Genomic DNA, 55,594 nt, shown 5'->3' with positions numbered 1-55,594 from the left:
GGTCGCCCTTCTCGCTGACTCCGGGCACGCCCGTGGTGTTCTGCGTGATGGTCTTCGTCCGGGTGGTGCTCGGGCCGGACGCCGAGCCGTAGTAGATCTTGACGCTCCCGGCGTCGTAGGGGAGATCCTCCGTGATGCCGTTCGGGATCACCCTGGCGGCGAGGTCGGCCTTGCCGTCCCTGTCGAAATCGCCGACCGCGGTGGTGGCGGCGGAGGGCAGCGGGGTGGAGGTCGCCGACAGGCCGTGAGCCGTGCCCCGCCACAGCTTGCCGCCTTCGGCGTGCTCCTCGTAGGCGTAGAAGGTGCACAGGTCGTCGATGCCGTCGCCGTCGAAGTCGCCCGCCGCGGTGGTGATGATGGAGTTGTCCGTGCTGAACATGGTCACCTGCTGCTCGCGGGCGGGGGCCCCGGCGCGGGTGAACGGCCCGTACATCACGCTGCGCAGGTCGTAGTCGTCGCTGTGAGACATCATCAGGTCCGTCTTGCCGTCGCCGTCGAAGTCGCCGGCGGTGAGGTTCGCGCCGACAGTGGCGTTGACGGGCGCCGGGATGCGCACCGAGCCCTGGCCGGTGACGCCGCCGCTGCGGCCCCAGAGGATGATGACGGAGCCGGAGTTGTTCGTGGCCGCGAGCGCCTCGTTGGTCACCAGGGCGAGGTCGGTGAGGCCGTCACCGTCGAGGTCGCGGGCGAACATCCGGTAGCCGAAGCCGTGGTCGTCACCAGGAGTGCCGGGCACGCCCGGGGTGCCCTGGGTGATGATCGTGGTGTGCGCCGTGCCGAGGCCCTGCGCGGAGCCGTAGCTGATGGCGATGTAGCCCGCCCAGGAGTGGCCGTTGATGGTGGCGGCGGGGGCGGAGACCGCTAGGTCCTGGTAGCCGTCGCCGTTGAAGTCCTCCCGTTCGGTGGTGGCGGCCGGGCCCGCCGTGGTACTTGCGGGCGCCGCGGAGGCCATGCTGCCGGAAAGCGCCGTGGCCGTGCAGACGGCGGCTGCCACCAAGGTGCGAATACCCACAATTCCTCCATGAACCGCGTGCGGAGAGCCAATGGTGCGCGAGGCGTGAGGGCTCGACTGTGAGACACGCGCGGCGGGTGGATGGTTGCCCGGTGAACAGGAAGTGAATACGGCTGTCGGGGTGGGGGTGCGGGGCCGAGTGATGCTTCCGCAGGTTGCCGCCCGGTCGCTGTGGCCGCTGCTCAGGCTTCGGTGACGCGGACCTACTGGCCACCACATTTTCCGTGGCCATGCTCAACCTTCTCTGACACAGGACAGCAAGGCCCCTACAAGGCGATTGCCGTACGACCGGTTCCGATATATCGTTGACGCATCGCGACAGGTCAACGATGGGAGGAGCGTAGCGATGCGTTCACATGGACACGAGCACGAGCATGGGCACGGACATGGGCACTGCGGGCCCGGTCATCAAGGTCGGGGTGACTTCGAGGGGCGCCGCGCCGCTTTCGGGCAGTTCGGTCCGCCGTTCGGTGGAGGTCCGTTCGGCGGGGGCCCCTTCGGCGGGGGACGCGGTCGCGGAGGCGGCCGGGGGCGGGCGCGTCGTGGTGACGTCCGCGCTTCGATCCTGGCGCTGCTGAAGGACCGGCCGATGCACGGATACGAGATGATCCAGGAGATCGGCGAGCGCAGCGGCGGGGCCTGGCGGCCCAGCCCCGGCTCGGTCTACCCGACCCTTCAGCTGCTGGAGGACGAGGGGCTGATCATCAGCGCGAGCGAGGGCGGCAAGAAGCTGTTCACGCTCACCGACAGCGGCCGCACCGAGGCGGAGTCCGGGTCCGAGGCGCCCTGGGAGGAGGCCGGGCGCGGGGTCGACTGGGAGAGCGTGAACGAGATCCGACAGGCCGGCTTCGGTCTGATGGAGGCGTTCGGTCAGGTCTGGAAGACCGGCTCGGCCGATCAGCGCCAGAAGGCGCTCTCGGTGATCAATGACGCCCGTAAGAAGCTCTATCTGATCCTTGCCGACGAGCACTGACCCGATGGGTGCGCTGCGAGGGGCCCCGTGGCCGAGGTGTGGGGCCCCTCGTCCGTCCGGAGGCGGTCAGGCGGCGACCAGTCCGTTCAGCTTGCGGAGCGACTCGGCGAGCGCGGCGGTCGCCGAGTCCTTGAGCTTGCCCGCCATGAGGGAGACCGCGGCGCCGGTGAACTCTCCGTCGATGCGGACCGTGGTGGCATCGCCGTCGGGCGTCAGTGAGTAGCGCATGGCCAGATTGACGCCCATGGGGCCCTTGCCCTTGGTGGTCAGCAGCCGGGCGGTCTCCAGCTCCTCCACCGTCCAGGTCACCTCGGCGGGGAAGCCCATGAGCTTCATGTTCTCCTCGTAGGTGGCTGCGAGTTCGAGTGTGGCCGGGCCGCCTTTGGGGAAGCTGGTGTGGGTGGCGTTCCACTGGCCGTACGCGGTGAAGTCCGTCAGCTGGGCCCAGACCTTCTCGGCCGGTGCTTCGATACGCGCTTCGGCACTGACTTCGGCCATGCGACCACCCCTTCTCGTCGGGTTACGGTGTCGCGGAACGTAGCCGCAGTAGCGAGAACATTCAATACTGATGAACCGTCAGATCTGTTGGGTCCGGGCCGCCCGCCAGATCAACGCCGCGTCGAAGCGGTCGAAGGCGCGGGGATGCGGGCCGTCGTCACGGCAGTGGAACGCCGCCCAGAACAGGTCGGCGAGCAGGGCGTCGCAGGGTGCGTGGACCCGGTAGACGTACTCCCGTCCGTCGATCGCCGGCAGGGCGACCATCCATGACACTCCGGCACTCCCATCGGGCAGTCGCAAAAGTGGTGTCGCGTGAGTGACGTGTACGGGGCGGCCAGCGGTTGCTCCGGGATCGCAGGGCAAGGCGGCGCGCGCTGGTTCCCGGGATCGGTTCCGTCAATGGCGAGATCTCATCCGTAAGGAGGAGGAACCGCTCTGATGTGCCCAACTTCGGTGGGATGTGTAAATGGGCCCCTCCGGGGATGCCCGCGCGCCACAGGACTGATGGGGTGAGAGGGTGCAAAACCGGACGCCGCGGATCCCTCAGCAGCCCGCATCGAACCGTGCTGAGCTCGACGCCATTCTCACTGTGGAGCTGGCCTCGGTGGTGACAGGTGCCCGCAGGCGCGCACTGCGTGACGGCGACCGGCAGATCGACACGGCTCATCTGCTGCATTCCCTCATCGAGTCGGACCCGGAGGTCCGCGCGGCCTTCGACGGCCGGCCGCAACTCGCCAAGGTGCTGGGCTACCTCGTGCAGCGCTCCATCGGTTACGGACTCCGCTGGCAGGGCGCCGTGGAGGACTCCGGTGCGGTGCCCGTGGTGCCGGAGGCGGGGGTGGACGGTTGGTCGCCCTCGGCCGTCTCGGCGATGGAGGGCGCGCGCGGGCGGGCGGAACTGCGCGGTGACGCGCGGGCCGGGGGCCTTGATCTGCTCGCCGCGCTGGCGGCGGACCAGGAGTGCCGGGCCGTCGAGGTGCTGGAACGGGCCGGTGTCGACGCGGCGCTGCTCGCGGACCGGATCGCGAAGGCTTCCCGGCAGAGCTGACGTTGCGGGGGCGTGATCCGTACGACGCGCATGACAGTGGTGACCATGGTGACGGTCCTGACGGCAGCTGTCATGATGTCCCGATGCACGCGTCTCAGGGGAGAAGCGCCGGCCTGGGACTAGCCCTGGCCTCGGCGTTCGCATTCGGTGGTTCCGGGGTGGCGGCCAAGCCGCTGATCGAGGCGGGGCTCGACCCGCTTCATGTGGTGTGGCTACGGGTGGCCGGCGCCGCCCTTGTCATGCTGCCTGTGGCCTGGCGCCACCGCGATCTCGTACGCAGTCGGCCGGTCCTGCTGGTGGGCTTCGGGCTGCTCGCCGTCGCGGGCCTCCAGGCCTGCTACTTCGCCGCTATCTCCCGTATCCCCGTCGGTGTGGCGCTGCTCGTCGAGTATCTGGCGCCTGCGCTCGTTCTCGGCTGGGTCCGGTTCGTCCAGCGCCGTCCGGTCACCCGGGCCGCCGCGGTCGGCGTCGTCCTTGCGGTCGGGGGCCTCGCCTGTGTGGTCGAGGTGTGGTCCGGGCTGAGCTTCGACGCCGTCGGGCTGCTGCTCGCCCTCGGCGCCGCGTGCTGCCAGGTCGGCTACTTCGTCCTCTCCGACCAGGGGAGCCAGGACAGCGCGGCGGGCGCGGAACCTCCGCATCCGGTCGGCGTCATCGCGTACGGACTGCTGATAGGCGCGGTCGTTCTCACGGTGATTGCACGGCCCTGGGGCATGGACTGGTCCCTGCTCGGCGGCAGCGCGGCCATGAACGGGACGGATGCGCCCGCGTGGCTGCTGCTCGTCTGGATCGTGCTGCTCGCCACCGTGATCGCCTACGTCACCGGTGTGATCTCGGTGCGGCTGCTCTCCCCGGCGGTCGCGGGTGTCGTCGCTTGTCTGGAGGCGGTCATCGCGACCGTGCTCGCCTGGGTCCTGCTCGGCGAACACCTCTCCGCGCCCCAGCTCATCGGCGGTTCCGTGGTGCTGATCGGTGCGTTCATCGCCCAGTCGTCGACGCCGAAGGCGCCTTCCGGGCCCGTCGCATCGGGGCCGGGCGAGGCTCACGCCGAGGAGCGGAGCCAAGGGGCGCATGCAGACCGCGGCGAGGCGCGGGGCGGGGGCCGTGCGGCGGCCGCCGAGGAGGAGTTGCCCGCCGAGCGTGCCGCCACGTAATGTGCCGATCATGCACTCGACCGTACTTCCGCCGCCTGCCGCCTAGCTCGGGCGGCCACTCCTGACGAAGACCGGGCTCGGGCAGTCCCCGAGCGGATCGTCGCTGCCCGTGTGCGGAGCCGAGCGACCATCGTCCTGTCTTTCCCGTGGAGAAGTCACGTGTCGAATCCTGCTGCCGGCCTGCCCGTCGGGCGGAGCCTGTTCTATCTGATCGTTGCCGGAGTGGCCTGGGGTACCGCGGGGGCTGCCGCCTCGCTGATCTTCCGGGTCAGCGATCTCGGCCCTCTCGCCCTGTCGTTCTGGCGCTGCGTAGGCGGCCTGGTGCTGCTGCTTGCCGCGCTCGTCCTGCGGCCCGGGCGCACCGCCGCCCCCGCCGAGTCACGGCGGCGCCGGCTGCTGCGCATCATCGGGACCGGCGTCGGCCTCACCCTGTTCCAGAGCGCGTACTTCGCGGCCGTGGAGGCGACCGGCCTCGCGGTCGGGACCGTGGTGACGCTGGGGGCGGGGCCCGTGCTCATCGCGGTCGGCGCGCGGCTGACCATGGGGGAGCGGCTGGGCGGCGGCGGACTCGCCGCGGTGGTGGGCGCGCTCGCCGGGCTCGCCGTGCTGGTGCTCGGCGGTGAGGGCGGTACGGTGCGGCCCGCCGGGGTCGCGCTGGCGCTGCTCTCCGCTGCCGGTTACGCCGCCATCACCCTGCTCACCCGGTGGCTCGGCCGCGACGGCGGTGGCTCCGACGCGCTCGCCACCAGTGCCTGGGCGTTCGGGATCGGGGCACTCGGGCTGCTGCCGATGGCGGCCGCCGAAGGGCTCGTGCCACACACCGCGGACGCCGCCCAGGTGGTGTGGCTGCTGGTGTACGTCGCAGCCGTCCCGACCGCGCTCGCCTACGCGCTCTACTTCGCGGGCGCGGCGGTGGTGCGGGCCGCGACCGTGTCCGTGATCATGCTGCTCGAACCGGTGAGCGCGGCGGTCATCGCTGTTGCCGTGCTCCGTGAGCCGCTCACCGCGGCCACAGTCGTCGGCACCTTGCTGCTGCTCACAGCGGTCGCGGGGCTCGCCGTCGCCGAGACGCGCAGTGCGTCGAACGCCCGTCGCCGGGCGGCCGTTCCGGCCTGACGCTGAACGGTCGTCCGGGAGCGCGGGCCCACCCCCTCGTAGCGGACCCGCGCTCCCGGAACCCTGTCAGAGAACGGTCAGATAGTCGGGCACGGCGATGGCCGGATCGAGATCGTCCGACGGCTGCGGCGCACGGTAGCCATGGGCCAGCGGCACGACGCCCGCCCAGTGCGGCAGCGCGAGATCGTCCGGCTCGTCGTTCGGGCCTCCGGTTCGCACCTTCGCGGAGACCTCGTCGAGATCGAGCCTGATCACGGCCGTCGCGGCGAGCTCCTTCCCGTTGGCCGGACGGGAGTCGGCGGCCCGGCCGGGAACGACATGATTGACGATCGCGTCGAGCGCGATGCGCCGCTCCTGCGGGTCGGTGACGGTACGGGCGACGCCATGGACCACCACGGAGCGGTAGTTGATCGAGTGGTGGAAGGCGGAGCGGGCCAGCACAAGAGCGTCGACATGCGTCACCGTGAGACAGACAGGCAGGCCGGGGTCCTCCTGGTCTGCCGCCCGCAGCGGCCGGGAGCCGGTCGAACCATGCACGTACAGCCGCTCACCGATCCGGCCGAACAGCGTCGGCAGGACGACCGGCGCGCCGTCGCGGACGAAGCCGAGATGGCAGAGGTACGCCTCGTCGAGTATCGAATGGACCAGCTCCCGGTCGTACGAGGCGCGCTCCCGGGAACGGGTCGGGACGGTCCGCTCGGTCGGTTCGTACGAGGCTGCTGTCTCCGGGCCCGTGGTCTGCGGCGGTGCGGCGTCCGGCATTGCCAACTCCATTGCACTAGTGCATATTTGTATTTGTGCTAGAAGAGTATCGGATCGTCGGGCGGCGTGCATCGGAAATTGCCGCGAGTGTGGAGCGTGCGGTCGGGTCGGGTGAGCTCGCGCCGGGCCAAGTGTTGCCGCCCATGCGGGAGTTGGCGGCCCGGCTGGAGGTCAATCCGAATACGGTGGCGGCCGCCTACCGCACCCTGCGCGAGCGCGGAGTGATCGAGACGGCCGGGCGCAGGGGGAGCCGGGTGCGCCCGCGCCCGGCGAGTACGGCGCGCGGCTCGCTCAGTGTGGAGGCGCCGCCCGGCGTGCGGGATCTGGGGAAGGGGAACCCGGACCCGGCACTGCTGCCGCCGCTGGACGGGGCGTTCGCGGCGGCTGCGCGCGCGTATGCGCAACGGCCCGGAATGTACGGGGAGGCGCCCGTGGATCCCGAATTCGCGGCTCTGGTGCGTGCCGCTCTCGACGCCGACGGTGTGCCGGCCGGGCCCGTGGCCGTCACGTCCGGATCCCTGGACGCGATCGAGCGGGTGCTGGTCGCCCACCTGAAGCCCGGTGACGCGGTCGCTGTCGAGGATCCCGGCTGGGGCGCCCTGCTCGACCTCGTACCGGCGTTGGGGCTGCGTCCCGTGCCGATCGCCGTCGATGACGAGGGGCCGCTGCCCGACGAGGTGGAGCGCGCGCTGAGCGCCGGTGCCCGCGCACTTGTGGTCACCGACCGCGCGCAGAACCCGACGGGCGCCGCGATCGGGGCCGCGCGGGCGGAGGAGCTGCGGTGTGTCCTCGCCGGCCACCGAGGAGTGCTGCTGATCGAGGACGACCACGGGCACGCCATCGTCGATCTGCCGCTGCACCCGCTGGCCGGTGCCACGGACCGGTGGGTGTTCGTCCGGTCGGTCGCCAAGGCGTACGGACCCGATCTGCGGGTTGCCGCGCTGACCGGGGACGCGGTCACGGTCGACCGGGTCCTGGGGCGGCAGCGGCTGGGGCCCGGCTGGGTCAGCAGGCTGCTGCAGCGGGCCGTGGTGCACCTGCTCAGCTCGGGCGCGGTGGACTCCGACGCGGTCGCCCGGGCGTACGGGGAGCGGCGCGACGCGCTCGTACAGGCGCTGAGGGTGCGTGGCGTCGAGGCGCACGGCCGCAGCGGCATGAATGTGTGGGTGCCGGTGAGCGACGAGACCGGGGCCGTGGCCCGGCTGTTGAACGCGGGCTGGGCGGTGGCGCCCGGGGCACGGTTCCGGGTCGCCGCGCCGCAGGGGATCCGGCTCACCGTGTCACCGCTCACTGCGGCCGACATCACGCCACTGGCCGACGCGGTGGCGGCAGCGGCGGGACCGCCCCGGCCGATGAGCTATGGCTGACGCGGGCCCTGACGAGTGGCCGGCCAGGAGCGCGGTGCAGGCTTGCGTGTACGGGCCCTGCTCTGGGTGAGGGCGGCTCCTGCCAGGACGATCAGTGCGCCGACCGGCGTGTTCCAGCTCAGCTGCTCGCCGAGCACGGCGACCCCGGCCGCGGTGGCGATGACCGGAATGAAGTACGTGACCATCTGCGCGGTCGTCGGGCCGACCTCCTCGACCAGCCCGTACTGAAGCAGCACCGCAAGTCCAGTACCGAGCGCCCCCAGAGCGACGACGGCGAGCGTCGGCAGCAGCGGGAATCCGTCGGGTGCCGCGGTGAACAGCGGGGTGACCAGCGCGATCTGCACCGTGCCGAGGAAGAGCTGGCTGCCGGTCAGGGCAAGGGTGGACGTGCCGCTGCCCGCCAGTGTCCTGCGGACGTAGATCCAGCCGATCGGATAGCTGAGCGAGGCGAGGAGTGCCATCGCCGTACCGCTGAAGTCCAGTCCGGAGAAGCCCTGCCAGGCGCCCAGCACGGTCAGCACGCCGAGGAAGCCGAGACCGAGTCCGGCCACGCGGCGACGGGTCGGCCGGTCCTCGGAGAGTGCGACGAGCGACAGCGCCATGCCCCACAGCGGTGAGGTGGCGTTGCAGATGCCGGCCAGCGTCGACGGGATGGTCAGTTCGGAGTAGGCGAAGAGCGAGAACGGCAGCGCGTTGAGGAAGAACGCGGCGACGGCAAGATGGCCCCAGGTGCGGGCGGTGCGTGGCAGCCGCTCGCGACGCACCACCATGGCGACGGCGAGCACCGCCGTACCCGCGAGCAGGCGGCCGAGGGTGACCTGGAACGGGGCGTACCCCTCGGTGCCGACCTTGATCAGGAGAAAGCTGAAGCCCCAGATGAGCGAGAGCGCCCCGAAGCGGATCCGCCAGTCCAGCACGGGACGGCGGGCGGAGGCGGCGGCAGGAGCGGGGGCCGCAGTGATGGCTGTCCGAGTCGGGGCCGGTGGCACGTTGGCGGTGCTCGATGCGGGCTCGGTGGGCACGGCAGGGGCGGTCATGAGATCAACCATGACGAATTCAACCGCGTAGGACAAGTGAGACTTTGTGTGAGCGTTCGCGTAGCATTGCTTATATGTTGAACTTGGAGCGCCTGCGGACCCTGGACGCCCTCGCCCGGTTCGGTTCGGTCAGTGGCGCGGCCGACGGTCTGCATGTCACCACATCAGCGGTCTCGCAGCAGCTGGCGAAGCTGGAGCGCGAGGTGGGACAGCAGCTCCTCGCCAAGAACGGCCGCGGGGTCCGGCTCACCGACGCGGGAATACTGCTCGCCGACCATGCCGCCAAGATCCTGTCCCAGGTGGAACTGGCCCAGTCCGACATCGAGGCCCAGCGCGGCGAGGTGGTGGGTGAGGTGCGGCTGGCGGCCTTTCCGACCGCGGCGCGCGGACTGTTCCCCGCGACGCTTGCCGCACTGCGCGCGGACCACCCCGAGCTGAGGGTACGCACAGCGGAACTGGAACCCGAGGTCGGAATCCGTGCTGTGCTGCGGGGCGACATCGACCTGGCGGTGGTGCTCGACTGGAGCAACAAGAGGCTGCCGGTTCCCGGCGGTCTCACCATGGCCGAACTGCTCGACGACGCGCCGGACATAGCGATGCCGGCCGACCACCCGCTCGCGGACCGGGTGGAGGTCGATCTGGAGGACTTCGCCGACGACGACTGGATCTCCTGGCCGGAGGGCGAGTTCTGCCACGACTGGCTGATGTTCACTCTGCGTTCGAAGGGCATCGAACCGCGCATCGCCCATCTCGCGGGCGAGCACCACACCCAGCTCGCGCTCATCGCCGCCGGGGTGGGCGTCTGTGTGGCGCCCCGGCTGGGGCGGGGGGTGGTACCGGACGGGGTACGTCTTGTGCCCGTACGGCAGAAGATGCGGCGGCATGTGCACGCCGTATGGCGGACGGACGCGGATCGCCGCCCGTCGATCAGGGCAGCAGTCACGGCGCTGCGGGCGGCGGGCCGGGAATTGGACGCACCGGTGGACGGCGACGGCGAGGAGTGAGCCGGGCGGGAGACACCGCACCCCCGTCAGGGAGACGGGGGCGCGGTGGCGCCGACACCTCAGCTCAGGTCCGCCAGCTTCCGGAAGTCCCACGACGTGACCGCCTGCGGAGTGAGCCGTAGCCACGCGTGTCGTCCGTCGTGCGGCATGACGTCCATCCCGAAGTACTTCGCTGCGAACAGCCGCTCCGGCCCCACCAATTCAGGGCAGTCCTCGCCCGTGCGCGGGGCCTCGCCGACGAAGACCGCCTCGCCGGACAGCTCGACGCCGCGCAGCTCTCCGTACTCGGCGCCGTCGTCGACGACCACGGCCATCCTCGGGTCGTGGCGCAGCTGGGACGAGCGCAGGCTCCGGGTGATCGAGTACAGCCACAGCGAGGCGCCGTCCCAGACGAACCAGAGTGCGCCGATGTGCGGGCGGCCGTCGGCGGAGACGGTGGCGACCCGGCAGGTGCGCTGCTCTGCGAGGTACGTGTCGCGTTCCGCCTCCGTCATCATGATCCGACGGCCCCGTCGCTGGATGACGGTCATGGACGCCTCCTTCGGCTGACTGACCATGTGTCAGAAATCATGGAGCCTCTTCCCTCCTGGCGCAATGGCCGTTAGCCTCGCGCGCCCGGTCCGTCAGGAGAGGTCCGTCACCTCGCATTACCGAGAGGGGCAGCCGTGCCGTCCAGGGAACAGCTTGCCGAGCACCTCGATCCTGCCACCACCTGCCTGCTGACGGTCGAGTGCCAGCAGGGTGTCGTGGGCCCGGACAGCGCACTGCCTGAACTCGCCAAGGAAGCCCGGGCCTCCGGCGCCCTGCAGAACGTTGCCCGACTGGTCGCCGCCGCCCACGAGGCCGGAGTCCAGGTGCTGCACGCGGTCGCCGAACGGCGCCCCGACGGGCGCGGTGCCAACCGCAACGCCCGCCTCTTCCGGGCCGCCGGACGACTGCCCGTACAACAGCACTCCGGCACCACGGCGGTCAGGATCGCCGCACCCATCGAGGTGGCGGACGAGGACATCGTCGTACGCCGACTCCACGGCCTGTCACCCATCGCCGGCACGGACGTGGACGCCCTGCTGCGCAATCTCGGCTGCCGCACCCTCGTCGTCACCGGGGTCTCCGCCAACGTCGCCATCCCCAATGCCGTCTTCGACGCGGTGAATCTCGGCTACACGGCGGTCGTGCCGTCCGATGCCATCGCGGGGGTGCCATCCGACTACACCCCCGCGATGATCCGCAACACGCTCGCGCTCGTTGCCACCGTCACCACCACGCGGGAGGTGCTGGACTGCTGGCAGAGCCCCCGAAGGGCTACGACGCGAGCATGATCGAGTCGCCCTCGACCGTGATCGTCGCGGCGGGCAGCGGCTCGGTGGCGGGGCCGCCCGCCACATCGCCCGTCGCCGCGTCGAACTTGCTGCCGTGGCAGGGACAGTTGATGGTGCCGTCCGAGATGCTCGACACCGCGCATCCCCTATGGGTGCACTTCGACGAGAACGCCTTGAACTCCCCGGCCTTCGGCTGCGTCACCACAACACCCTTGTCGGCGAAGATCTTCCCGCCGCCCTCCGGGATGTCGGCGGTCTTCGCGAGAACGTTCCCGCCATCGCCGGTCGCACCCTTGGCCGGCTCGACGGTATCCGAGCCGCCCGAGTCCTTCGGGCTTCCGCACGCGGTGAGTACGGCAGCCACCCCGGCCGCACCGACGCCTGCGACAACGGTGCGACGCCCGAGATGGACCTCGTGCTCCTGCGATGCGCTCATGCTGGCTTTCCCTTCCGCGGTGTTCATGACTTCGACCAGGGGTACGCGCCGCCGGGACCTCGTGTTCAATGGCTCAGGGACTTCTTGAGAAAGTCCCGCTCCAGCAGCAACAGGTTGCTCGCCGTCTCCTCCTGCGTGACCAGGTGGCTCGTTCCGGAGAGCGGCAGCACGGTGTGCGGCCGCCCCGCGGCCAGCAGTGCTGCGGAGAACCGCAGCATGTGGGCGACGGCGACATTGTCATCGGCACATCCATGCACCAGCATGAGCGGCCGCGTCAGCCGGTGCGCCTCGGAGAGCAGCGAATTGCGCTCGTACGTCTCCGGCTCCACATCCGGATGGCCGAGAAACCGTTCCTCCCAATGGGTGTCGTACAGTCGCCGGTCGGTCGGCGCCGCACCTGCGACCGCCGCGTGGAAGACCTCCGGGTGACGCAGCACGGCCGCGGCGGCGAGATAGCCGCTGAACGACCATCCGCGCATCGCCACCCGCCCCAGGTCCAGCTGCGGGTACCGCGCCGCTGCCGTGTGCAGCGCGTCGATCTGATCCTCCAGGACAGCCGTCAGCCGGTCACCCCGCACCGACTTCTCCCAGGCCTCGCCCCGCCCCGGAGTGCCGCGGCCGTCCGTGACCAGCACCGCGAACCCCTGCTCGGCGAACCACTGGGCGACCGCGGCCCACCAGCTTCGCACCGGCAGGACCAGCTGCAGGCCGTGGCCCGCGTACGGGCTGAGCAGCACGGGCAGCGGGTTGTCACCCGGTTGGTGCCACGACGGCAGATACAGGCTGCTGCGGAGCTTCCGCACCCCGAGGCTCAACGCGAGGGGCCGCGGGGCGACCACGGGAGCCTCGGCGAGGACCGCGATCCGTCCCACGGGTGAGCCGTTGCGCAGCACGGTCACCGTCTGTCCCTCCGGGGTCCGGCTGTCCAGCACGACCGTGGGGCCGCCCACCGCGGCCGTGTGCACGCCGGGCACCTCGGTCCGGCGCAGAGGAGCGTCCCCGGGTGCCCCGGCCGCGTACGACCAGACATGGATCTCCGTCGGCTCCTCGCTCGCGGTGAGGAACACCCGGTTGCCAACGGCGCCGACGACCTCACGGACCTCCAGCCCCGGGGGTGTCGTACGGCCGCCGATTTCGAGCCCCTGGGTGTCGCCGCCCGGCTGCGCGGGAACGACGAGCGCCCCGGACGGAAGGCGCAGCGGCGTTCCCGTCCGGAGTGCGACCCATGCGCGGTCGTGGGCGCGGTGCAGAGTCCAGGTCTCTCCCGTGGCCGGATCCACCGCCAGGACGTACACCGAACGCTGGTCGCGCGTCTGCACCGAGACCACGGGCCCGCGCATGTCCCAGTCGGCCGTCGCGACGTACTCGAACGCCGGGTCCGTCCACGTCCCTCCGGGGTGGTGGGGTCCGGCCGACGCGGGCAGCAGGACCGCGACCCGTTCACCTGACACCCGCACCAGGTGCAGCGACACCTCCGCGTTCGCCGTACCCGCCGCCGGGTACGCGATCACGCGCGGCGGCCGCTCCGGATGGGCCGGATCGCTGAGGTACCTGCGCTGCACCATGGACGTGTCGACGCGCGCCACCAGCAGCGCATCGCCGGACGGCGACCACCAGTAGCCGCGCGGGCGTCCGAGCGACTCGGCCGACACGTGGTCGGAGAGCCCGTACGTGACATGCTCGGGCTGCTCCGGGGCGGCCGCCGGCCGATCGTCCGTCCCGTCGCTCCGTACGAGCCGCAGTGCGCCCCCGCAGACGTACGCGATCCAGGTGCCGTCGGGCGAAGGCCGCGGATCGACCACCGGACCGGCGGTGGCGATCCGGCGCGGGGCGCCGTCCGTCCGTACCACCCACAACTCACACCGGAGCGCGAAAGCAGCGATCCGGACGTCCGCGTCCGTCGCGTACGACACCACTCCCGACGACATCTCGCGTGCCCGCTCCCGGCGCGCCGGCTCCTCCTGCGGCACCTCGCCGCCGTGCCCGTCGCCGCGCCGCACGGCCGCCGGGTCCGCGAGCATCCGCTCCGCGCCGTCCTCGTAGAGCCACAACCGGCTCACCGGGTCCGTGCCGCCCGTCGTCCTTATGAACAGCACCCGTTCGCCGTCGGGCGAGACAGTGAACTGCCGGGGCTCTCCGAGCGAGAAGCGCATGGTGCGGGCGGACTGCAGCGGCAGAGCGTCGGAGTCGGTCCCGGCGGCTTCGGCCATCGTCATTTCGGTATTCCTCCCGGTGGTGATCGGCTGCGAAATCCGTTCAGGCATGTCCGGTGCACCCCAGTAACCTGGGGCGATGCTCACCGAAGTCACAGCGACCCGCTATGTCACGCCCTTGCGTGAGGGCGGCTCGCTCCCGGGCATCGTCGAGGCCGACGATCTCGGTACGTACGTCATGAAGTTCACCGGCGCGGGGCAGGGCCGCAAGACCCTCGTCGCGGAGGTCATCTGCGGGGAGCTCGGCCGACGGCTGGGACTGCGGGTCCCGGAACTCGTCACGATCCAGCTCGACCCGGTCATCGGGCTCGCGGAGCCGGATCAGGAGGTGCAGGAGTTGCTCAAGGCGAGCGGCGGGCTGAATCTCGGAATGGACTATCTGCCCGGTTCGATCGGGTTCGATCCGCTCGCCTACCAGGTGGACCCGGCAGAGGCCGGGAAGATCGTCTGGTTCGATGCGTTGATCAACAATGTCGACCGATCGTGGCGGAACCCTAACATGCTGGTCTGGCACGGCGATGTCTGGCTCATCGACCACGGTGCCACCATGATCTGGCACCACAACTGGCCGGGTGTACGGGCATCGGCCGCCAAGCCGTACAACGCCTCCGACCATGTTCTCGCGCCCTTCGGCCCGGACATCGCGGCCGCGGCCGCCGAGCTCGCCCCCCTCGTCACCGAGCAGCTGCTGACCGAGTTGACCGCCGAGGTGCCCGACGAGTGGCTGGTCGACGAGCCGGGCTTCGACACGACCGACGCGCTGCGCCGTGCCTACGCGGAGCCGCTGCTGGCGCGCGCCGCCACCATCCATGAGCGGATCTCGATGGACGCACCCACGAAGACCAGGCCGTCCCAGGCACCGGGGTGGCTCACCGAGCACCTCGCACCGTGGCCGCACGCCACCAAGAAGGAACGGGCCGAGAAGACCGCGGCCGAGCAGGCCGGCACGGACCTGACCGTTACGGCGCAGAGCAGCAAGGACGGCGGCCGGTGAGCGAGCGCGAGGTCTTCGAGTACGCGCTGCTGCGCGTCGTGCCCCGGGTCGAGCGCGGTGAGTGCTTCAACGCGGGTGTGCTGGTGTACTGCCGCGCCAAGTCCTTCGTGGCCGCCCGGACCCATCTCGACGAGAACAAGCTGAAAGTCCTGGACCCGCATGCCGACGTGGCCGGTGTGCGGGCGGCGCTGCGGGCCGTCGAGGGCGTCTGCGACGGCGGCGACGCGGCCGGCCAGGCCGCCGGTGACGATGCTGGCCGGCGCTTTCGCTGGCTGATCGCCCCGCGCTCCACGGTCGTTCAGCCGAGTGCCGTGCACAGTGGCCTCACCACCGATCCGGCGGCCGAGGTCGAGCGGCTGCTCGACCTGCTGGTGCGCTGATCCGCCGCCCGTCGGCGCCGCCCGTGCCCACCGGGGCCGCGGCGCCGGCGGGTGTGAGATGCGCTGCTGTCCCCGTGGGCCGTTGACACCGAGTGCCAGGGCTTCTAGCGTCTCGTCTGCTGAAGGCACTAAGCGGTTGCTCAGTCATCGGGAACTTCCTGACGTCCGCTGAGCCGCGATCTAAGGGCGAGGAGAACCAAGCATGTCCACCACCGAGCAGCGCGTCGCCATCGTGACGGGAGCGGCGCGCGGCATTGGCGCCGCCACCGCGGTACGCCTGGCGGCCGAGGGCCGCGCCGTCGCCGTACTCGACCTCGACGAGGCGGCCTGCAAGGACACCGTCGAGAAGATCACCGCCGCCGGGGGCACCGCCCTCGCCGTCGGCTGCGACGTGTCGGACAGCGCCCAGGTGGAGGCTGCCGTGGCGCGGGTCGCCGCCGAGCTCGGCGCCCCGACGATCCTCGTCAACAATGCGGGCGTGCTCCGCGACAACCTGCTCTTCAAGATGAGCGAGTCCGACTGGGACACCGTGATGAACGTGCACCTCAAGGGCGCGTTCCTGATGGCCAAGGCCGTCCAGAAGCACATGGTGGACGCCAAGTTCGGCCGTATCGTCTCGCTGTCCTCCTCCTCGGCGCTCGGCAATCGCGGTCAGGCCAACTACTCCGCCGTCAAGGCCGGTCTGCAGGGCTTCACCAAGACCCTCGCCAAGGAGCTCGGCAAGTTCGGCATCACCGCCAACGCCGTCGCCCCCGGCTTCATCGTCACCGAGATGACCGCGCAGACCGCGGCCCGGGTCGGCATGGGCTTCGAGGAGTTCCAGGCCGCCGCGGCCACTCAGATCCCCGTGCAGCGCGTCGGCCGCCCCGAGGACATCGCCAACGCCATCGCCTTCTTCACGGGCGACGAGGCCGGCTTCGTCTCCGGTCAGGTCATGTACGTCGCCGGCGGACCGCTCAACTGACCCGAAGGGCAACGGAGATCATGACTGTGCAGGACAGTGGGAAGGTCGCGCTGATCACGGGCGCGAGCCGGGGGATCGGCTACGGCATCGCCGAGGCGCTCGTCGCCCGTGGCGACCGGGTGTGCATCACCGGGCGTGGCGAGGACGCCCTCAAGGAGGCCGTCGAGAAGCTGGGCTCCGACCGGGTCATCGGCGTCGCCGGCAAGGCGCACGACGAGGCGCACCAGGCGGCGGCCGTCGAGCGCACCATGGAGGCGTTCGGCCGCGTCGACTTCCTGGTCAACAACGCCGGTACGAACCCGGTCTTCGGCCCGATCGCGGAGCTCGACCTGGCTGTCGCCCGCAAGGTCTACGAGACCAATGTGATCTCGGCGCTCGGCTTCGCCCAGCAGACCTGGAAGGCCTGGCAGAAGGAGAACGGCGGGGCGATCGTCAATATCGCCTCGGTCGCCGGTATCTCCGCCTCGCCGTTCATCGGCGCGTACGGCATGAGCAAGGCCGCCATGGTCAATCTGACTCTTCAGCTGGCGCACGAGTTCGCGCCGCTCGTACGGGTCAACGCCATCGCCCCCGCGGTCGTGAAGACCAGGTTCGCCGAGGCGCTGTACGAGGGCCGTGAGGCAGAGGCTGCCGCGGCCTACCCGCTCGGCCGGCTCGGCGTCCCCGAGGACATCGGTGGCGCCGCCGCGTTCCTCACGTCGAACCAGTCCGACTGGATCACGGGACAGACGCTGGTGGTCGACGGAGGCATCTTCCTGAATGCGGGCGTGAGCTGAGCGCAGCCTGAGCCGGTTTGGCCCTGAATGACTCAAGTGCCTCGTCGGGCCTATGGGTTGACCCGACGAGGCGCTGCGGTATGGTCTGCCGACCCATGGCTGATCGAGGAGCGTGCACGTGTTCTACCGGGCCAGGCTGCAGGCCGCTGCAGCCCTTGCTTCCCTTTCACTGCTGGCCGGCTGCGGTCTGCTGTCCGACAGCGGAGCGGATGCCGAGCAGAAGATAGTCGTCGGTACCACGAGCGAGCCCTCCACTCTCGATCCGGCGGCGGCGTGGGACAACTCCTGGGAGCTGATGCGCAATGTCTTCCAGACCCTGGTGAGTTTCCCTACCGGCAGCACGAGCCCCGAGCCCGACGCCGCGGAGTCCTGCACCTTCACCGACCGGACCAGCACGGCCTACCGCTGCACCATCAAGACGGGGCTGAAGTTCTCCAACGGGGACAAGCTCGACGCCGAGGCCGTGAAGTACTCCATCGACCGGATCATGACCATCAAGGTCAAGGGCGGCCCCGTCGGCCTGCTCGGCTCGCTCGACCGGATCGAGACCGTCGGTGACGACAAGGTCGTCTTCCACCTCAACAAGCCGGACGCCACCTTCCCGTTCGTCCTGGCCACCCCCGCGATGTCTCTCGTGGCGCCCAGCGACTACCCGAAGGACCGGGTCCGCGAGGACGGCAAGATCACCGGATCCGGCCCCTATCTCCTGGACGCGTACCAGCCGGGGGACAGGGCCGAGCTGGTGAAGAACCAGGGCTACAAGGGCTTCGCCAACCGCAAGAACAATGCCGTGACCATCCGGTACTTCAAGGGGTCCGCCCCCATGGTCCAGGCGCTGCGGAAGAACGAGATCGACGCCACCTACCGAGGCCTCACCGCCGAGGAGGTCGTCAAGCTCGAGGACAACAAGGAAGAGAACAGCAAGCTGCAGCTCATCGAGACTGTAGGCGCCGACATCCGCTTCCTGGTCTTCAACCCCGAGGACCCGGCCGCCGGGAACCCGGCCGTCCGCCGGGCCGTTGCCCAGCTCGTGGACCGGGACGCCTTGGTGGCCAAGGTCTACCAGGGCACCGCCGAGCCGCTGTACTCCATGGTGCCCAAGGGCATCGCAGGTCACACCACCAGCTTCTTCGACAGCTTCGGTGACCCGAGCAAGGAGCAGGCCAGACAGATCCTCGTCAAGGCGGGCATCACCGAGCCCGTCGCGATGACGCTCTGGTTCACCACTGACCGGTACGGTTCCTCGACGGCCCCCGAGTTCGCTGAGCTGAAGCGGCAGCTGGAGTCCTCCGGACTGTTCAGGATCACGCTGAAAAGCGCCCCGTGGAAGACGTTCCAGGCGGGCTACACCAAGGGCGACTACCCCGTCTTCGGCCGCGGCTGGTTCCCGGACTTCCCGGACCCGGACAACTTCATCGCCCCCTTCGTGGGCAAGGAAACCGTCACCGGTATGCCGTACGTGAAGAACGAGATCACCCAGCAACTGCTGCCGCAGAGCCGCCAGCAGAGCGATCGGGGCGCGGTCAGCAAGCAGTTCGAGCGGGCCCAGAAGATCCTGGTCGACGACGTACGGCTGCTGCCGCTGTGGCAGGGCAAGCTGTACGTGGCGGCGGGCGAGGACATCGGCGGCGGCGAGCGCGCCCTGGACCCGCAGACGGTCATGCAGATGTGGGAGCTGTACCGCAAGGCCAGCTGGTAGGGCTCGCCCGGTCGATTGTCAGTGGCCCCCGGTAGGTTCTGTGGTCAAGAACCGATGTGCGTACCGGAGGTTGTTCACGTGACCGACACCGACCTGCTGCCCGAGTCCTGGGGCGGCGTCCTCGGCGAAGAGCTGCAGAAGCCGTACTTCAAGGAGCTCACCGAGTTCGTCGAGGAGGAGCGGGCCAAGGGGCCGGTCTATCCGCCTCGAGAGCAGGTCTTCGCCGCGTTGGAAGCCACTCCGTACGACAAGGTGAAGGTCCTGGTGCTCGGCCAGGACCCTTACCACGGCGCGGGGCAGGGGCACGGACTGTGCTTCTCCGTGCAGCCCGGCGTCAGGACGCCGCCCTCCTTGCGGAACATCTACAAGGAGATGAAGGAGGAGCTCGGCCTGCCGAACCCGGACAACGGGTATCTGATGCCGTGGGCCGAGCAGGGGGTCCTCCTGCTCAACGCCGTGCTGACGGTCCGCGCCGGCGAGGCCAACTCGCACAAGGGCAAGGGCTGGGAGAAGGTCACGGACGCGGTGATCCGCGCGGTGGCCTCGCGGCCCGATCCGGCGGTCTTCGTCCTCTGGGGCAACTACGCGCAGAAGAAGCTCCCGCTGATCGACGAGGAGCGCCATGTGGTGGTCAAGGGCGCGCACCCGTCGCCGCTGTCCGCGAAGAAGTTCTTCGGCTCCCGTCCGTTCACGCAGATCAACGAGGCCGTCGCGGCACAGGGGCACCAGCCCATCGACTGGCGCATCCCCGACCTGGGCTGACCGCAGGCACCTGCCCGACAGGCTCCGGTGCTTTGCCCGAGCCTGAGCGGGTTTGCCCGCATCAGCGACTAGCGTCGAGCCGACCGGATTCGAGCGGACTTCATCGGGCGCGACGCAGCGACCGGACGCGATGCAGCGGCCGGATGCGACACGGCGGCCGGTGCGGTCGGATCCGACCGGGATCGACTGGGCAGGCGCGAGGGAGACCGCGGTGACGGAGCAGCAGCAGGAGGCGTCGAGGGACGCCGTCATGACCAGGATCGGCCAGGCGATCATGCTGCTGCACGGTGGCGACCGGGAAGAGGCGCGGAACCGTTTCGGCGCTCTCTGGTCGGAGATCGGCGAGGACGGCGACGCCCTTCACCGCTGCACCCTTGCGCACTACATGGCCGACACCCAGGACGATCCCGGTGATGAACTGGCCTGGGACCTGAGGGCGTTGACCGCCGCCGAGGGGCTGACCGACGAGCGGGCGGCGGAACACCGGGACGCGCTCGCGGTCCGGGCCTTCTATCCCGCGATCCATCTCAGCCTCGCGGCGGACTATGTGAAGCTCCAGCGCCCGGAAGCCGCCTGGATCCATCTGAACCGGGCCCGGAAGGCTTCCGACGTGCTTGCGGACGACGGGATGGACGACGGGTACGGGGGAGGGGTCCGAGCGGCGATCGGGCGGCTGGAGCGGCGGCTGTGGGATCAGTGGCCGTAGGCGTCTTCGCAGATCCGGGACTGGGGGCTGCCCGCGGGCCAGCCGCCGTAGCCCCGGCCGAGTGCGCAGACGTCCGTCCCGGTGGCGGGGGAGGCCGGCAGGGCCGGGACCGGTGCGGGCACCGCGCGCAGGGCGTGACCCGGCCACGGCCCGGTCACACCTGGATGCTCCCGCTGCCGGGGAGCGCGCGGCGCGCCGCGGTGGGTGCCCGAGGGGGCCCCGGCGGCCGGGCCGGACGCCGCCTCGGAGGGCTTCGGGTCCTGCAGAGCCTCCAGGGTGTCCCGGATCGGTGGCCGGACGATCTGGGGGGCCAGGTCCTGGACGGGCCTGCTGGTCTGGGGCCGGGGCGCAAGGCCCGGCTGGGGCTCCACGGACACGCAGCCGGACACGGCAGTGACTGCCACCCCGACCAGGAGCTTCACGGCGATTCTGGTTCGTTGCACCTGGGCAACTCTGCTGTGCGGGCAGGGCATCTCGGGAGCGGGAAAGCCATGATTGGCCCGCACGAGTGACCCCGGTCACCGCAACGCCCGGCTGCCGTTGTTCCCCGGGGTGAGGGTGCGGGTCGGGCACGAGTCGGCTCCGGGGCGGATCAGCCGCCGGTCGAGCCGTCGATCCGCTCCCGGACGAGATCGGCGTGGCGGTTGTGCCGCGCGTACTCCTCGATCATGTGGGTGTAGATCCACCGTAGATTGAACTGCTCGCCCTTGCGGCTCAGGCCGACCGGCAGGTCGTCCAGCCCGACGTTCGCGGTGATCTCCCGGGCCCGCGCGATCTCCGCCTGCCAGATCGTCGCGTCCTTCTCCCAGGTGTCCGCCTCGGTGAGATGGAACTCGCCGTCCCGGTCCTCGTCCGTCCCGTAGATCGGCTCTACGTCCTCGCCGGCCAGGACCTCGCGCAATCAGCCGCGCTCCACCTCCGCCATGTACCGCACGAGCCCGAGCAGACTGAGCTCCGACGGCGCCGCGGATGCCTCGCGCAGCTGGGCGTCGGTGAGGCCCGCACACTTCAGCGCCAGGGTGTGGCGGTGATGGCCGAGCCAGCCCTCCAGCATCGGGCGTTCGGCGGCGTTGACGGCGGGTTCGGAGCGTGCGGGCGTCGTCATGCCGGTCATCCTGCGCACCTTCGACGGCATAGCCGACTGGCGGCCGCCGCAGCACACGTATGCTGCCGGGACGAAGGACGCGCCCATGTCACAGCGGTAGCCACGGGCGGGTCATGGGCGAGAGGGAGACCCCTGTGAAGGTCGGCTGTATCGGGCTCGGCGACATCGCGCAGAAGGCGTATCTGCCGGTACTCACCACCCTGCCGGGGGTCGAACTGCATCTGCAGACCCGCACCCCCGCCACCCTGGCCGCCGTCGCCGAGACCCACCGGATTCCGCCGGAGCAGCGCCACACCGACCTCGACTCGCTGATCGCCGAGGGCCTGGACGCCGCCTTCGTCCACGCCCCGACCTCCATACACCCGGATATCGTGGGCCGGCTGCTCGACGCGGGAATTCCCACATACGTCGACAAACCGCTCGCCTACGAACTTGCCGATTCCGAGCGGCTGGTGCATCTCGCCGAGGAGCGCGGTGTCAGCCTGGCCGTCGGATTCAACCGGCGGCTGGCGCCGGGCTACGCGCAGTGCATCGAGCACCCCCGCGAGCTGATCCTGATGCAGAAGAACCGGGTGGGCCTGCCCGAGGAGCCGCGGGCCATGGTGCTCGACGACTTCATCCATGTCGTCGACACCCTGCGCTTCCTGGTGCCGGGCCAGGTCGAGCACACCGTCGCACGGGCCAGGATCCGTGACGGGCTGATGCACCATGTCGTGCTGCAGCTGTCCGGCGAAGGATTCACCGCCATCGGCGCGATGAACCGGCTCAGCGGCTCGACGGAGGAGCGGCTCGAGGTCTCCGGACAGGACTCCAAGCGCGAGGTGGTGAACCTTGCCGAGGTGATCGACCACAAGGGACAGCCGAGCCTGCGGCGACGCGGCGACTGGGTGCCGGTGGCCCGCCAGCGCGGCATCGAGCAGAGCGTGCTGTCCTTCCTGGACGCTGTGCGGGCCGGAAAGCTGCTGAGCGCCCGGGACGCCCTTGAGACCCACGAGATGTGCGAGCGCATCCTGCGAGACCTGGACTGCGCCTAGCTGGGGAGTGTCCGGTCGGCGCACTGCGCCACAGCGGACCGTGCGGAGCGGTACACGCAGGTCAGGGCGGGTTCGATCCGCTCCGGATGCGTCGCGCTCGGGCCCGAGGCAGGCTGAGGGCAATGGACCGCCGGCCCGTGGAGGTGACCTCGTGAAACCCCACGACGAGCCACAGGGATGGGGCGCGCTCCAGCCACCGCCCGGCTATTACTCGGCGGACGGGCGGCCCCCCGATGCGACACAGCGCGGCCTGATCCTCGACTGGGCGGTCAATCAGCGGATCGCAACCGGCTGGCGGGTGGAGTCCCGGGCCGAGACGCAGGTCGTGATGGTCAGGGGACAGCCGCTCAACCACGTGCTGCACGCGATCCTGATGGTGTTCAGCTGCTTCCTGTGGGGCGCCGTGTGGATGGTGCTCGCCGTGACGAACAAGGTCGAGCGGGTCGCGATCACCGTCGACGCGCAGGGGCACATCGTCTCCGTGAACGCCCCGTCATAGTGTGAGCGCCCGTCATGGTCCGGGTACCTCAGCCTTCGTACCCACGTCACCGACCGGCTCCTCCGGGGTACGCCGCCGCAGTGACCGGCCGCCCGCGTAGGCGCAGAACGCCGCCAGCACGGCCAGCGCGCCGTGCACCGGCCAGTCGCCCAGCCGCACATAGAGCGTGCTGCCACCGGCCAGCGGTACGTCAAAGACAACGGCCCCGCTCGTATCCGTGCCCAGCGGCGTGCCGACTCGGCCGCCCTGCGGGCCGTATGCCGTGCTGATGCCGGTGAGCGTGGCATGCACCATCGGGCGGCCGTTCTCGGCAGCCCGCAGCGCCCCGAGCGAGGCGTGCTGCTCCGGCGCCCACGTGTGCTGGAACGTCGAGGTCGACGACTGGGCGATCAGCAACTGGGCCCCGTCCCGGGTCAGCTGCCTGCTCATGTCGGGAAAGGCCGACTCGAAGCAGACCAGCGGCCCGATCCGCAGACTGCTCTCCGGGGCACGGACCTCGGTGGGGGACCCGATGGGTCGGTCCCTGCGTGGCGGCTCGGGAACGGACATCACCACCTGCCGGGTGCCGCGCAGCCGATCCTCGCCCGCCGCCTTGCCCAGCGACGTCACCCAGCCGAGCGCAGAACGGGCCGGAATGTACTCGCCGAACGGCACGAGGCGCATCTTGTCGTAGCGGTCCCCGGTCGGGCCGTCCGGCCCTACCAGCACCGCACTCTTGAAGATCCCCGTCCGGCCCGACGCGCCGGTCTGCCGGGCATCCTCATTCACCAGCACATCCGCGCCCACCTCGCGCGAGAGCTTCGCGATCCGCGCGGTCAGGTCCGGGTGCCGGGCCAGATCCTGGCCGACACTGCTCTCGCCCCACACCACCAGATCGACGTCGCGGCCCGCCAGCGTGCGGGTCAGCTGCTCGCTGCGCGCGAAGCGGAGCGCAACGCTGTCCGGCCCCGCGACGACCCCTGGTTGCACGACGGCGACCCGGGCCACGCCCGATTGCTCCGGCTGCGGTGCCCACTTCCATATCGCGCCCACGGCCAGCGCGCTCACCACGATGCCGACCGCAGCGGCCGTCCGGGCGCCGGACGTCAGGAGCAGCAGGGTGACCGCCGTGTTCGCCGCCACCACCAGGAGACTCACCAGCCACACGGCGCCGACCGATGCCACCCGGAGCGCCACGGGCACCTGCCACTGGCTCGCGCCGAGAAGTCCCCAGGGACCCCCGAGCCCCTCCCAGGAGCGGGCCAGCTCGATCATCAGCCAGCCGGAAGGCACCACGACCAGGGCGGCCGCAGCCGCCGCTACGGAGGGGGTGCCGCCGAGCATCCTGGACACCAGCAGGCCCCAGGGCGCCCACAGCAGACCGAGCAGCGCCGCGAGAACGACGATGAAGACATGCAGACTCGGCATCAGCCATTGGTGCACGGCGAGCAGATAGCCCGTCCCGCCGAGCCAGCCGTCGAGCGCCGCCCGGCGCGCGGTACCGGCCGAGCGGATCAGCAGCAGCCAGGGCACCAGTGCGACATAGGCGAACCACCACAGCGACGGGGCGGGGAAGGCCAGCGCGGGCAGTGCCCCGGCGAGCAGCGCTCCACCGCCCCGCCACCAGGGCGACCGGAGCATCCGCTCTCGCTGCTCAGGCCGACCGACCGGAATCCGCATACCGCGCCTCCTCGACCTGCCTGGTGAGCGGTGGTGCCCTTCTCCTTACCCAGTGTGGGGGGAGCGGAACGGGTGAGGCCAGGCCAGGCCGGGGCGCGGGCCGGGTGCAGGCCTGCGCGGCTCAGCTCGGTGCGAGGGAGCCGGAGAGGCTGCGCCACTTCTCGTGGACGGTCACGGTACGGATCCGCCAGCCGATCTCCGTACGCAACAGTCCGAAGGTGTACCGGCCGCCGGAGGCGAAGTTCGGCGCGGTGGCTTCGGTGCCGCTGCCGTTCTGCGCACTCTCCAGGCGCATCGGGTTCAGGTAGTCGGCCCGCACATCGGCGCGGTCGCCGGGGTAGCCGCCGAGATCCTGGAGGTCGAGCCGGCGGTTGACGATCAGGTGCTGGCGTACGGGGAAGAGCCGCATCGCCTCCGCGAGCCACTGCGCCACCTCGGCGGCGGGGCCCTCGATACCGCCCGCACTGCGGTAGTCGGCGCGGCCGTCCGGGGTGAACAGGTCCCGGTAGTCCTGCCAGGTGCCGTCATCCACCGCCACCGCATATCCGGTGATCACTGCGTCGATGGACAGCTGGTCCATCACGGTCGCGAGAGCCACACGCTGTGTCATCCGGCCAGTGTGTGCCCACCGACCGCAGACGCCAAGGGCCGTGCACGCGCGGCGCCGTGTCCGACCATGATTCGGTCGCCCGGCACCAGGAAGTCGGCAGCCGGACGAGGGGGAAACCAACGGCCGCGACGCGCACCACCGGTGGCCGTCTCAGCAGGGGACCACAGCCACCGGCCCGAGCGCATGCGTGAGCGTCGTCTGCGCCACCGGTGACAGCCCGAATCCAAGCTCCTCGCCGCCTTTGCGCCGCCCGATCACCGTGAGGGCGGCGGTCGCCGACGCCGTGACCAGGGTGCGGGACGCGGACCCGTGGACCGGCTCCTGCACGACCTCGACCTGTGGATACTGCCCACGCCGGCCGGCGGTGAGCTCCGCGAGGGCCCGCTCGGCCGCGCCCTCCGCCGCGTCCCGGTCGAAGACGGGACCTCCCGAGAGCATCGACGAGAACATCGTCCAGCCGTGCACGATCCGCAGGCGCGCTCCGGGCCGGGACGTGGCGGCTTCGAACGCGAAGTCCAGCACCGCCTCACTGCTTTCGTCAGCGGCCACCCCCGCGACAATGTCTGAGAACGTCTCCGCCGCCTCCTCCCCCTCCTCGTCCGCCCGGCCACTGTGAATGACGACGACGGGACACCTGGCCATCGAGGCGGTCGCCAGACTGTTCGAGCCAATCAGCAGCGCCCGGAAACCGCCCAGCCCGCGCGAGCCCAGTACCAGCAACGACGCGTGCTCGCTCAGCGCGGTCAGCGCCGCCGCCGGGAAGTCCAGCGGGGCAAGGGTTGACGTGTGCAAGGTCGGGGCGACCTGCGCCACCCGGCCCACGGACTCCGCGAGCAGTTCCTCGGCCTCTCGCCGCTGCGCCTCCTGACTGGTACGCCGATTGAGCGGCCTGACATGGGCGATCGTCAGCGGAAGCCCTCGCCGGACTGCGTCGTGCGCGGCCCAGTTGAGCGCCTCGTAGCTGTGCCACGAACCGTCGACGGCGGCGATCACAGGAAGCTCGGCGGTGGTCATGGAGTCCTCCAGAGTCCGGCGGCACCCGGCCCAGACTGGTACGTGTACGAGGCATATGGCTTGGGCTTCCGGCCGTGTCTCTTCCGTATTACCCCGGTCGTGTTCCGTACGCTACGGCCGGTCGGCGTCCGGCGCAGGAGCAGCCGAAGCGCGAACAGTGAAGCGGTGTGAACCGCTGAGGCGCGTCGCGGAAGGGCACGAGCGGACGGGTTTCCGGTCTCTCCGGACTGCCGGCTGCACGGCCTTCCACGACGCGCTTCACGACGAGGGCGGTCCGGCAACGGTCGCCTTCATGCGAGAGGAGTTCCAGCACCATGCGATGGCGGAGCCACGGGGTCATACACACCGAGCGGAGCCTGCCGGTCGTCACGCAGAGATAGGCGCAGACCCCTTGAGTGACGCGGCGGCCGCGGCCTGAGGTCGTCCGGCGAGGGGTGATCGCGGTACTCCGGGGGGCGTACGGCGACTGCCTCCGGACGTACGACGACGGCCGCACACCCCCCGAGGGATGCTCCGGACATGGAGAACCAGCCCACGGCGGCCACCGGAGGAGCCGCCACCGGAACACAACCGGCGCACAGTGGCACGACCGACCCATCGCCGACCACGCCCACGGTGTGGAAGCAGAGCCCGGTGGAACGCCTCTGTTACGCGACCGGCGCGGGGCTCGTCGTCTCCGGGCTGCTGCATCTGATCGTCTTCGCCGTCGACGGCAGCCCCTGGGACGGCCCGGTCTCCTGGCGCAAACCCGTCACCTTCGGACTCTCCTTCGGCCTGACGCTCATCGCGATCTGCTGGGTGGCCTCGTACGTGCGCCTGCGCGACCGCACCCGTACCGTGCTGCTCGCGGTGTTCGCCGTCGACTGTGTGCTGGAGGTCGCCGGCATCACGCTCCAGGCATGGCGCGGCGTGCCGTCCCACTTCAACATGGAGACCCCCTTCAATACGGCGGTCTCCATGTCGCTGGCCCTCGGCGGGGGAGTGCTGGTCGTCATCCTCACCGCCCTGGCGGCGGCCTCGTTCGTCCGGCGCCCCGAAGGGCCGACCGGTATGGCCCTCGCGCTGCGTGCCGGTTTCACGATCCTTGTCGTCGGGCTGCTGGCGGGGGCGGCGATGATCGCCCGCGGCGTCTATCTGACGCGCACCGGGCACCAGTTGGACGGCTACGCCTCCACGGCATCGCTCAAACCGCTGCACGGAGTGAGTCTGCACGCGGTCCTGGCGCTGCCCGCCCTGGCCAGGGTGCTGGCCGGCACGCGGTGGAGCGCTTCCACCCGGCGTACCGTCGTCCGCGCCGCCGTGGGGTGCTACGCGGCGGCCGTCGTGGGGGCGTTGATATGGGCGGTCGTCGCGTACTGAGTCGTCGCGCAGGACCTGACCGCCGGTCGACTGCGTGCAGGACTCACTTGAGCACCCCTCCGCGAGCAGAGGGCTCCCCATGGACCCGCTGATGCGGGCCCTCACCCGAAAGTACGGAACGGACAACCGAAGCGAGGAGATCGCGGTCGCCTGGAGCATCATGTTCGGCCTGAGCATCCTGCTCGGGAACAAGTTCGTAGACGTTCAGCACGCTCTTGTAGAAGCGCGCGAATCACTTTGGGACGAAGCCGCGATGCCGCAGGTCGTTGCACTGACACGCTGAGCCACAGCGGCCCCCACCCGGCCGGGCAGGGGCCGCTGTGCGTCGGGGTTTCAACGGCGCGGTTCGCCACTCAGCTACCTGTGGCGCCGAACCACGGCGACTCGCCCGCATCCTCGGGCAGTAGCCGGTTCAGTGTGTTCGCCAACTGCAGGCACGGATCGGAGCACGTCCCGTCTCCGGCGGCCACGATCCGCAGGCCAAGGATCGCCGCCTCCAGGTGTGCACGACCAACAGCGACAGCCCGGCCCGCGGGTCCAGGTGGCGCCCTGCCCTGGTTCAGTCCATATGGAAGATCAACTGGGAGAATGATGGGAGATGATCATGTCGAGCGGGCTCGAATCACCTCCATTTTGATCTGACAATCTCCAGTTGAAGCCGGGTATCTGGGTGCTGGAAGACGGCCCTTAGCCCGCCGAATCACCCGCGTGCGGGCTCAGTACACCGGCCGCCACCAGGGCGAACAGCAGCACGCCCAGCAGCACGCGGTAGATGACGAACGGCATGAAGCTCTTGGTCGTGATGAACTTCATGAACCAGGCGATGACGGCGTACCCCACGCCGAAGGCGATGAACGTCGCGAAGATCGTCGGACCCCACGACACATGCCCTTCGCTCGCGTCCTTCAGCTCGAAGACGCCCGAGGCGAGCACGGCCGGGATCGCGAGCAGGAACGAGTAGCGGGCCGCCGCCTCGCGGGTGTAGCCCATCAGCAGACCACCGCTGATCGTGGCGCCCGAGCGGGAGACACCAGGGATCAGGGCCATCGCCTGGCAGAAGCCGAAGATCAGACCGTCCTTGACGCCCAGCTCCTTGAGGGACTTCCGCTCCTTGACGGCCCGGTGCTTGCCGCCGGTCTCGTCGCGGGCTGCGAGACGGTCGGCGATACCGAGGACGATGCCCATGACGATCAGGGTGGTGGCGATGAGCCGGAGGTCGCGGAAAGGGCCTTCGATCTGGTCCTTGAAGGTCACGCCGAGGACGCCGATCGGAATGGAGCCGACAATGACCAGCCAGCCCATCTGCGCGTCGTGGTCGCTGCGCATCGACCGGTTGGTCAGCGAGCGGAACCAGGCGGAGACGATCCGAGCGATGTCCTTGCGGAAGTAGATGAGGACGGCCGCCTCCGTGCCGATCTGGGTGATGGCGGTGAACGCCGCACCCGGGTCGTGCCAGCCCGCGAACGCAGCGGTCAGCCGCAGATGCGCGCTGGAGGAGATCGGCAGGAACTCGGTCAGTCCCTGAACGAGGCCCAGGACGAACGATTCGAACCAGCTCATGGGGCTTTGGCCATCCCGGAAGTCATCGTGCATCGGCCGGCGGACAGCGGGGCCGTCGGCAACGTGCGGAGTGCGGTCATGTGAGGGAAGGGCCACGGCGGGCCCGATGATCGTCTGTCGTGCGCGGGCAGCGTATCGTCCTCGAGTGAACGGGGTGACGGCTGCCCCCGGCCATCGACCGGCGCCGGTGACTGTGCCTGCGCCTGTTCGGCGGGCGGACGGCCGGCCCGCCGGCGCCGCCCACCAGTCATTCGGCGTCGAGACGGCCGCGCCCGCGACGCCCGCGGGTCGTTGCGTCAGGGCCGCGGCGGCGCTTGCGCTGCCTGCCGGTCATTCACCGCCGAGGCGGTGCCGCTTGCGCCAGGCGACGGCGGCCGCGCCGATCCCGGTCAGCACGATGAAGCCCATCGCGGCCAGGAACGCGGGGGACGTCGGCGACGAGGCCTCGCTGCCCGCGACGACGTATGCGGCGGTGTTCGGGACGGAGCCGATCCCGGTGGCCACCAGGAACGGTGGATACCCCATCCGCGACACCGCGGCGCAGTAGTTGGCGGCCGCGAACGGCACGCCCGGGAAGAGCCTCAGGGCCAGCATCGAACGGAATCCGTGCCGGCTCAGCTGCCCGTCCGCCGCCTTCAGCCAGCGCCCGCGCAGCAGCGTACGGAGGGCGTCCTGCCCCAGCACCCTGCCCAGGCCGAACGAGATGCCCGCACCCAACACCGTGCCCGCCAGTGCGGCGGCCAGACCGGCCTGCGAACCGAAGAGCGCACCCGCGGCCAGATTGAGCAGTGGCCTCGGTACGAACGCCACGGTGCACACTCCGTACGCGACGCCGAACAGCGCAACCGCAACGCCGCCGCTGTTCAGCCGGGCCGGCCAGCCGGTGGCCAGCAACCGCTGAGGTTCGAGGAGCAGCATCGCCGCGGCGGCAGCCAGCAGCAACACCACGAGCAGCGAGAACCGGGACCAGGGCGAGAGCAGAACCCTCGAACAGCGTGCGGCGAGGCCGGTGGCCGACCGGGTGGCGGGGACTGGGTCGAGCATTCGGGGAGACTAACCGACACTCATGTGTGATCGCCGTAATGTGCCCCGTATGGGCCGCCCCGCAGGCAGTGCGGGAATGCGCGTCGACGGCGCCCCGGGACCGGCTCTCGTCTCCGTCGGCGCGCGTGGCCATGAAGCATCTCCGAGGCCGGCCGGGGGATGAACTCCCGTACCGGGCCTGCCGGAACGCCCGGGGAGAAAACCATTCGACGGGTCCGCTGCAGTCGGCCATGATCGGACCCATGTTCCGGTACGCCTTCCTCGCAGCGCAGTCCGCAGTCGCGGACGCGCCGAAGGCTGCCGTTGTTCCCGCTGCCCATGCTGCCGCCACGATCACCGCAGCCGCAGCCGCAGTCGACGCAGCAGCGCTCACCGCTGCCGCAGCGCCCTTCGGCGGCGCCCGAAGCTGACCCTCCCCCGACAGTCCGGCGGACCCCGTAAGGGGAGGGTCGGCAGGGCCCTGGGGTCTTCTCTCTCAGCTTCGTATCCAGAAGGAATCGAGCCATGCCCAAGACGGCATACGTGCGCACCAAGCCACACCTCAACATCGGCACCATGGGCCACGTCGACCACGGCAAGACCACCCTGACCGCGGCCATCACGAAGGTTCTCAGCGACCGTGCCGACAGCAGCACCTCGTACGTCTCGTTCGACCGGATCGACCGGGCGCCCGAGGAGGCGCAGCGCGGCATCACCATCAACATCGCGCACGTCGAGTACGAGACCGACACCCGCCACTACGCGCATGTCGACATGCCCGGCCACGCCGACTACGTCAAGAACATGGTCACCGGCGCCGCGCAGCTCGACGGGGCGATCCTCGTCGTGTCCGCGGTCGACGGGATCATGCCGCAGACCGCCGAGCACGTCCTGCTCGCCCGTCAGGTCGGCGTCGACCACATCGTCGTCGCCCTCAACAAGGCCGACGCGGGCGACCCCGAGCTGACCGACCTGGTCGAGCTGGAGGTCCGCGAGCTGCTCTCCGCGCACGGCTACGGAGGCGACGGTGTCCCCGTCGTCCGGGTGTCGGGTCTGAAGGCGCTGGCCGGCGACCCGCGCTGGACCGCGTCCATCGAGGCGTTGCTGGACGCCGTCGACACGTACGTACCGATGCCGGTGCGCTACACCGACGCGCCGTTCCTGCTGCCCGTGGAGAACGTCCTGACCATCACCGGCCGGGGCACTGTCGTCACCGGGGCCGTCGAGCGCGGCACCGTCCGCGTCGGCGACCGGGTGTCCGTGCTCGGGGCGGACATCGAGACGGTCGTCACCGGTCTGGAGACCTTCGGGAAGCCGATGGAGTCCGCGCAGGCCGGCGACAACGTGGCGCTGCTCGTGCGCGGGGTGGAGCGCGACCGGGTCCGCCGCGGCCATGTGGTGGCGGCGCCCGGCAGCGTGACGCCCAGCCGGCGCTTCACCGCGCAGGTGTACATCCTGTCGGCGCGGGAAGGCGGCCGGACCACACCGGTGGCCACCGGCTACCGGCCGCAGTTCTACATCCGTACCGCGGACGTGGTCGGCGACATCGACCTCGGCGAAGCGGCAGTGGCGCGCCCCGGTGACACGGTCACGATGACGGTCGAACTGGGCCGGGACACCCCGCTGGAGTCCGGCCTCGGCTTCGCGATCCGGGAGGGCGGCCGCACGGTCGGCGCGGGCACCGTCACCGGCCTGCTCTGATCCGTATTCCGCCACGCAACGGATCCGTCCCCCGCGCCCCGCGGGGGCGGGTCCGTTGCCATGCGCAAGACTGACGGCATGGCAGACATTGCACTGGTGCTCGGGGCCGGCGGCGTCACCGGAAGCGCCTGGGAGACCGGGATCCTGCACGGACTCGCCGAGGCGGGTGTGGATCTGTCCACCGCCGACCTCATCATCGGCAGCTCCGCCGGGGCCGTCGTCGGCGCCCAGCTCGCCTCCGGACTGCTCGGCCTCCCGGAACTGTACGCACGCCAGCTCGCGGATCCGCAGGGCGAGACCGGCGGCAGGCTCGGGACGGCCACCCTCATGCGCTACGCCCGGGCCGTGCTGACCGCAGGCACTCCCGAGGCGTACGGGCGGAAGCTGGCCCGAATGGCCCAGGAGGCCCGGACCGGAATCACTGCGGCCGAACGACGGGCGCTGATCGCGAGCCGGCTCCTGACACCCGAGTGGCCCGAGCGGCAGCTGCGCATCACCGCCGTCCACGCGGCCACGGGGGAACTCCACACGTTCGACAAGGACAGCGGCGTGCCGCTCGCGGACGCCGTCACCGCCAGCTGCGCCGCTCCCGCCGTCTGGCCGGTCGCCGTCATCGACGGTCAGGACTGGATCGACGGCGGGGCGTACTCCCCGGCCAACGCCCACCTCGCCGCCGGATACGAGCGCGTCGTCGTCATCGCACCGACAGCCAGTGGCAACAAGGTGATCGTCTCGCCCCGGTCCCAGGCTACCGACCTCGAAGCGAGGGGCGCCCGGGTCGCTGTCATCACCCCGGACGCGGCCGCCAAGAAGGCATTCGGCCGCAATCCCCTCGACCCGAGCCGCCGGGCAGTCGCCGCGCGAGCCGGACTCGCCCAGTCCGCGGCGCACACCGAGACGGTCGCCGCGGTTCTGAACAGCTGAACCCGCACCTCACAATGGAGGGGTGAACGAGCCGATACCTGTGATCCGGGACGTGGACCAGGGCACTGCCAGACTGCTTCCCGATGTGGACCGGGACCGGGCCTGGCTGCTCACGGTCGACAGCGCACCCCAGTCATACGTCGACCTCGACGATCCGGCCCACCTGGAGTTCGAGTACGCCCGACGGCTCGCCCACGTTCTGGACTGTGCCGGGGAGCCGGATGCGCCCCTCGACGTACTCCACCTCGGCGGCGGCGCACTCACCCTGCCCCGCTATGTCGCCGCGACCCGGCCGGGCTCCCGGCAGATCGTCGCCGAGGCCGACCGCGGCCTCCTCGCCCTGGTCATCGAGCAGCTGCCGGTCCCCGACGGCAGCGGGATCACCGTGCACGCCACGGACGCCCGCGGTCTCCTGGAGGAGACCCCGGCCGGATCCGTGGACGTGCTGATCGCAGATGTCTTCGGCGGCTCACGCGTGCCCGCGCACCTCACCTCGGTCGAGTACGCGCGGGCGGCCGAGCGGGTGCTGCGGGACGACGGCATCTATGCCGCCAACCTCGCCGACAGCGCGCCCTTCGGCTTCCTCCGCTCACAGCTCGCCAACTTCGCGGCCGTCTTCGACGAGCTCGCGGTGCTCGCCGAACCGGCGGTGCTGCGCGGCCGCCGCTTCGGGAATGTCGTCCTGGTCGCCTCCCGCAGCCCCTTCGACATTGCCACCCTGGCCCGCCGCTGCGCGTCCGACGCCTTTCCGGCCCGGGTCGAGCACGGCGCCGCACTGGACCGGCTCATCGGTGCAGCCCGGCCGGTCGGGGACGCCGACGCGGTGCCGTCACCCGAGCCGCCCGACGGCGCCTTCAGCATCGGCTGACGGTGCCTTCCTCGCCGCGGCGGACGGCCCCGCGGCCACCGGCACCGTGGCGGCCGTCCGGCGGGTGAGGTTGCGTACGTCGGGTACGAACAGCACGGCCCCCGTGACCAGCACGATCAGCACGGCGCAGCCCCAGAGCGCCTGACCTCGTCCGACCAGGTCCTCCACCGGACCGGCTACCGCGGTGGACAGCGGCAGCATCGCCACCGATCCGAACCAGTCGTACGCCGAGACGCGCGACAGTTTCTCCTCCGGGATCTCCTGGTGCATGGCCGTCATCCAGGAGACCCCGAACACCTCGATGGCGATGCCGCTGACAAACATCACCGCGCTGAGCCCGGCCACGGGCAGCGGCACCGCAAGCGCCGCCGACGGCAGGGCCAGCGGGAAGACGCAGAGCGTCCCGGCGAGCAGCAGCCGCCGGGGCTTCCAGCGCATCATCAGCAGCGCTCCGCACAGCGTGCCGATCCCGAACGCGGCGAGCGCGAGACCCCAGGGGCGGGCCCCGCCGAGCTCGTCCCTGGCAACCAGCGGCCCGTACACCGACTCGGCGGCCCCGACCACCGCGACCACCACCGAGAACTGAGCCACGATGGACCACAGCCAGGGGCGGCCTGCGAACTCCTGCCAGCCTTCGCGCAGATCGGAGAGCAGCCCGCCGCCCGGTGCGCGCGACGGGATGTGAGCGACATCGAGAAAGGCGCGCAGCGCCCCGGCCACCGCGAACGCCGCCGCGTCGACGGCCAGCACCCAGCCCGGGTTCATCGCCGCGATCATGGCGCCACCGAGCGCCGCACCGCCGATCGCGGCGCCGTGCATCGACATCCGGAAGAGAGCGAAGGCGCGGCTGGCCTGTTCGCCGCTGACGCTGGACATCAGCATGCCCTCGGCCGCCGGGTTGAAGAATGCCTGCCCGGTGCCGCACGCCGCGGTGAGCACCATCATCTGCCACAGTTTCGGATCGCCGGCCAGGACCAGCCAGGCGAAGGCGGCCTGCGAGACGCAGTTGAGGGCGTTCGCCGCGACCATCACGCGGTGGCGCGGCAGCCGGTCCGCGATCGCGCCGCCGATGAGCAGGAAGACGACCAGGGGTGCGGTACGGGCAGCGGCGACCAGGCCGACGTCGCCGCCGTCACCGCCCGACTGCAGAACGGCGAACGCCGCCGCGATCAATGCGCCATGGGTACCCAGGCCCGTGATGATCGCGGCGGCCGTCAGCAGACTGTAGTTGCGCCCGGCCCAGGCGGGGCGGCGCATGCGGGACGGAGGGACGGAAGCAGGAGTCACCAAGGGACTATCCCTGCCCGGACCCCGACCTGCCAAATGCATGGCCCGGGCGGTGCGCGGAGCGGATGTGGATCAGGAGCGGATCAGGGGTGCATCAGGACTTGGTGATGTCCGTGAGCCGCAAGGTGCTGAGGATCTTCTGGATCGTGGTGTCCGGAAGTTCGCCCTCCACGTCCGCTCCGGCGTAGAGGATCCACGAGGAGTACTCACCGTTGCTGTTCTTGAAGGAGAAGGCGATCGACTTGCCGTCGCTGTCGCACTTCTTCTTCTTGGTGACGCCGGGCGCGGTGGCCGTGACGACACTGCCGGTGACACCGGACTTGGTGGTGTACGGCTTGGGTTTGCCGATCTTGATGGTGCCCTTCGGCATGTGCTGCGCATAGGCGGCCCACACCCAGTTCGCGGCCTCGTTCGTGGCGGCCTCGTCGGTGCTCTTCGCACCCTGGGCACCCTTGGTGCCGACGCCGGCCAGGCTCATGTCCTCCTTGGTGCCGTCCTTGTCGGCATCGTCGACGCACCACTTGCTCTTGTAGTACGCCGGCGCGGAGAAGCCGACTGCGGGCGACCCGTCGCCCTTCTTGTCGTCCTCGAAGAAGGAGAACACCCCGGGAGCGGCGACCTCCCAGTCACCGGGCACGTCGAACTGGGTGCCCCACTTGGGGTTGGTGACGACCTTCCAGCCGGCGATGAGGGGCTTGGCGTCCCCGTCGGTGCCGCGCGGGTTCGCCTCGGGTGAGGACGCGCCGTCGGACGGCTTCGCGGAGGACGACGACTTTCCGCCATCGGCGACGTCGGTGCCGCCCTTGTCGTCGTTCTTGTTCATCACCACGACACCGGTGACCACGGCGGCCACGACCACGGCGGTGGCCGCGACGATCGCGACGACGGTCGTCGACTTCTTGTTGTTGTCGCCGGGCTGCGGCGCACCGGGCGGACCGGGAACCGCGTACTGCGGCACGGTCGGCTGCTGGTACGGGTTCGGCTGCGGATAACCCGGCTGGCCCTGCTGCGGGTAACCCGGCTGCTGCCCCGGCTGGCCCTGCTGCTGATATCCCGGCTGCTGATAGGGATTCGGCTGCTGGTACCCCGGCTGCTGGTACGGGTTCTGGCTCTGGTCCTGCGGGTTCTGCTCGCCCCCGGGCGGCTGCTCTCCTGGCCACATGGCGAGTAACGATAGAGGGGTGGCGGCCGGTCGGCTACGGCCGCCCCCGTGCGGCAACGGTCAAGGGGGCTGTCATGCAGTCGTCTTGAGGAGAGTGGGGATGGCCAAACGCGCCTACTCATGAGTAACATTCGGCGCATGAGCGCTGAACAGATGACAGTCGGAGACATGCTCGTCGCCACCGTTCCGATGGCCAGGACCCTTAATCTCGAGTTCCTCGAGACGACCGCGGAGCGTGCGGTCGTCCGCTTGCCCGACCAGGCGGACTACCACAACCACGTCGGCGGACCACATGCCGGAGCGATGTTCACGCTCGCGGAGTCGGCGAGCGGAGCGATCGTCATCGCCGCCTTCGGAGACCAGATGTCCCGGGCCGTACCGCTCGCCGTGAAGGCGGAGATCGCCTACAAGAAGCTGGCGATGGGTGTCGTCACCGCGACTGCGACCCTGGGCCGGCCGGCGGCGGACGTCGTCGCCGAGCTCGACGAGGGCAAGCGGCCCGAATTCCCCGTCACCATCGAGATCCAGCGCGCGGACGGCGCGGTGACCGGTGAGATGACCGTGGTGTGGACGCTCCGCCCGAACGCCTGAGGACCGTACCGCCGACCTGGGCCGTCCCACCCCTGACGAGGGGGCGGGGCGGCCCTTCGCGCTGTTCGGGCGGGTGTCGCGGCAGGTAGGCTGCCCGCCGTGCGCCGAGGAGTTGCCCGGCGGGCGACAGCACATCAGCACGGGAGGAACCGGCGTTGCACATCCAGGAGTGGCTGGAGACAGTCCCGGCGGTCAGCGTGTACGTCCTGGTGGGCGTCGTCATCGGTCTGGAGAGCCTGGGTATTCCGCTGCCCGGTGAGATCGTCCTCGTCAGCGCGGCACTGCTGGCAGCCGGGCACAGCGGCATCAACCCGGTCATCCTGGGCGCCTGCGCCTGCGCCGGAGCGATCATCGGGGACTCGATCGGATACGCCATCGGGCGCAGGGGCGGCCGGCCGCTGCTTGCCTGGCTCGGCGGCAAGTTCCCCAGACACTTCGGTGCGGACCAGATCGCCATGGCGGAGCGGTCGTTCCAGAAATGGGGCATGTGGACGGTGTTCTTCGGCCGCTTCGTCGCACTGCTGCGTATCTTCGCCGGACCGCTGGCCGGGGTCCTGCGCATGCCGTACTGGAAGTTCCTGATTGCCAATGTGCTCGGCGGCATCGTCTGGGCAGGCGGCACCACGGCCGTCATCTACTCGGTGGGGGTCGTCGCCGAGGCCTGGCTGAAGCGTTTCTCCTGGCTCGGACTGGTGGTCGCGCTGCTGATCGGGCTGACCTCGATGATGGTCCTCAAGAGCCGCGCCAAGAAGGCGGCGGCGCAGTCCGGGGAGCGCACCGCAGCCGAGGCGGGAACCGTACCGGCGGCGGACTGAGCCGTCGGCCCGGCTGATCGGGCCGACGGTTGGTGAGGTGTTCAGCCCTCGTGTGCCTGGCGGTGTGCCTTGGCCAGCTCGACGTAGCCCACCGCGTTGAACTTGATGCCCTCGAGCTCCTCCTCGGTCAGCTCGCGCTTGACCTTGGCCGGCACGCCCGCGACGAGCGAACCGGGCGGCACCCGCATCCCCTGCGGTACCAGTGCCTGGGCGGCGATCAGCGAACCGGCGCCGATGTGCGCCCCGTTGAGAACCGTGGCCCCCATGCCGACCAGGACGTCGTCCTCGACGGTGCAGCCGTGCAGTACGGCGTTGTGGCCGACCGAGACGCGGTCGCCGACCGTGACGGGGAACCCGGGGTCGGCATGGACGCTGCAGTTGTCCTGGATGTTGCTGTCGGCACCGATGGCGATGGGAGCGCAGTCGGCCCGCAGCACCGCCTGGTACCAGGCGCTGGAGCCCGCGGCCATGGTCACCTCGCCGATCACGACGGACGTCGGTGCGGTGAAGGCCGCCACGTCGATGTCCGGTTCGTGGCCGCCCATGCCCGTGATCAACGCCTGCTCTGCCATCGGCCGTTCCTCCGTGCTCCGGTTCGTTCGGCCGCGTGGTGCGGCCGCCGTTGCTCGATCGTCGTTGTTCGAACGAGCCAGGGGAACGGTATGCGACGGCCATTCCCCTGCTGCGGAGTGGGGTGAACATCACAGGACTCCGCGGTGATCGTTCCGGCGGTGCCGACTACCGTGAGCGAGTGCCGAAGAACAGCAACACGTTCTCATCCCTCACCGCCTGGCGGCGCCGTGTCGTGTCCCGGGCCGTCCACCGTGGCTGGCGTGCGATCCAGGAGGCGGGCGCGATCACCGCGCAGCACCCGGGTGGGCTCCGCTTCGGCCGCATAGGAGAGGGGACCCGGCTGGCCTTCCCGCAGGGCACCGTCTTCGGCGAGCCGTGGATCGAGCTCGGCGGCCACTGCATCATCGGCGAGCAGGTCACCCTGACCGCCGGACTCATGCCGGACCTGGACCTCGGCTCCGCGCCGATCCTGACCCTGGGGGACGGTGTGGTCCTCGGCCGCGGCAGCCATGTCGTGGCCGACACCACGGTGACCATCGGCTCGAACACGTACTGCGGACCGTACGTCTACATCACCTCCACCAACCACAGCTACGACGATCCGCACGAGCCGATCGGCAGACAGTGGCCGCGCATGGAGCCGGTCACGATCGGACCCGGCTGCTGGATCGGCACGGGTGCGGTGATCCTGCCGGGGGCCCGGCTCGGGCGCAATGTGGTGGTCGCGGCAGGCGCGGTGGTACGCGGTGAGGTGCCCGACCACGCGGTGGTGGCCGGGGCACCCGCACGTGTCGTACGCGGCTGGGACCCGGTGAAGGGCTGGCAGCCACCCCTGCGTACGCCCGCTCCGGTGCCGATCCCGGCCCATGTCACGCCCGAACAGCTGCTGGCCGTCGCGGAACTCGAAGAAGGCTGAGCCCGCTTCCTACCCGGTGGCGAGCAGTACGGTCCCCACCAGGGCCAGACCGGCTCCCGCCGCCTGCACCCCGCGCAGTCGTTCGCCCAGGACCCCGCGGGCGGCCAGGGCCGTGACCACCGGATAGAGCGAGGCCAGTACGGCGGCCACGGTGACGGGGCCGTGCTGCGCGGCGATCGAGTAGGTGCCGTTGGCCGCGACATCGGCGAGGCCGACGAACGCCAGGGCGGGCAGCGCGGCCGGCAGCGCGGCCGCTCCGCCCTCCTCGGGCAGCGCCCGCGCCCCGCGCCGTACCGATACGTACAGCGCCGTGCTGCCGACCGCGATGTTGGTGAGGCGCTGTACGAAGAGCGCCAGGAACAGCCCGGTGACCGTCGTGGACGCCTCCGCGATCAGCGACATCACCGCCCCGAATCCGAACGCGGCCACCAGCGTCAGCAGCACCGCCTGCCGTTGCACCGGTGCCCCGCGCAGCTGCGGTCCACCGGCCAGCACGATGCCCGCGATCGCGATGCCGACTCCGGCGAACTGCAGCAGCCCGGGCCGCTCGCCGATGACCAGCCCGACACTCACCGGCACCGCGACTCCCAGCGAGCCGAGCGGCGAGACGACGCCCATGGGTCCGAGCGCCAGCGCCTTGTAGAAGCTCAGCATGGCCACCGGGCCGACCGCGCCCGCGGCCACGGCGAACCAGAGCTGACCGCTGACCTCGCTCCAGCCGCCGGTGGCAACCACGATGATGCCCAGCACGACCGCCGCGACGGCCTGCGAGGCGACGACCACCGTGAGCGCGGGCGTACGTCGGGTGAGCAGCCCGCCGCCGAAGTCGGCCAGCCCCCACAACAGGCTGGTGGCCAGGGCGAACAGCGCTGTCACGGTATGCCTCGCAGTACAGTGCGGTGAACGGTTGGGTGCACCACACCGTAGTGCAGTATTTTCGACTCTGTCATCCAGAATATTGGACGGAATGTGTCTGACCTCGACCAGCTCACCCAGTCGCTCGCGCGTAACCTCAAGCGCTGGCGCGGTGAACGTGGCTTCACCCTGGATGCCCTCGCCGCGCGCGCGGGGGTCAGCCGCGGCATGATCATCCAGATCGAGCAGGCGCGCACCAATCCGAGTGTCGGCACCACGGTCAAGCTCGCCGACGCCCTGGGCATCAGCATCACCACCCTGCTCGACTACGAACAGGGATCTCACGTCCGTCTGGTGCCCGAGAGCCAGGCGGTGCGCATGTGGTCCACCGAGGCGGGCAGTTCCACCACCCTGCTCGTAGGTACGGAGGCCAGAGGACCGATCGAACTCTGGGCCTGGCACCTGATGCCCGGAGACAGCAGCACCTCCGATCCGCACCCCGAAGGCACCGTCGAACTGCTCCACGTCACGGCGGGGGTGCTCACCCTGGAAGTCGACGGCGAGGCCCACTCCGTAACCGCGGGAACCTCCGCCACCTTTGAGGCGCACCATCCGCACGCCTACCGCAACGAAGGCTCCGAACCGGCCGAGTTCACGATGGCGGTGTCCATCCCGCCCGTACGCTGAGACGCGCGACCGGCGGCCGTGCGGTCGCTGTTAGCGTGGCCCGTATGCGCGCACCCATCGGCACTTTCGAGAGTGCCGGCCCTGCCGTCGACCGCATCGACCTCCTCATCCCTCCGGTCGCCGAGGCCGTGCGTGAGGGGTGGGGCGGTGTCCCCGCCGAGCGGATTCTCCACGTCGACACGGACCCGGATATCGCGGACACGGCGGTCTTCGTCGCCCATCACGGCGCCGACCTGCTCGACCGGTCGGCCAACTGCGTCGTGGTGGCAGGCAAGCGCGGCGGCGAGGTCACCCTGGCGGCCTGCGTCGTCCTCTCCCGCACGCGTATCGATGTGAACGGGGCGGCCCGCAAGCACCTCGGCGCCCGCAAGGCGTCGTTCGCCTCCATGGACACAGCGGTCGGCGAGACCGGCATGGAGTACGGGGGCATCACCCCGATCGGACTCCCGGCCGGCTGGCCGCTGCTGCTCGATCCCGGCGTGGTGGACGAGGAGTGGGTGCTGATCGGCAGCGGCAGCCGCCGGGGCAAGCTGATCGTCCCGGGAAAGGCGCTCGCGGCCCTGCCGAACGCGGTGCTCGTCGAAGGGCTCGGCGTCACGGTGTGAGGCGCCGACGGTCCCGCTCGGAGTCGTCGCGGTGCCGGGGCCCACGCAACGCGACGGAGGCAACGGCAAGCGTCGGGAACCGACGCGACGTTCGGCCCCCTTACGGCCGCGCCGCCCGGTAGGACGGAAGCCGGCGGGTCGCGAAGTCCACCGCGTCGGTGAAGCGGAAGAGCCGTGCCGTCGCCGAGCCCACCGTGCCGGGGCGCACCGCCGTGCCGTCGGCCGTGCGCTCGAACTCCGCCCCGAGCGCGGCGAAGTCGCTGTCGTCCAGCGCGACGTCCTCATACGCCCACCAGTGGCGCCTGCCGCCGGTGGTCACCACGCAGCGGTAGGTGCGGCGGGGCGGGTCGGGGACGCGGTACTCGCCGAGGTGGAAGGCGCTGCAGGAGTCGAACCCGGTGCCCAGCAGCAGCACTTGAGCCCGCACGTCATAGAGGCAGGCCAGCGGTGACTCCTCGCCGAGATGGCAGTCGGGGCGGTGATGCGCGACGAGCTTCTCGGCCAGGGGGCCCAGTGCGGTGAACGATGTCTGGGGGTGGCCGCTGCGTGCTGCCCCCGGAGTCCGCCGTACGGCCTCCGAGAGGCGGCCCATCGACGGGGCGGCCGACGTCGCCCGGTCGAAAGGCGGCATGCTCGCCCGCACAGCCTCCCGGGCCAGGTCGGTGAGGCCGCGCACCCGCTCGCGGTACTGCGGGGACGTATCGGAGTTCTCCGGGGTGAACGACGGGACCACCAGGGTGCCGTCCGCGCCGATCGCGTCCCGCAGTGCGCCGATCACCGCCCGTACCCCGCCGCTCACCGCCCCCGTTGCGCGCATCGACGCATGCACCATGAGGACGCCGCCCCGCGCCACACCGAGTTCGGACAGCTCATCGGCCAGCCGGCCTCGGCGGTGGGGAACGGTCAGGACTGCGGGAGCACCGGTAACACTCACAGCGGCTTATTCTCCCAGCCGCGCGGCATGTGTGACACCCCGCACATTCGGCCGAGAGGCGGCACCCCGATCATCGGTCCAGAAGGGGGATCTCGATCGCGGGGCAGCGGTCCATCACCATGTCGACCCCGGCAGCGCGCGTGCGCTCGTATGCAGCCTCGTCGATCACGCCCAGCTGGAACCAGACCGCCTTCGCGCCGAGGCCGACCGCCTCGTCCGCGACGGCGCCCGCCAGTTCGCTGTTGACGAAGACATCCACGACATCGACCGGGAACGGAACGTCGGCCAGCGAGGCGTACCCCTCCTCGCCATGGACCCGCTCGGCCTTGGGATGCACGGGGACGACGCGCTTGCCGAAGCGCTGGAGGACCGCGGCTACGCCATGGGCCGCGCGCGACGTGTTGTTCGAGAGGCCCACAACGGCCCAGGTGTCGCCCGTGTCCTGGAGGACTCTGCGGACCGTCTCCGCGTCTGTGCCCGTGTCTGCATACATGATCCGGTCAACGGACAGCGGCCGTGGGCCATTCCCGCCTTGCGCATAGGGTGGCCGGATGCAGGAGCAGTACCGGACAGTCGCCCGAGCGGGCGTGCACGAGACCGAGATCAACCGATCGCGCTTCATCTGCGCGCTCGCCCCCGCCGCCACCGAGCAGGAGGCGCAGGATTTCGTCGCACGCATCCGCAAGGAACACCCGACCGCCACTCACAACTGCTTCGCGTACGTGATCGGCGCCGACGCCTCCGTGCAGAAGGCCAGCGACGACGGCGAGCCCGGCGGCACCGCGGGCGTTCCGATGCTGCAGATGCTGATGCGCCGCGAGATGCGGTACGTCGTCGCCGTCGTCACCCGCTACTACGGCGGCGTGAAGCTCGGCGCCGGGGGACTGATCCGGGCGTACGGAGGGGCGGTCGGCGAGGCTCTCGACGAGCTCGGCACGGTCACCCGGCAGCGGTTCCGGCTCGCCACGATCACCGTCGGCCACCAGCGGGCCGGCCGGCTGGAGAACGATCTGCGCGCCACGGGACTGGCCGTGCGGGAGGTCCGGTACGCGGAGGCGGTGATCATCGAGATCGGACTGCCGGACTCCGATGTCGAGAGCTTCCGGAGCTGGCTGGCCGATGCGACCGCCGGTGAGGCACTGCTGGAGCTGGGCGGTGAGGCGTACGGAGACGCCTGATCGCGTCTGGCGGGGTGGGACGGCCGGGCTGCGGGACGCCCGACAGGCGGGCCGGCTCGGCACCGGAACGCAGCTCGATCTTCTTCGCTGAACATGTCGGAGTCGGTGCGCGGCGATGGGAGACTGTGGGTTGTGCGGAAGCAGGTTCGTGAGGGATCAGGGGAACAGCGGCGTTAGCGTGGTCGGTGCGGTCCCGCGCCGGTCCGGTGCGGCTCCCGGGCACGGCAGGCGCGGACGCTGGGTGCGAAGGAAACGAAACATGCAGGTCGGAGCCGAGTCTTGAGGATTCTGCACACATCGGACTGGCACCTGGGGCGGTCATTCCACCGGGTCTCACTGCTCGACGCGCAGGCCGACAGTCTCGACCATCTGGTGGCGACCGTGTGCGAACGCGAGGTCGACGCCGTCGTGGTGGCGGGTGATGTGTACGACAGGGCCGTGCCGCCGCTGTCCGCTGTCGAGCTCTTCGACCGGGCGCTGCACCGGCTCGCCGCCGTCGGCGTACCCACGGTGATGATCTCCGGAAACCATGACTCGGCCCGCAGGCTCGGCGTCGGCGCCGGTCTGATGGGCCGGGCCGGCATCCATCTGCGGACCGACCCCGCGGAGTGCGCCACCCCCGTCGTCCTGCGGGACGACCACGGCGATGTCGCGTTCTACGGACTTCCCTACCTCGAACCGGCCCTCGTCAAGGACGTGTTCAGAGCAGAGCGGGCCGGACACGAGGCCGTGCTGACGGCCGCCATGGACCGCGTCCGCGCCGACCTCGCGACACGGCCGGACTCCACCCGGTCCGTGGTGCTCGCCCACGCCTTCGTTGCGGGCGGCGCACCCAGCGACAGCGAGCGCGACATCACCATCGGCGGAGTGGCCGCCGTCCCCGCCGGAGTCTTCGACGGCGTCGACTACACGGCGCTCGGCCACCTGCACGGCAGTCAGGCCGTCACCGAGCGGGTCCGCTACTCCGGCTCTCCCCTCGCCTACTCCTTCTCCGAGGTGGACCACCGCAAGACCATGTGGCTGATCGACCTCGACGCCACGGGAGCGGTCGCCGCCGAACGGATCGACTTCCCGGTGCCCCGGCCGCTCGCCCGGCTCCGCGGCCGTCTCGACACCCTTCTCGACGATCCCACGCTGGCTCGGCACGAGGAGGCGTGGGTGGAGGCCACCCTCACCGACCCCGTCCGTCCGGACGAGCCGATGGCCCGTCTCACGGCGCGGTTCCCGCACACCCTCAGCCTCGTCTTCGAACCCGAGCGGGCCCCCGAGGACCCGCTCGCCTCGTACGCACAGCGCCTCAAGGGGCGCGACGACCAGCAGATCGCGGAGGACTTCGTGGCGCATGTCCGGGGCGGGAACGGGGCGGACGACCGGGAGCGTACGGTGCTGCGCGGCGCCTTCGACCACGTACGGGTGGACGACGGCGTACGCGAGGTGAACCGTTGAGACTCCACGGACTCACTCTCACCGCCTTCGGCCCGTTCGGCGCCACCCAGGAAGTCGACTTCGACGCGCTCTCGGCTGCCGGACTCTTTCTGCTGCACGGCCCCACCGGAGCCGGGAAGACCTCCGTCCTCGACGCCGTCTGCTATGGGCTGTACGGTGCGGTGCCCGGCGCCCGCCAGAGCCCCGGCACCTCGCTGCGCAGCGACCACGCCCCGGCCGGCCTCCCCACCGAAGTCCGGCTGGAACTGACCGTCGGCGGACGGCGCCTGGAGATCACCCGGCGCCCCGCTCAGCCCCGCCCCAAGAAGAAGGGCGACGGTTTCACCACCGAGAAGGCCCAGAGCTGGCTGCGCGAGTACGACCCCGAGAACGGCTGGCAGGCGCTCAGCCGTTCGCATCAGGAGATCGGTGAGGAGATCACCCAGCTCGTCGGGATGAGCCGGGACCAGTTCTGCCAGGTGGTGCTTCTGCCGCAGGGCGACTTCGCACGCTTCCTGCGCGCCGATGCCGAGGCACGCGGCAAACTGCTCGGCAGACTCTTCGACACCCGCCGTTTCGCGGCCGTCGAGGAACGCCTCACCGAACTGCGCCGTACCGCGGAAACCCAGGTCAAGGCCGGGGACGAACAGATTCTCGCGATCGCTCAGCGGATCGCCCAGGCCGCAGGACCGGCCGCCGGTGAACTGCCCCTGCCGGACGCCCAGCCCGGCGAACCGGGGCTGTCCGACGGCGTACTGGAGTGGGCCGCGGTCGCCCGCAGCGGCGCCCGGGAACGACTCGACATCGCCGAGTCCGTCCTGTCCGCGGCCGAGAGCCGACAGGCGGCAGCCCGCCGCGCACTCGACACCGAGCGCGAACTCGCCAGACTTCAGCAGCGGTACGAGGAGACGCGGCGCCGCGCCACCGAACTCGAAGCCCGTCGCCCCGACCGCGACCGTCACCACGACCGGCTCGACCGCGCCCGCAAAGCCGATCGCGTCGCCCCCGCACTGGAGTTGCGCGACGAGGCGGAGCGGGCGTATCGCACGGCGAGTGCGGCCCGCGAGCGCGCCCGCGGCCAGCTGCCGGACACCCTGGTCGATGCCGGCGCGGAACAGCTGGCGGCTCTGGAGCGCAGGCTCCGGCAGGAGCTGGGCGGCCTCGACGCCGCGCGTCGGGCCGAGCGGCGCAGCGCAGAGATCGACACCGAGCGGGCCGAACTGGAACGGCAGGCCCGGGCCGACGACGAACTGATCCTGGAGGCGGAAGGCTGGCTCGCGGGCTGGGAGTCCCACCGCCGCGGCCTTCAGGAACGCGTCGAAGCGGCGCAGGAGTCCGCGACCCGCGCCGAACAGCTGGCGGGCCGGCTGGAACCGGCCCGCCGACAACTGGAAGCGGCACGGCGTCGTGACGCGCTGGCGGCGGAGACGGTGGCCGCCGAGGAGCGGCTGGCCGCGGCCCGGGAAGGCGCGCTCGGAGCCCACGAGAAGTGGCTGGAGCTGCGCGAACGGCGGTTGCGCGACATCGCCGCCGAGCTCGCGGCGGAGCTGGTCGACGGCGAGGCCTGCAAGGTGTGCGGGTCGGGCGACCACCCGAAGCCGGCCCGCGCGGGCGACGGGCATGTCGACAAGGCCGCCGAGGAGACCGCTCTCGACACGTACCGGCGGGCCGAGCGTATCCGTACGGAGGCCGACCGGGAGCTCGGAGTCGTACGCGAGAAGCACGCTGCGGCGCGAGCGGCGGCGCGGCCCGTTGTGGGGAGTGCCGGCGGTGGCGGTGAGGCCCGCGCAGCTGAGCCGTCCGCCGATGACCTGGCCCGTGCCGGTGTCTCCTCTGCCGATGCGGCCGACGCCGTCACGTCACCGGCCCCCGATCCCACCGTCGCCGAACTCGACTCCCTTGTCACCCGGTTGGCGACCGAGCATGCCGAGGCACACCGCACCGCCGCCGGCACGCACGCCGCGCGCGAGGCTCTCGCAGCCGCCGAACGGGAGCAGACCGAGCGGCTCGAAGGGAGGCAGTCGGCCGAGCGCCGCGCCGCTGCCCGGACCTCCCGGCGGGAAGGGCTCGACCGAGAACAGTCCGCGCTGGAGGCCGAGCTGGTGACCGCCCGAGGGGAGTCCGGCAGCGTCGCCGCGCATGCCGCCCTGCTGGAACGCCGGGTCGTCCTGCTTGCCGACGCCGCCGAGACGGTGCGCGCCGAGGAGGCTGCGGCGCAGCGCAGCAAGGAGGCCGACGGCCGGCTCGCGGACGCGGCGTTCCGGGCCGGCTTCGACACCCCGCAGGCCGCCGCGGCGACCCTGCTCTCCGCTTCCGAGCAGCGCGAACTCCAGCACCTGATCGACGCCTGGCAGGCCGAGGCCGTCGCTGTCGCCGACCGGCTCGCCGAGGTGGAGACCCGCGCCGCCGCCGAACGTCCGCAGGCCGACCCGGACGCGGCACAGGCGGCGTACGACACGGCCGAGCGACGGCTGAGGGACGCCGCCGCCACGCTCGCCGCCGCCCGGGAGCGCTGTACCGAACTCGGCCGGCTGTCGCGCCGCGCGGCGGACGAAGTGCGCAGACTGGGACCACTGCGCGAGGAGTACGACCGGGTCGCACGGCTCGCCGGGCTCACCGCCGGAACCTCGGCCGACAATGAACGCAAGATGAGGCTGGAGTCATACGTGCTCGCCGCCCGGCTCGAACAGGTCGCGGCCGCCGCCACCGCACGGCTGCAGCGCATGTCGTCGGGCCGCTACACACTGGTCCACTCCGACGCGCGCACCGGAGGCCGCCGGGCCGGCCTCGGGCTGCATGTCGTCGACGCCTGGACCGGCCGCGAGCGCGACACGGCGACGCTCTCCGGAGGAGAGACGTTCTTCGCCTCGCTCGCGCTGGCGCTCGGCCTCGCCGATGTCGTCACCGACGAGGCGGGCGGGGTCCGGCTGGACACGCTCTTCATCGACGAGGGGTTCGGCAGCCTGGACGACCAGACCCTGGACGAGGTGCTCGACGTACTGGACTCGCTGCGTGAGCGGGACCGCAGCGTCGGCATCGTCAGCCATGTCGCCGATCTGCGCCGCCGTATCCCCGCCCAGCTCGAAGTGGTCAAGGAGCGGCACGGATCGGCGGTGCGGCACCGGGCCGGCAGCGCGATCAGCGGCTGATGGCCCGCCGGGGGAGGGGCGAGGAGTAGACGACGCCGGTGGTGACGGAGCCGAGCGCGCCGATCTTTCCCGAGATCCGTTCCAGGTGGCTCATCGACCGGGCGGTGACCTTGAGTACGAAGCAGTCGTCGCCGGTGACATGGTGGGCCTCCACGATCTCGGGCGTGGTGTCGAGGAGATCGTGGAACGGCTTGTAGTTGCCGTGTGGATAGCGCAGCCGTACCAGGGCGAGAATCGCCAGGCCGAGCCGCTCCGGGTCCACCACGGCGGCGTACCCACTGATGATGCCCGCCTCCTCCAGACGGCGCACCCGCTCCGTCACCGCGCTGGGGGACATGGCGACCTCGCGGGCCAGTTCGGCGAAGGTGGCCCGGCCGTCGCGTTGCAGGACATCGAGGATGCGCCAGTCGGTGGCGTCCGGGGAATAGTCGGTCATGCCGCGAGGCAACAGGGAATTCCCCGGCGAATCAAGCGGTGTGCCGGGCGTCTCTACTTCCCGTTGCAGATCACCGGCCGTAGATTTTTGGTCATGACTTCGCAGCTCACCGCCTCCGCCGCCAACCCCGTCCTCCGCGTCCCGCCGGCCTCCCCGGCCGCGGCTGCCGCCTACTTCGGCGCCTCGCTCGCGTTCCACGCCGATGTTTCCGACGTCGCCGCCGCGCTCGCGGCCGATGGGGACCCCGGCTTCGTCGTCCTCGACTCCCGGTCCACCGCCTCCTGGGACCAGGGGCACATCCCCGGCGCCGTCCACCTGCCCACCGCGCTCATCGCCGAGCGGGCCCAGGACCTCCTCGACCCGGCGGTGCCCGTGGTCACGTACTGCTGGGGCCCCGGCTGCAACGGCGCCGCCCGTGCCGCGCTGGCCCTCGCCGAACTGGGCTACCAGGTCAAGGAGATGCTCGGCGGGTTCGAGTACTGGGCGCGCGAGGGCTTCGAGTTCGAGACCTGGGAGGGGCGCGAGCGGCGCACCGCCGACCCGCTCACCGCACCCGTCGACTCGGACGACTGCGGCTGCTGAACGGCGCAAGCCACACGGTCCGACGGGCCGTCCGCCGTCGCTCACGGCTCCAGCGATCGGGCCGATCCGCGGACTCCGGACTCGCACAGCAGCAGGAGAAAGCGGGTGGCCGACGACGGCCGGGCCCATGGCACCGAACCGGGCCCGGCCGTCGTCTCACTGAGGTGGTCCGGGGTCAGAGCTTCGACAGCTCGTCGACCAGATCGTCCAGCCCCAGCGGCCCCTGCGACAGGGCGGCCATGTGCCAGGCCTTGGCGTCGAACGCGTCGCCGTGCGCCGTGCGGGCGTTCTCCCGGCCCAGCAGCCAGGCGCGCTCGCCCAGCTTGTAGCCGATGGCCTGACCCGGCATGGACAGGTAGCGAGTCAGTTCGCTCTCCACGAACTCCGCAGGCCGGCCGCTGTGGTTGCCGAAGAACTCCTGGGCCAGCTCAGGCGTCCACCGCTCGCCGGGATGGAAGGGGGAGTCCGCCGGGATCTCCATCTCGGCGTGCATGCCGATGTCCACGATCACCCGGCAGGCGCGCATCATCTGCGCATCCAGGTAGCCGAGGCGCCGCTCGGCATCGGGCAGGAAGCCCAGCTCGTCCATCAGCCGCTCCGCGTACAGGGCCCAGCCCTCGGCATTGGCGCTGACCATGCCGATCGACGCCTGGTAGCGGGAGAGGCTGTCGGCGACATGCGTCCACTGCGCGATCTGCAGGTGGTGGCCGGGCACGCCCTCGTGGTACCAGGTGGAGACCAGGTCGTACACCGGGAAGCGGGTCTCGCCCATGGTGGGCAGCCAGGTGCGGCCGGGACGCGAGAAGTCCTCGGACGGGCCCGTGTAGTAGGGAGCCGCGGCGCCGCCGGGCGGTGCGATCCGGGACTCCACCTTCCGTACCCGCTCGGCGAGTTCGAAGTGTGTGCCGTCGAGTGCTTCGATGGCCTCGTCCATCAGACCCTGCAGCCAGGCCTGGACCTCGTCGACACCCTCGATGTGCTTGCCGTGCACATCGAGATGGGCCAGCGCCTCCCAGGGACCCGCGCCCGGCAGCACCTTCTCGGCCTCGGCCTTCATCTCTGCGAGCAGCCGGTGGTACTCGGACCAGCCGTACGCATACGCCTCGTCGAGATCCAGATCGGTGCCGTTGAAATAACGCGACCAGCGGGCGTACCGCTCACGGCCCACCGTGTCGGGCGCACCCTCGATCGCGGGGGCGTACACCTCGCGCATCCAGTCGCGCAGCGCCACCAAGGACTCCGTGGCCTGCCGGGCGGCGTCGTCCAGATCGGCGCGCAGCGCGTCCGGGCCCGGAGCGACGAAGCTCTGGAAGAACCCCGTCCCGTCGTCGCCGATCCACTCGGTCAGCTGGGCGATAAAGGTGGTGGTGGCCCGGGGACCGCCGTACAGCTTCCGGTCCAGACCCAGCGCCAGGGAGGTGCGGTACCCCTCCAACGCCGCGGGAACCGCGCGCAGCCGCTCCACGATCGCAGCCCAGTTCTCGTCGGTCTCGGTCGGCGTCACCGTCAGCACCTCGCGGACGCTGTGTGCCGGCGAGTGCAGATTGGAGACGGCGCGCAGGCTCTCCTCGGCCTCGTGGACGGCGAGTTCCGCCGTCAGCCGCTCGCGCAGCAGGCGGCCGCAGCGGCGCTCGGCATCGCTGTCCGCACCCGGCAGCTGTTCGGCCGCGTCGAGCTTCAGGAGGGTGGTGCGGGCCAGTTCGGCAAGAGCTTCCTGCCCGGCGGGGGAGAAGTCGGGAAGACGGCTGTAGCTTTCCTCGACACCGAGGTAGGTGCCTGCGATCGGGTCGAGTTCGATGAACGCGTCGACGTAATCGTCGGCGACCTGGCGGGGCAGTGAGCTGTGCGTAGTGTCTGACATGCGAACATCCTCGTACGGCCAGGGGTTCCGCGTCACTAGCATTCAGGCTCGACGGCCTGTCGCATATGTGACAGGACCGCACTTGGTCATGCGGCCGTGGCAGCCGGTCCCGGTCGTTCGGCCGCGGTGACCGGTCCCGGTCGTTCGGCGCGGTGACCGGGCCCGGTCATCGGGTCTCTGCGGACCGCCCGGGCGCTGCGGACGACGGAGGCAGCAGCGGCCCGCACTCCCACTGCTGGAATATCAGCCGGGTCTCGACCCGGGCCACCTCGCGGCGCGACGTGAACTCGTCCAGCACGAGCCGCTGCAGATCGGCCGTGTCCGTGACGGCCACATGGACCAGGTAGTCGTCGGGCCCGGTCAGATGGAAGAGTGCACGGGACTCCGGCAGCGCCCTGATCCGCTCGACGAACGGGCCGATGAGCTCCCTGCGGTGCGGGCGGACCTGTACCGAGAGGAGCGCCTCCAGACCGCGGCCGAGCCGGGCCGGGTCGAGACGGAGCTGATGGCCGAGAATCACCCCCGAGCGACGCAGCCGGGTCACCCGGTCCAGACAGGTCGACGGTGCGACCCCGACCTCGGTGGCCAGCTCACGGTAGGTGGTCCGCGCATCGTTCTGCAGCAGCCGCAGAATGTGCAGATCCACCGGGTCCAGGACGACAGAATCGGTCATTCACCGAACGTAGCACGGCGTTTCATCGCCCCAGCCCGGTGGCTGTTCAGAGTGGCGTCATGGACACCGAAGCCTCGATGCGCCCCTCGACAACACCCCGGTCCAGGGCGCTGGCCACCGAAGCCGTGCACGCCGGACGCGACGACCTCGCTGCACTCGGCCTGCACGCCCCGCCGATCGATCTGTCCACCACTTACCCCTCGTACGACTCCAGGGGAGAGGCGGAACGGATCGACACCTTCGCCACCACCGGGGCCAAGCTCGACGGGCCGCCCGTCTACGCCCGGCTCGACAACCCGACCACGGCCCGATTCGAGACGGCACTCGCCCGGCTCGAGGGGACCGCGAGTGCCGTGTCGTTCGCCAGCGGAATGGCGGCGCTCACCGCCGTTCTGCTGGTCCGCGCGAGCATGGGGCTGCGCCATGTGGTCGCCGTCCGCCCGCTCTACGGCTGCAGCGACCATCTCCTCGGCGCCGGGCTGCTGGGTACCGAAGTCACCTGGACCGATCCGGCGGGCATCGCGGGAGCCATCCGTCCGGACACAGGTCTGGTGATGGTCGAGACACCGGCGAACCCGACGCTCGCCGAGGTCGACATCCGGGCGCTCGCGCACTCCTGCGGCTCGGTGCCGCTGCTCGTCGACAACACCTTCGCCACCCCCGTCCTGCAGCGGCCCGTCGAGCACGGGGCCAGGATCGTCCTGCACAGCGCGACCAAGTACCTGGGCGGGCACGGCGATGTGATGGGCGGGGTCGTCGCCTGCGACGAGGAGTTCGCGGCCCGGCTGCGTCAAGTCCGCTTCGCCACGGGCGGGGTGCTGCATCCGATGGCCGGATATCTGCTGCTGCGCGGGCTTTCCACTCTGCCGGTGCGGGTGCGGGCCGCATCCGCGAGCGCCGCCGAACTGTCCCGCAGGCTGACCGCCGACCCGCGCATCGCCCGGGTCCACTACCCGAAGGTGGGTGGGGCGATGGTCTCCTTCGAGGTGTACGGGGATCCGCACCGGGTGATCTCCGCCGTACGGCTCATCACGCCGGCGGTCAGCCTGGGCAGTGTCGACACGCTGATTCAGCATCCGGCGTCCATCAGCCACCGCATTGTGGATGAGGGAGACCGGCAGGCCGCGGGTGTCGGGGACCGGCTGCTGCGCATGTCGGTCGGCCTGGAGGACGTCGAGGACCTGTGGGCCGACCTGTGTCAGGCGCTCAGCGACCCGCCTGCTCGTACGGCGGCAGGGACCGTACCGGAGTCGCTGCCAACCGGGCGGTGATGACGAGCGTGCCCTCCTCGATCTGGTAGTCGAGAGGCAGCGCGAGGGCCCGCATCGCGGCGACCATGCCGGTGTTGGACGCCTGTGTGACCGCGTAGACGCTCTCGCAGCCGGCCTCGATGGCGAGCGCCACCAGACGGCTCAGCAGCGTGGAGCCGATGCCACGGCGCTGCCATTCGTCCTCGACAAGGAGGGCGACCTCGGTCTCGTCGCCGTCCCAGAGGAGGTGGCCGAGGGCGACGAGCCGGCCGGAGGCCGTCTGAACGGCCAGGGTGCGGCCGAACCGGGGGCTCAGCAGGTGGTCCAGATAGCGGTCGGCGTCACGGACCGGACCGTGGTACCGCAGCCGCAGTGTCTGATCGGAGCAGCGGTCGTGCATGGCGCGGGCGGCTGCCAGGTCGCTCCGGTCCGCGCGGCGCACGGTGATCTCGTTGCCCTCGGGGAGTGTGAGCACGTGCTCGCTGCGCGGGACACGGGGGCCGAGCCGCGCGTCGAGCTCGACCAGGGCGCGGGCCCGGGCGAACTCGGTGGGCGTGAACGGCAGATAGGGCCGTTCGATCGTGATCGCACCGCCGGACGGGTCGCGCAGCCGCATCACGGTCTCCTCCAGTACCCCCTCGACCGGTGCGGTCTCGCCGGTGGCGCGGCCACTGATCGAGACGGCCGGGAGCGAGTGGATGGTGCAGCGCCCGAGCAGCTGACGCAGGGCGAGGGGGAGTTCGGCCGCATCCAGGGCGGTGCGGGTGGCGAGACCCAGAATGCGCGTCGGGGCATCCACCAGATCGTGCGCGTCGGCACGCTCGATCCAGGTGGAACTGCCGCCCGCGGCGGAGATCGCCCGGCTCAGCTGCTGAGCCTGGAGCGGGGCCGGGGCACGCAGCAGGAACTCGTCGACCGTGCCCTCGGCCAGGGGGTGCGTCTGAAGGGTGAGGATGTCGACCCGGTGCCGGGCTAGCGCGAGGCACAGCGTGGCCAGGCTGCCGGGGGTGTCCCGGACCGTGGTGCGCATGCGCCACAGCACCGTCTCCTCGGCGGACACGGCAGGGCCTGCGGCGGTGGGCGTAGACACCGGAGCGACGGCTCCGGCCGTCGTGCCGGTACGTGCGGCGGCGGTGAGGCGGTCGGCGGAACGGTCCGGGTCCGTGCTGTCGTAGTCGGCGATCAGGCCGTCGGCGGTCGGCGGCGGAGCGTGGCTGTGCCGCCGTGCCCACCATGTGTGGAACGTGGCCGTGGCAGTCAGCGCCAAGGCCGAGGCGACCAGCAGATACGGCCCGTCCGGCTGGTGCCCGATCAGGTTGGCGATCGCATCGGCCACCGCGACCGCGGTGAACAGGGCGGCCAGTTCGATCAGGTCCCGCCGCCAGTGGTGGGGACGGCGGGCACTCTTCGCAGATGTCACATCAGTCATGGCTCCACTGTGACGGGGCGGTGTTGCCTGATCACGAACGCCTTGTGACTGATGGGTTAAGTATGGATCTAGTGCTCTATCATCCGTTTTGGCTGGTTTATGTCTTGAGTGATGGCGGTTGTGGCGGTGCGTGCGCGGGTCGCGGCAGCTTGTGAACGGTTCGCAGCGGGTGCGGGCAGCGTGGCGCGTGGTGGGGCGGGCCGATCGGGGGCCGCCCGGTTACGGCCAGGCGCGTCCGGTTACGGCACGATGTCCACGGCCGTCGTACCCCGTCACCACCGGGTCGAGCGAGGAAGCCAGGGTCCGCCGGCAGCAGCGCGCCGACGCCACGTCGGCATGGCCCGCAGGTCGCGGGCGGCGGTCCTCGGAGTAGGCCAAGCCCCGTACGGATCGGGTCATACACAAACCGTAGAACCCACCACTGACAATCGGCCCCGGTCAGCTGTCCGGGGCCGCCGCCCGCGCTCGTCAGCGGCGCAGGCTCACTGTCCGACGCGTCCCGGCTGCAGCACCTTGGTGAACAGCACCGAACCGCCCTGAGCCCGCAGTCGCACCGTCAACTCCCCACTGCCACCGTCGATATCGACCTCGCCGAAGAACTGCGGCGACTCCATCGGCGACACATTCGCCCGGTCGGGCGCCCGCACGAAGACCCGATCGGGACCGAACGTGCCGTCCAGCGCATTGGCGGGGAAGCCACCGGCGGCCAGCGGCCCCGAGACGAACTCCCAGAACGGAGCGAAGTCCTTGAACGCCGCACGCTCGGGGGCGTAGTGCTGCGCCGATGTGTAGTGCACATCGGCCGTCAGCCAGAGTGTGCCGGTGATCCGGCGGTGCTTGATGAACCGCAGCAGCTCCGCGATCTGCAGCTCACGGCCGAGCGGGGCGCCGGGATCGCCCTGGGCCACCGCTTCGAAGTCCGTCGCACCGTCCGTGACGACCAGTCCCAGCGGCATGTCCGCGGCGATCACCTTCCACACCGCGCGGGACCGCGACAGCTCGCGCTTGAGCCAGTCGAGCTGCTCGGCGCCGAGGATGCCCGTGGTGTCGTCGGGCTGCCGGCCGGGGGAGTTGGCGTTGCGGAACGACCGCATGTCGAGAACGAACACGTCGAGGAGCGGGCCGTGCCGCACCACCCGGTGCACCCGGCCGTCGCCGGACGACGCGTGCAGCGTGGACACCGGGAAGTACTCGCGGAACGCCCGCATCGAACGCGCGGCCAGGACGTCGACGTTCTTCTCGGTGTACCGGACGTCGTCCAGGATCTGTCCCGGATACCAGTTGTTGCGGACCTCGTGGTCGTCCCACTGGATGATCGACGGCACCTGCGCGTTGAACTTTCTCACGTTGTCGTCGAGGAGGTTGTAGCGGAAGTTCCCGCGGTACTCGGCGAGCGTCTCGGCGACCTTCGCTTTCTCCTCGGTGGTGATGTTGCGCCAGACCCGGCCGTCGGGAAGCGTCACGCTCGGCTCGATCACCCCGTCCGCGTAGATGTTGTCACCGCTGCAGAGAAAGAAGGGCTCTCCTGCCGTATGAGTGGGTCACTCTGTGGCGGGTTGGCGGCCGGGGAGGGTGGGACGTTCTCCGGCGAGGGTGAGCATGACGAGGGCGAT

Annotated in this window: 56 protein-coding genes and 2 pseudogenes (1 of these 58 cut by a window edge); 32 read left to right on the top strand and 26 right to left on the bottom strand. The window is 70.7% G+C overall.

What is annotated here, in order from left to right:
• Positions 1-1,012 carry the 5' portion of an FG-GAP-like repeat-containing protein gene (locus tag ABZV38_RS22850; protein WP_356329662.1) on the bottom strand. 458 nt of this gene lie to the left of the window's left edge, so the window shows 1,012 of its 1,470 coding nt (coding positions 1-1,012); its start codon is at positions 1,010-1,012; the stop codon falls past the left edge of the window.
• Positions 1,013-1,358: 346 nt separating this feature from the next.
• Between ABZV38_RS22850 and ABZV38_RS22845 the strand changes: the two genes are divergently transcribed.
• Positions 1,359-1,985, top strand: a complete 627-nt coding sequence (locus ABZV38_RS22845) for a PadR family transcriptional regulator (protein ID WP_356329660.1) — start codon at positions 1,359-1,361, stop codon at positions 1,983-1,985.
• A 66-nt stretch (positions 1,986-2,051) separates the two neighbouring features.
• Here the strand turns inward: ABZV38_RS22845 and ABZV38_RS22840 are convergent, their stop codons facing one another.
• Positions 2,052-2,483 (bottom strand): SRPBCC family protein, encoded by a 432-nt coding sequence (locus ABZV38_RS22840; RefSeq protein ID WP_356329658.1) that lies wholly within the window; start codon positions 2,481-2,483, stop codon positions 2,052-2,054.
• A gap of 78 nt (positions 2,484-2,561) precedes the next feature.
• Complete coding sequence (locus ABZV38_RS22835) at positions 2,562-2,756, bottom strand: hypothetical protein (protein WP_356329656.1); 195 nt, start codon at positions 2,754-2,756, stop codon at positions 2,562-2,564.
• A gap of 244 nt (positions 2,757-3,000) precedes the next feature.
• On the opposite strand from ABZV38_RS22835, the gene ABZV38_RS22830 reads away from it, so the two are divergent.
• The 3 genes from ABZV38_RS22830 to ABZV38_RS22820 all read left to right on the top strand — a co-directional run bounded on the left by ABZV38_RS22830 (position 3,001) and on the right by ABZV38_RS22820 (position 5,798).
• Positions 3,001-3,531 carry a Clp protease N-terminal domain-containing protein gene (locus tag ABZV38_RS22830; RefSeq protein ID WP_356329653.1) on the top strand — a complete coding sequence of 177 codons (531 nt, stop codon included), beginning with the start codon at positions 3,001-3,003 and terminating at the stop codon, positions 3,529-3,531.
• Between the two features lie 83 nt (positions 3,532-3,614).
• Positions 3,615-4,682, top strand: a complete 1,068-nt coding sequence (locus ABZV38_RS22825) for an EamA family transporter (RefSeq protein WP_356329651.1) — start codon at positions 3,615-3,617, stop codon at positions 4,680-4,682.
• Between the two features lie 159 nt (positions 4,683-4,841).
• Entirely contained in the window at positions 4,842-5,798 is a 957-nt protein-coding gene (locus ABZV38_RS22820; protein WP_356329649.1) for a DMT family transporter, read from the top strand.
• 66 nt (positions 5,799-5,864) lie between these two features.
• Here ABZV38_RS22820 and ABZV38_RS22815 read toward each other — a convergent pair whose 3' ends face one another.
• Complete coding sequence (locus ABZV38_RS22815; RefSeq protein ID WP_356329647.1) at positions 5,865-6,560, bottom strand: pyridoxamine 5'-phosphate oxidase family protein; 696 nt, start codon at positions 6,558-6,560, stop codon at positions 5,865-5,867.
• A gap of 35 nt (positions 6,561-6,595) precedes the next feature.
• On the opposite strand from ABZV38_RS22815, the gene ABZV38_RS22810 reads away from it, so the two are divergent.
• Entirely contained in the window at positions 6,596-7,927 is a 1,332-nt protein-coding gene (locus ABZV38_RS22810) for an aminotransferase class I/II-fold pyridoxal phosphate-dependent enzyme (protein WP_356329645.1), read from the top strand.
• Here the strand turns inward: ABZV38_RS22810 and ABZV38_RS22805 are convergent.
• Positions 7,918-8,964, bottom strand: a complete 1,047-nt coding sequence (locus tag ABZV38_RS22805) for a DMT family transporter (RefSeq protein ID WP_356329643.1) — start codon at positions 8,962-8,964, stop codon at positions 7,918-7,920. The genes ABZV38_RS22810 and ABZV38_RS22805 overlap by 10 nt on opposite strands.
• A 74-nt stretch (positions 8,965-9,038) precedes the next feature.
• Between ABZV38_RS22805 and ABZV38_RS22800 the strand changes: the two genes are divergently transcribed.
• Positions 9,039-9,968 carry a LysR family transcriptional regulator gene (locus ABZV38_RS22800; RefSeq protein ID WP_356329641.1) on the top strand — a complete coding sequence of 310 codons (930 nt, stop codon included), beginning with the start codon at positions 9,039-9,041 and terminating at the stop codon, positions 9,966-9,968.
• Positions 9,969-10,027: 59 nt separating this feature from the next.
• On the opposite strand, the gene ABZV38_RS22795 is transcribed toward ABZV38_RS22800, so the two are convergent.
• Entirely contained in the window at positions 10,028-10,498 is a 471-nt protein-coding gene (locus ABZV38_RS22795) for a pyridoxamine 5'-phosphate oxidase family protein (RefSeq protein WP_356329639.1), read from the bottom strand.
• A 135-nt stretch (positions 10,499-10,633) separates the two neighbouring features.
• On the opposite strand from ABZV38_RS22795, the gene ABZV38_RS22790 reads away from it, so the two are divergent.
• Positions 10,634-11,287: a cysteine hydrolase gene (locus ABZV38_RS22790; RefSeq protein ID WP_356329638.1), complete on the top strand. Its 654-nt coding sequence runs from the start codon at positions 10,634-10,636 to the stop codon at positions 11,285-11,287.
• Here ABZV38_RS22790 and ABZV38_RS22785 read toward each other — a convergent pair.
• Positions 11,271-11,723: a Rieske (2Fe-2S) protein gene (locus ABZV38_RS22785; RefSeq protein ID WP_356329636.1), complete on the bottom strand. Its 453-nt coding sequence runs from the start codon at positions 11,721-11,723 to the stop codon at positions 11,271-11,273. The genes ABZV38_RS22790 and ABZV38_RS22785 overlap by 17 nt on opposite strands.
• Before the next feature lie 65 nt (positions 11,724-11,788).
• Complete coding sequence (locus ABZV38_RS22780) at positions 11,789-13,933, bottom strand: prolyl oligopeptidase family serine peptidase (RefSeq protein ID WP_356329706.1); 2,145 nt, start codon at positions 13,931-13,933, stop codon at positions 11,789-11,791.
• 82 nt (positions 13,934-14,015) lie between these two features.
• Between ABZV38_RS22780 and ABZV38_RS22775 the strand changes: the two genes are divergently transcribed.
• From ABZV38_RS22775 to ABZV38_RS22745, 7 genes are all read left to right on the top strand, one after another.
• Positions 14,016-14,930: a HipA family kinase gene (locus ABZV38_RS22775; protein WP_356329634.1), complete on the top strand. Its 915-nt coding sequence runs from the start codon at positions 14,016-14,018 to the stop codon at positions 14,928-14,930.
• Positions 14,927-15,310, top strand: a complete 384-nt coding sequence (locus ABZV38_RS22770) for a DUF3037 domain-containing protein (RefSeq protein WP_356329633.1) — start codon at positions 14,927-14,929, stop codon at positions 15,308-15,310. The genes ABZV38_RS22775 and ABZV38_RS22770 overlap by 4 nt, the downstream gene beginning before the upstream one ends.
• Positions 15,311-15,512: 202 nt before the next feature.
• Complete coding sequence (fabG, locus tag ABZV38_RS22765; RefSeq protein ID WP_356329631.1) at positions 15,513-16,274, top strand: 3-oxoacyl-ACP reductase FabG; 762 nt, start codon at positions 15,513-15,515, stop codon at positions 16,272-16,274.
• 20 nt (positions 16,275-16,294) lie between these two features.
• Positions 16,295-17,050: an SDR family oxidoreductase gene (locus ABZV38_RS22760; protein WP_356329630.1), complete on the top strand. Its 756-nt coding sequence runs from the start codon at positions 16,295-16,297 to the stop codon at positions 17,048-17,050.
• A 118-nt stretch (positions 17,051-17,168) separates the two neighbouring features.
• On the top strand, positions 17,169-18,749 hold the full coding sequence (locus ABZV38_RS22755; RefSeq protein ID WP_356329704.1) for an ABC transporter substrate-binding protein: 1,581 nt from the start codon (positions 17,169-17,171) through the stop codon (positions 18,747-18,749).
• Between the two features lie 78 nt (positions 18,750-18,827).
• Positions 18,828-19,511 carry a uracil-DNA glycosylase gene (locus ABZV38_RS22750; protein ID WP_356329628.1) on the top strand — a complete coding sequence of 228 codons (684 nt, stop codon included), beginning with the start codon at positions 18,828-18,830 and terminating at the stop codon, positions 19,509-19,511.
• 250 nt (positions 19,512-19,761) lie between these two features.
• On the top strand, positions 19,762-20,217 hold the full coding sequence (locus ABZV38_RS22745; RefSeq protein WP_356329702.1) for a hypothetical protein: 456 nt from the start codon (positions 19,762-19,764) through the stop codon (positions 20,215-20,217).
• Here the strand turns inward: ABZV38_RS22745 and ABZV38_RS22740 are convergent.
• Both ABZV38_RS22740 and ABZV38_RS22735 read right to left on the bottom strand, forming a co-directional pair.
• Positions 20,205-20,660: a hypothetical protein gene (locus ABZV38_RS22740; RefSeq protein ID WP_356329626.1), complete on the bottom strand. Its 456-nt coding sequence runs from the start codon at positions 20,658-20,660 to the stop codon at positions 20,205-20,207. The genes ABZV38_RS22745 and ABZV38_RS22740 overlap by 13 nt on opposite strands.
• A 149-nt stretch (positions 20,661-20,809) precedes the next feature.
• Positions 20,810-21,322, bottom strand: a pseudogene (locus tag ABZV38_RS22735) (DinB family protein).
• Between the two features lie 134 nt (positions 21,323-21,456).
• Between ABZV38_RS22735 and ABZV38_RS22730 the strand changes: the two are divergent.
• Both ABZV38_RS22730 and ABZV38_RS22725 read left to right on the top strand, forming a co-directional pair.
• Positions 21,457-22,356: a Gfo/Idh/MocA family oxidoreductase gene (locus ABZV38_RS22730; RefSeq protein ID WP_356329700.1), complete on the top strand. Its 900-nt coding sequence runs from the start codon at positions 21,457-21,459 to the stop codon at positions 22,354-22,356.
• 151 nt (positions 22,357-22,507) lie between these two features.
• The gene (locus ABZV38_RS22725; protein ID WP_356329624.1) at positions 22,508-22,855 is read left to right on the top strand and encodes a hypothetical protein; all 348 of its coding nucleotides are present in this window, start codon (positions 22,508-22,510) and stop codon (positions 22,853-22,855) included.
• A gap of 12 nt (positions 22,856-22,867) precedes the next feature.
• Here ABZV38_RS22725 and lnt read toward each other — a convergent pair whose 3' ends face one another.
• The 3 genes from lnt to ABZV38_RS22710 all read right to left on the bottom strand — a co-directional run bounded on the left by lnt (position 22,868) and on the right by ABZV38_RS22710 (position 26,138).
• On the bottom strand, positions 22,868-24,475 hold the full coding sequence (lnt, locus tag ABZV38_RS22720) for an apolipoprotein N-acyltransferase (protein ID WP_356329698.1): 1,608 nt from the start codon (positions 24,473-24,475) through the stop codon (positions 22,868-22,870).
• 160 nt (positions 24,476-24,635) lie between these two features.
• Complete coding sequence (locus tag ABZV38_RS22715; protein ID WP_356329623.1) at positions 24,636-25,124, bottom strand: nuclear transport factor 2 family protein; 489 nt, start codon at positions 25,122-25,124, stop codon at positions 24,636-24,638.
• A gap of 150 nt (positions 25,125-25,274) precedes the next feature.
• The gene (locus tag ABZV38_RS22710) at positions 25,275-26,138 is read right to left on the bottom strand and encodes a universal stress protein (RefSeq protein WP_356329622.1); all 864 of its coding nucleotides are present in this window, start codon (positions 26,136-26,138) and stop codon (positions 25,275-25,277) included.
• A 519-nt stretch (positions 26,139-26,657) separates the two neighbouring features.
• On the opposite strand from ABZV38_RS22710, the gene ABZV38_RS22705 reads away from it, so the two are divergent.
• Positions 26,658-27,497 carry a hypothetical protein gene (locus ABZV38_RS22705; protein ID WP_356329620.1) on the top strand — a complete coding sequence of 280 codons (840 nt, stop codon included), beginning with the start codon at positions 26,658-26,660 and terminating at the stop codon, positions 27,495-27,497.
• A 79-nt stretch (positions 27,498-27,576) separates the two neighbouring features.
• Positions 27,577-27,780 carry a hypothetical protein gene (locus ABZV38_RS22700; RefSeq protein WP_356329619.1) on the top strand — a complete coding sequence of 68 codons (204 nt, stop codon included), beginning with the start codon at positions 27,577-27,579 and terminating at the stop codon, positions 27,778-27,780.
• 404 nt (positions 27,781-28,184) lie between these two features.
• On the opposite strand, the gene ABZV38_RS22695 is transcribed toward ABZV38_RS22700, so the two are convergent.
• Positions 28,185-29,057, bottom strand: a complete 873-nt coding sequence (locus ABZV38_RS22695) for an undecaprenyl-diphosphate phosphatase (protein ID WP_356329617.1) — start codon at positions 29,055-29,057, stop codon at positions 28,185-28,187.
• 330 nt (positions 29,058-29,387) lie between these two features.
• Entirely contained in the window at positions 29,388-30,101 is a 714-nt protein-coding gene (locus tag ABZV38_RS22690) for a VTT domain-containing protein (RefSeq protein ID WP_356329615.1), read from the bottom strand.
• Between the two features lie 242 nt (positions 30,102-30,343).
• Here ABZV38_RS22690 and ABZV38_RS22685 point away from each other — a divergent pair, with 242 nt between their 5' ends.
• The 4 genes from ABZV38_RS22685 (at position 30,344) to ABZV38_RS22670 (ending at position 33,573) form a co-directional block, all read left to right on the top strand.
• Positions 30,344-30,511, top strand: coding sequence for a hypothetical protein (locus ABZV38_RS22685; RefSeq protein ID WP_356329614.1), 168 nt, complete (start codon positions 30,344-30,346; stop codon positions 30,509-30,511).
• 94 nt (positions 30,512-30,605) lie between these two features.
• Positions 30,606-31,781: an elongation factor Tu gene (tuf, locus tag ABZV38_RS22680; RefSeq protein WP_356329611.1), complete on the top strand. Its 1,176-nt coding sequence runs from the start codon at positions 30,606-30,608 to the stop codon at positions 31,779-31,781.
• Between the two features lie 78 nt (positions 31,782-31,859).
• The gene (locus ABZV38_RS22675) at positions 31,860-32,705 is read left to right on the top strand and encodes a patatin-like phospholipase family protein (RefSeq protein WP_356329609.1); all 846 of its coding nucleotides are present in this window, start codon (positions 31,860-31,862) and stop codon (positions 32,703-32,705) included.
• 22 nt (positions 32,706-32,727) lie between these two features.
• Positions 32,728-33,573, top strand: coding sequence for a fused MFS/spermidine synthase (locus tag ABZV38_RS22670; protein ID WP_356329607.1), 846 nt, complete (start codon positions 32,728-32,730; stop codon positions 33,571-33,573).
• On the opposite strand, the gene ABZV38_RS22665 is transcribed toward ABZV38_RS22670, so the two are convergent.
• Positions 33,535-34,830 carry an MFS transporter gene (locus ABZV38_RS22665; protein ID WP_356329696.1) on the bottom strand — a complete coding sequence of 432 codons (1,296 nt, stop codon included), beginning with the start codon at positions 34,828-34,830 and terminating at the stop codon, positions 33,535-33,537. The genes ABZV38_RS22670 and ABZV38_RS22665 overlap by 39 nt on opposite strands.
• A 124-nt stretch (positions 34,831-34,954) precedes the next feature.
• The gene (locus ABZV38_RS22660; protein WP_356329606.1) at positions 34,955-36,022 is read right to left on the bottom strand and encodes a hypothetical protein; all 1,068 of its coding nucleotides are present in this window, start codon (positions 36,020-36,022) and stop codon (positions 34,955-34,957) included.
• 153 nt (positions 36,023-36,175) lie between these two features.
• Here ABZV38_RS22660 and ABZV38_RS22655 point away from each other — a divergent pair, with 153 nt between their 5' ends.
• Both ABZV38_RS22655 and ABZV38_RS22650 read left to right on the top strand, forming a co-directional pair.
• Positions 36,176-36,613: a DUF4442 domain-containing protein gene (locus tag ABZV38_RS22655; protein ID WP_356329695.1), complete on the top strand. Its 438-nt coding sequence runs from the start codon at positions 36,176-36,178 to the stop codon at positions 36,611-36,613.
• Between the two features lie 155 nt (positions 36,614-36,768).
• Entirely contained in the window at positions 36,769-37,428 is a 660-nt protein-coding gene (locus tag ABZV38_RS22650; protein ID WP_356329604.1) for a DedA family protein, read from the top strand.
• 41 nt (positions 37,429-37,469) lie between these two features.
• On the opposite strand, the gene ABZV38_RS22645 is transcribed toward ABZV38_RS22650, so the two are convergent.
• Positions 37,470-38,000 carry a gamma carbonic anhydrase family protein gene (locus ABZV38_RS22645; protein ID WP_356329602.1) on the bottom strand — a complete coding sequence of 177 codons (531 nt, stop codon included), beginning with the start codon at positions 37,998-38,000 and terminating at the stop codon, positions 37,470-37,472.
• A 179-nt stretch (positions 38,001-38,179) separates the two neighbouring features.
• Here ABZV38_RS22645 and ABZV38_RS22640 point away from each other — a divergent pair, with 179 nt between their 5' ends.
• Entirely contained in the window at positions 38,180-38,917 is a 738-nt protein-coding gene (locus tag ABZV38_RS22640; RefSeq protein WP_356329600.1) for an acyltransferase, read from the top strand.
• Positions 38,918-38,926: 9 nt separating this feature from the next.
• On the opposite strand, the gene ABZV38_RS22635 is transcribed toward ABZV38_RS22640, so the two are convergent.
• A complete protein-coding gene (locus ABZV38_RS22635) occupies positions 38,927-39,793 on the bottom strand; it encodes a DMT family transporter (RefSeq protein WP_356329598.1) in 867 nt (288 codons plus the stop codon).
• Between the two features lie 93 nt (positions 39,794-39,886).
• Here ABZV38_RS22635 and ABZV38_RS22630 point away from each other — a divergent pair, with 93 nt between their 5' ends.
• Positions 39,887-40,459: an XRE family transcriptional regulator gene (locus tag ABZV38_RS22630; protein ID WP_356329595.1), complete on the top strand. Its 573-nt coding sequence runs from the start codon at positions 39,887-39,889 to the stop codon at positions 40,457-40,459.
• A gap of 44 nt (positions 40,460-40,503) precedes the next feature.
• On the top strand, positions 40,504-41,064 hold the full coding sequence (locus tag ABZV38_RS22625; protein ID WP_356329593.1) for a YbaK/EbsC family protein: 561 nt from the start codon (positions 40,504-40,506) through the stop codon (positions 41,062-41,064).
• Positions 41,065-41,164: 100 nt separating this feature from the next.
• On the opposite strand, the gene ABZV38_RS22620 is transcribed toward ABZV38_RS22625, so the two are convergent.
• The gene (locus ABZV38_RS22620) at positions 41,165-41,971 is read right to left on the bottom strand and encodes an AAC(3) family N-acetyltransferase (RefSeq protein WP_356329694.1); all 807 of its coding nucleotides are present in this window, start codon (positions 41,969-41,971) and stop codon (positions 41,165-41,167) included.
• Between the two features lie 97 nt (positions 41,972-42,068).
• A complete protein-coding gene (locus ABZV38_RS22615) occupies positions 42,069-42,491 on the bottom strand; it encodes a CoA-binding protein (RefSeq protein WP_356329591.1) in 423 nt (140 codons plus the stop codon).
• A gap of 58 nt (positions 42,492-42,549) precedes the next feature.
• Between ABZV38_RS22615 and ABZV38_RS22610 the strand changes: the two genes are divergently transcribed.
• From ABZV38_RS22610 to ABZV38_RS22600, 3 genes are all read left to right on the top strand, one after another.
• Positions 42,550-43,176: a YigZ family protein gene (locus ABZV38_RS22610; protein WP_356329589.1), complete on the top strand. Its 627-nt coding sequence runs from the start codon at positions 42,550-42,552 to the stop codon at positions 43,174-43,176.
• Positions 43,177-43,455: 279 nt separating this feature from the next.
• Complete coding sequence (locus ABZV38_RS22605) at positions 43,456-44,622, top strand: exonuclease SbcCD subunit D (protein ID WP_356329588.1); 1,167 nt, start codon at positions 43,456-43,458, stop codon at positions 44,620-44,622.
• Entirely contained in the window at positions 44,619-47,750 is a 3,132-nt protein-coding gene (locus ABZV38_RS22600; RefSeq protein WP_356329585.1) for an SMC family ATPase, read from the top strand. Before ABZV38_RS22605 ends, ABZV38_RS22600 begins: the two co-directional genes overlap by 4 nt.
• Here ABZV38_RS22600 and ABZV38_RS22595 read toward each other — a convergent pair.
• The gene (locus ABZV38_RS22595) at positions 47,740-48,186 is read right to left on the bottom strand and encodes an Lrp/AsnC family transcriptional regulator (RefSeq protein ID WP_356329583.1); all 447 of its coding nucleotides are present in this window, start codon (positions 48,184-48,186) and stop codon (positions 47,740-47,742) included. The two genes, ABZV38_RS22600 and ABZV38_RS22595, sit on opposite strands and share 11 nt — an antisense overlap.
• Positions 48,187-48,273: 87 nt before the next feature.
• Between ABZV38_RS22595 and ABZV38_RS22590 the strand changes: the two genes are divergently transcribed.
• Positions 48,274-48,768, top strand: coding sequence for a rhodanese-like domain-containing protein (locus tag ABZV38_RS22590; RefSeq protein WP_356329582.1), 495 nt, complete (start codon positions 48,274-48,276; stop codon positions 48,766-48,768).
• Between the two features lie 175 nt (positions 48,769-48,943).
• On the opposite strand, the gene ABZV38_RS22585 is transcribed toward ABZV38_RS22590, so the two are convergent.
• Together ABZV38_RS22585 and ABZV38_RS22580 are read right to left on the bottom strand one after the other, a co-directional pair.
• Positions 48,944-50,629 carry a DUF885 domain-containing protein gene (locus tag ABZV38_RS22585; protein WP_356329580.1) on the bottom strand — a complete coding sequence of 562 codons (1,686 nt, stop codon included), beginning with the start codon at positions 50,627-50,629 and terminating at the stop codon, positions 48,944-48,946.
• Positions 50,630-50,795: 166 nt separating this feature from the next.
• Positions 50,796-51,302, bottom strand: a complete 507-nt coding sequence (locus ABZV38_RS22580; RefSeq protein ID WP_356329578.1) for an Lrp/AsnC family transcriptional regulator — start codon at positions 51,300-51,302, stop codon at positions 50,796-50,798.
• A gap of 59 nt (positions 51,303-51,361) precedes the next feature.
• Here ABZV38_RS22580 and ABZV38_RS22575 point away from each other — a divergent pair, with 59 nt between their 5' ends.
• A complete protein-coding gene (locus ABZV38_RS22575) occupies positions 51,362-52,573 on the top strand; it encodes a PLP-dependent transferase (RefSeq protein WP_356329576.1) in 1,212 nt (403 codons plus the stop codon).
• Here ABZV38_RS22575 and ABZV38_RS22570 read toward each other — a convergent pair.
• Both ABZV38_RS22570 and ABZV38_RS22565 read right to left on the bottom strand, forming a co-directional pair.
• The gene (locus ABZV38_RS22570) at positions 52,509-53,981 is read right to left on the bottom strand and encodes a GNAT family N-acetyltransferase (RefSeq protein WP_356329574.1); all 1,473 of its coding nucleotides are present in this window, start codon (positions 53,979-53,981) and stop codon (positions 52,509-52,511) included. The genes ABZV38_RS22575 and ABZV38_RS22570 overlap by 65 nt on opposite strands.
• A 482-nt stretch (positions 53,982-54,463) precedes the next feature.
• Positions 54,464-55,498: pseudogene (locus ABZV38_RS22565) on the bottom strand (alkaline phosphatase D family protein); the annotation flags it as partial.
• Positions 55,499-55,594 lie beyond the last annotated feature (96 nt).

It is taken from the genome of Streptomyces sp. NPDC005181 (assembly GCF_040608395.1).
Lineage (GTDB): Bacteria > Actinomycetota > Actinomycetes > Streptomycetales > Streptomycetaceae > Streptomyces.
This window is presented reverse-complemented; position numbering and strand designations above follow the sequence as displayed.

Excerpts from the sequence above, each read along its gene's own strand:
- ABZV38_RS22695 (WP_356329617.1), bottom strand. The coding sequence starts at position 29,057 with ATGAGCTGGTTCGAATCGTTCGTCCTGGGCCTCGTTCAGGGACTGACC.
- tuf (WP_356329611.1), top strand. The coding sequence starts at position 30,606 with ATGCCCAAGACGGCATACGTGCGCACCAAGCCACACCTCAACATCGGC.
- ABZV38_RS22775 (WP_356329634.1), top strand. The coding sequence starts at position 14,016 with ATGCTCACCGAAGTCACAGCGACCCGCTATGTCACGCCCTTGCGTGAG.
- ABZV38_RS22615 (WP_356329591.1), bottom strand. The coding sequence starts at position 42,491 with ATGTATGCAGACACGGGCACAGACGCGGAGACGGTCCGCAGAGTCCTC.
- ABZV38_RS22580 (WP_356329578.1), bottom strand. The coding sequence starts at position 51,302 with ATGACCGATTCTGTCGTCCTGGACCCGGTGGATCTGCACATTCTGCGG.
- ABZV38_RS22585 (WP_356329580.1), bottom strand. The coding sequence starts at position 50,629 with ATGTCAGACACTACGCACAGCTCACTGCCCCGCCAGGTCGCCGACGAT.
- ABZV38_RS22685 (WP_356329614.1), top strand. The coding sequence starts at position 30,344 with ATGTTCCGGTACGCCTTCCTCGCAGCGCAGTCCGCAGTCGCGGACGCG.
- fabG (WP_356329631.1), top strand. The coding sequence starts at position 15,513 with ATGTCCACCACCGAGCAGCGCGTCGCCATCGTGACGGGAGCGGCGCGC.
- ABZV38_RS22800 (WP_356329641.1), top strand. The coding sequence starts at position 9,039 with ATGTTGAACTTGGAGCGCCTGCGGACCCTGGACGCCCTCGCCCGGTTC.
- ABZV38_RS22625 (WP_356329593.1), top strand. The coding sequence starts at position 40,504 with ATGCGCGCACCCATCGGCACTTTCGAGAGTGCCGGCCCTGCCGTCGAC.
- ABZV38_RS22610 (WP_356329589.1), top strand. The coding sequence starts at position 42,550 with ATGCAGGAGCAGTACCGGACAGTCGCCCGAGCGGGCGTGCACGAGACC.
- ABZV38_RS22690 (WP_356329615.1), bottom strand. The coding sequence starts at position 30,101 with ATGCTCGACCCAGTCCCCGCCACCCGGTCGGCCACCGGCCTCGCCGCA.
- ABZV38_RS22700 (WP_356329619.1), top strand. The coding sequence starts at position 27,577 with ATGGACCCGCTGATGCGGGCCCTCACCCGAAAGTACGGAACGGACAAC.
- ABZV38_RS22815 (WP_356329647.1), bottom strand. The coding sequence starts at position 6,560 with ATGCCGGACGCCGCACCGCCGCAGACCACGGGCCCGGAGACAGCAGCC.
- ABZV38_RS22675 (WP_356329609.1), top strand. The coding sequence starts at position 31,860 with ATGGCAGACATTGCACTGGTGCTCGGGGCCGGCGGCGTCACCGGAAGC.
- ABZV38_RS22780 (WP_356329706.1), bottom strand. The coding sequence starts at position 13,933 with ATGGCCGAAGCCGCCGGGACCGACTCCGACGCTCTGCCGCTGCAGTCC.
- ABZV38_RS22660 (WP_356329606.1), bottom strand. The coding sequence starts at position 36,022 with ATGTGGCCAGGAGAGCAGCCGCCCGGGGGCGAGCAGAACCCGCAGGAC.
- ABZV38_RS22795 (WP_356329639.1), bottom strand. The coding sequence starts at position 10,498 with ATGACCGTCATCCAGCGACGGGGCCGTCGGATCATGATGACGGAGGCG.
- ABZV38_RS22595 (WP_356329583.1), bottom strand. The coding sequence starts at position 48,186 with ATGACCGACTATTCCCCGGACGCCACCGACTGGCGCATCCTCGATGTC.
- ABZV38_RS22845 (WP_356329660.1), top strand. The coding sequence starts at position 1,359 with ATGCGTTCACATGGACACGAGCACGAGCATGGGCACGGACATGGGCAC.
- ABZV38_RS22745 (WP_356329702.1), top strand. The coding sequence starts at position 19,762 with ATGACCAGGATCGGCCAGGCGATCATGCTGCTGCACGGTGGCGACCGG.
- ABZV38_RS22805 (WP_356329643.1), bottom strand. The coding sequence starts at position 8,964 with ATGACCGCCCCTGCCGTGCCCACCGAGCCCGCATCGAGCACCGCCAAC.
- ABZV38_RS22760 (WP_356329630.1), top strand. The coding sequence starts at position 16,295 with ATGACTGTGCAGGACAGTGGGAAGGTCGCGCTGATCACGGGCGCGAGC.
- ABZV38_RS22645 (WP_356329602.1), bottom strand. The coding sequence starts at position 38,000 with ATGGCAGAGCAGGCGTTGATCACGGGCATGGGCGGCCACGAACCGGAC.
- ABZV38_RS22825 (WP_356329651.1), top strand. The coding sequence starts at position 3,615 with ATGCACGCGTCTCAGGGGAGAAGCGCCGGCCTGGGACTAGCCCTGGCC.
- ABZV38_RS22785 (WP_356329636.1), bottom strand. The coding sequence starts at position 11,723 with ATGAGCGCATCGCAGGAGCACGAGGTCCATCTCGGGCGTCGCACCGTT.
- ABZV38_RS22710 (WP_356329622.1), bottom strand. The coding sequence starts at position 26,138 with ATGACCACCGCCGAGCTTCCTGTGATCGCCGCCGTCGACGGTTCGTGG.
- ABZV38_RS22705 (WP_356329620.1), top strand. The coding sequence starts at position 26,658 with ATGGAGAACCAGCCCACGGCGGCCACCGGAGGAGCCGCCACCGGAACA.
- ABZV38_RS22655 (WP_356329695.1), top strand. The coding sequence starts at position 36,176 with ATGACAGTCGGAGACATGCTCGTCGCCACCGTTCCGATGGCCAGGACC.
- lnt (WP_356329698.1), bottom strand. The coding sequence starts at position 24,475 with ATGCTCCGGTCGCCCTGGTGGCGGGGCGGTGGAGCGCTGCTCGCCGGG.
- ABZV38_RS22665 (WP_356329696.1), bottom strand. The coding sequence starts at position 34,830 with ATGCGCCGCCCCGCCTGGGCCGGGCGCAACTACAGTCTGCTGACGGCC.
- ABZV38_RS22840 (WP_356329658.1), bottom strand. The coding sequence starts at position 2,483 with ATGGCCGAAGTCAGTGCCGAAGCGCGTATCGAAGCACCGGCCGAGAAG.
- ABZV38_RS22715 (WP_356329623.1), bottom strand. The coding sequence starts at position 25,124 with ATGACACAGCGTGTGGCTCTCGCGACCGTGATGGACCAGCTGTCCATC.
- ABZV38_RS22575 (WP_356329576.1), top strand. The coding sequence starts at position 51,362 with ATGGACACCGAAGCCTCGATGCGCCCCTCGACAACACCCCGGTCCAGG.
- ABZV38_RS22570 (WP_356329574.1), bottom strand. The coding sequence starts at position 53,981 with ATGACTGATGTGACATCTGCGAAGAGTGCCCGCCGTCCCCACCACTGG.